Annotated in this window: 51 protein-coding genes and 1 pseudogene (1 of these 52 running past the window's edge); 23 read left to right on the top strand and 29 right to left on the bottom strand. The window is 61.0% G+C overall.

What is annotated here, in order from left to right:
- Window positions 1-59 carry the 5' portion of a translation elongation factor Ts gene (tsf, locus tag DXT77_RS07285; protein ID WP_085712838.1) on the bottom strand. The gene continues 805 nt to the left of window position 1, outside the view, so the window shows 59 of its 864 coding nt (coding positions 1-59); the start codon lies at window positions 57-59; the stop codon falls past the left edge of the window.
- A 190-nt stretch (window positions 60-249) separates the two neighbouring features.
- Window positions 250-987 carry a 30S ribosomal protein S2 gene (gene rpsB, locus DXT77_RS07280; protein ID WP_003222119.1) on the bottom strand — a complete coding sequence of 246 codons (738 nt, stop codon included), beginning with the start codon at window positions 985-987 and terminating at the stop codon, window positions 250-252.
- Window positions 988-1360: 373 nt separating this feature from the next.
- Here rpsB and map point away from each other — a divergent pair, with 373 nt between their 5' ends.
- The 5 genes from map (at window position 1361) to DXT77_RS07250 (ending at window position 8044) form a co-directional block, all read left to right on the top strand.
- Entirely contained in the window at window positions 1361-2143 is a 783-nt protein-coding gene (gene map, locus DXT77_RS07275) for a type I methionyl aminopeptidase (protein ID WP_119427168.1), read from the top strand.
- A gap of 40 nt (window positions 2144-2183) precedes the next feature.
- Window positions 2184-4886: a [protein-PII] uridylyltransferase gene (locus DXT77_RS07270; RefSeq protein WP_119427167.1), complete on the top strand. Its 2703-nt coding sequence runs from the start codon at window positions 2184-2186 to the stop codon at window positions 4884-4886.
- A 121-nt stretch (window positions 4887-5007) separates the two neighbouring features.
- The gene (dapC, locus tag DXT77_RS07260) at window positions 5008-6207 is read left to right on the top strand and encodes a succinyldiaminopimelate transaminase (protein WP_085712836.1); all 1200 of its coding nucleotides are present in this window, start codon (window positions 5008-5010) and stop codon (window positions 6205-6207) included.
- A gap of 167 nt (window positions 6208-6374) precedes the next feature.
- Window positions 6375-7103 carry a M12 family metallopeptidase gene (locus tag DXT77_RS07255; protein WP_119427166.1) on the top strand — a complete coding sequence of 243 codons (729 nt, stop codon included), beginning with the start codon at window positions 6375-6377 and terminating at the stop codon, window positions 7101-7103.
- 182 nt (window positions 7104-7285) lie between these two features.
- On the top strand, window positions 7286-8044 hold the full coding sequence (locus DXT77_RS07250) for a hypothetical protein (RefSeq protein ID WP_119427165.1): 759 nt from the start codon (window positions 7286-7288) through the stop codon (window positions 8042-8044).
- 24 nt (window positions 8045-8068) lie between these two features.
- Here the strand turns inward: DXT77_RS07250 and DXT77_RS07245 are convergent, their stop codons facing one another.
- Window positions 8069-9700 (bottom strand): Na+/H+ antiporter, encoded by a 1632-nt coding sequence (locus tag DXT77_RS07245; RefSeq protein WP_119427164.1) that lies wholly within the window; start codon window positions 9698-9700, stop codon window positions 8069-8071.
- A 260-nt stretch (window positions 9701-9960) separates the two neighbouring features.
- On the opposite strand from DXT77_RS07245, the gene DXT77_RS07240 reads away from it, so the two are divergent.
- The 4 genes from DXT77_RS07240 (at window position 9961) to DXT77_RS07225 (ending at window position 13067) form a co-directional block, all read left to right on the top strand.
- A complete protein-coding gene (locus DXT77_RS07240; RefSeq protein WP_042607053.1) occupies window positions 9961-10269 on the top strand; it encodes an arsenate reductase in 309 nt (102 codons plus the stop codon).
- Window positions 10270-10300: 31 nt separating this feature from the next.
- Window positions 10301-11335, top strand: a complete 1035-nt coding sequence (gene dapD / locus DXT77_RS07235) for a 2,3,4,5-tetrahydropyridine-2,6-dicarboxylate N-succinyltransferase (RefSeq protein WP_119427163.1) — start codon at window positions 10301-10303, stop codon at window positions 11333-11335.
- A gap of 125 nt (window positions 11336-11460) precedes the next feature.
- On the top strand, window positions 11461-12666 hold the full coding sequence (locus DXT77_RS07230) for an aminotransferase class V-fold PLP-dependent enzyme (RefSeq protein ID WP_119427162.1): 1206 nt from the start codon (window positions 11461-11463) through the stop codon (window positions 12664-12666).
- Window positions 12663-13067 carry a SufE family protein gene (locus DXT77_RS07225; protein ID WP_119427161.1) on the top strand — a complete coding sequence of 135 codons (405 nt, stop codon included), beginning with the start codon at window positions 12663-12665 and terminating at the stop codon, window positions 13065-13067. The genes DXT77_RS07230 and DXT77_RS07225 overlap by 4 nt, the downstream gene beginning before the upstream one ends.
- An 88-nt stretch (window positions 13068-13155) precedes the next feature.
- Here DXT77_RS07225 and tcdA read toward each other — a convergent pair whose 3' ends face one another.
- Window positions 13156-13974, bottom strand: coding sequence for a tRNA cyclic N6-threonylcarbamoyladenosine(37) synthase TcdA (tcdA, locus tag DXT77_RS07220; RefSeq protein ID WP_119427160.1), 819 nt, complete (start codon window positions 13972-13974; stop codon window positions 13156-13158).
- Window positions 13975-14247: 273 nt separating this feature from the next.
- Between tcdA and DXT77_RS07215 the strand changes: the two genes are divergently transcribed.
- The 4 genes from DXT77_RS07215 to DXT77_RS07200 all read left to right on the top strand — a co-directional run bounded on the left by DXT77_RS07215 (window position 14248) and on the right by DXT77_RS07200 (window position 19469).
- The gene (locus DXT77_RS07215; RefSeq protein WP_119427159.1) at window positions 14248-16839 is read left to right on the top strand and encodes a glycosyltransferase; all 2592 of its coding nucleotides are present in this window, start codon (window positions 14248-14250) and stop codon (window positions 16837-16839) included.
- A 215-nt stretch (window positions 16840-17054) separates the two neighbouring features.
- Window positions 17055-18206 carry a succinyl-diaminopimelate desuccinylase gene (gene dapE, locus DXT77_RS07210; protein ID WP_119427158.1) on the top strand — a complete coding sequence of 384 codons (1152 nt, stop codon included), beginning with the start codon at window positions 17055-17057 and terminating at the stop codon, window positions 18204-18206.
- Window positions 18206-19015 carry a putative RNA methyltransferase gene (locus DXT77_RS07205; protein WP_119427157.1) on the top strand — a complete coding sequence of 270 codons (810 nt, stop codon included), beginning with the start codon at window positions 18206-18208 and terminating at the stop codon, window positions 19013-19015. The genes dapE and DXT77_RS07205 overlap by 1 nt, the downstream gene beginning before the upstream one ends.
- Window positions 19016-19091: 76 nt before the next feature.
- Complete coding sequence (locus tag DXT77_RS07200) at window positions 19092-19469, top strand: hypothetical protein (protein ID WP_039769649.1); 378 nt, start codon at window positions 19092-19094, stop codon at window positions 19467-19469.
- A gap of 153 nt (window positions 19470-19622) precedes the next feature.
- Here the strand turns inward: DXT77_RS07200 and DXT77_RS07195 are convergent, their stop codons facing one another.
- Entirely contained in the window at window positions 19623-19832 is a 210-nt protein-coding gene (locus DXT77_RS07195; RefSeq protein WP_007954750.1) for a cold shock domain-containing protein, read from the bottom strand.
- 237 nt (window positions 19833-20069) lie between these two features.
- On the opposite strand from DXT77_RS07195, the gene plsB reads away from it, so the two are divergent.
- From plsB to DXT77_RS07175, 4 genes are all read left to right on the top strand, one after another.
- A complete protein-coding gene (plsB, locus tag DXT77_RS07190; protein WP_119427156.1) occupies window positions 20070-22568 on the top strand; it encodes a glycerol-3-phosphate 1-O-acyltransferase PlsB in 2499 nt (832 codons plus the stop codon).
- A gap of 92 nt (window positions 22569-22660) precedes the next feature.
- Entirely contained in the window at window positions 22661-23347 is a 687-nt protein-coding gene (locus tag DXT77_RS07185) for a hypothetical protein (RefSeq protein ID WP_119427155.1), read from the top strand.
- Window positions 23348-23392: 45 nt separating this feature from the next.
- Window positions 23393-23791, top strand: a complete 399-nt coding sequence (locus tag DXT77_RS07180; protein WP_119427154.1) for a YbaY family lipoprotein — start codon at window positions 23393-23395, stop codon at window positions 23789-23791.
- Between the two features lie 25 nt (window positions 23792-23816).
- Window positions 23817-24506 (top strand): DUF4197 domain-containing protein, encoded by a 690-nt coding sequence (locus tag DXT77_RS07175; protein WP_119427153.1) that lies wholly within the window; start codon window positions 23817-23819, stop codon window positions 24504-24506.
- Here DXT77_RS07175 and DXT77_RS07170 read toward each other — a convergent pair.
- The 3 genes from DXT77_RS07170 to DXT77_RS07160 all read right to left on the bottom strand — a co-directional run bounded on the left by DXT77_RS07170 (window position 24503) and on the right by DXT77_RS07160 (window position 30550).
- The gene (locus tag DXT77_RS07170; RefSeq protein WP_119427152.1) at window positions 24503-25894 is read right to left on the bottom strand and encodes a Fic family protein; all 1392 of its coding nucleotides are present in this window, start codon (window positions 25892-25894) and stop codon (window positions 24503-24505) included. The two genes, DXT77_RS07175 and DXT77_RS07170, sit on opposite strands and share 4 nt — an antisense overlap.
- 480 nt (window positions 25895-26374) lie before the next feature.
- Window positions 26375-29443, bottom strand: a complete 3069-nt coding sequence (locus tag DXT77_RS07165) for an efflux RND transporter permease subunit (protein WP_119427151.1) — start codon at window positions 29441-29443, stop codon at window positions 26375-26377.
- A gap of 6 nt (window positions 29444-29449) precedes the next feature.
- A complete protein-coding gene (locus DXT77_RS07160; protein WP_085712820.1) occupies window positions 29450-30550 on the bottom strand; it encodes an efflux RND transporter periplasmic adaptor subunit in 1101 nt (366 codons plus the stop codon).
- 94 nt (window positions 30551-30644) lie between these two features.
- Here DXT77_RS07160 and DXT77_RS07155 point away from each other — a divergent pair, with 94 nt between their 5' ends.
- The gene (locus DXT77_RS07155; protein WP_119427150.1) at window positions 30645-31280 is read left to right on the top strand and encodes a TetR/AcrR family transcriptional regulator; all 636 of its coding nucleotides are present in this window, start codon (window positions 30645-30647) and stop codon (window positions 31278-31280) included.
- 45 nt (window positions 31281-31325) lie between these two features.
- Here the strand turns inward: DXT77_RS07155 and DXT77_RS07150 are convergent, their stop codons facing one another.
- Window positions 31326-32108: a class I SAM-dependent methyltransferase gene (locus DXT77_RS07150; RefSeq protein ID WP_119427149.1), complete on the bottom strand. Its 783-nt coding sequence runs from the start codon at window positions 32106-32108 to the stop codon at window positions 31326-31328.
- A 93-nt stretch (window positions 32109-32201) separates the two neighbouring features.
- On the opposite strand from DXT77_RS07150, the gene DXT77_RS07145 reads away from it, so the two are divergent.
- Window positions 32202-32816: an energy transducer TonB gene (locus tag DXT77_RS07145; protein WP_119427148.1), complete on the top strand. Its 615-nt coding sequence runs from the start codon at window positions 32202-32204 to the stop codon at window positions 32814-32816.
- Window positions 32817-32828: 12 nt separating this feature from the next.
- On the opposite strand, the gene DXT77_RS07140 is transcribed toward DXT77_RS07145, so the two are convergent.
- The 6 genes from DXT77_RS07140 to ppc all read right to left on the bottom strand — a co-directional run bounded on the left by DXT77_RS07140 (window position 32829) and on the right by ppc (window position 39467).
- Window positions 32829-33665, bottom strand: coding sequence for an oxaloacetate decarboxylase (locus tag DXT77_RS07140; protein WP_119427147.1), 837 nt, complete (start codon window positions 33663-33665; stop codon window positions 32829-32831).
- A gap of 30 nt (window positions 33666-33695) precedes the next feature.
- A complete protein-coding gene (locus DXT77_RS07135; protein WP_119427146.1) occupies window positions 33696-34556 on the bottom strand; it encodes a DUF72 domain-containing protein in 861 nt (286 codons plus the stop codon).
- On the bottom strand, window positions 34556-34864 hold the full coding sequence (locus tag DXT77_RS07130) for a hypothetical protein (protein ID WP_119427145.1): 309 nt from the start codon (window positions 34862-34864) through the stop codon (window positions 34556-34558). Before DXT77_RS07130 ends, DXT77_RS07135 begins: the two co-directional genes overlap by 1 nt.
- 256 nt (window positions 34865-35120) lie before the next feature.
- A complete protein-coding gene (gene tsaB / locus DXT77_RS07125) occupies window positions 35121-35795 on the bottom strand; it encodes a tRNA (adenosine(37)-N6)-threonylcarbamoyltransferase complex dimerization subunit type 1 TsaB (protein WP_119427144.1) in 675 nt (224 codons plus the stop codon).
- Between the two features lie 93 nt (window positions 35796-35888).
- Entirely contained in the window at window positions 35889-36536 is a 648-nt protein-coding gene (gene adk / locus DXT77_RS07120) for an adenylate kinase (RefSeq protein ID WP_085712812.1), read from the bottom strand.
- Window positions 36537-36836: 300 nt separating this feature from the next.
- A complete protein-coding gene (gene ppc, locus DXT77_RS07110; protein WP_119427281.1) occupies window positions 36837-39467 on the bottom strand; it encodes a phosphoenolpyruvate carboxylase in 2631 nt (876 codons plus the stop codon).
- Between the two features lie 214 nt (window positions 39468-39681).
- On the opposite strand from ppc, the gene DXT77_RS07105 reads away from it, so the two are divergent.
- The 3 genes from DXT77_RS07105 to DXT77_RS07095 all read left to right on the top strand — a co-directional run bounded on the left by DXT77_RS07105 (window position 39682) and on the right by DXT77_RS07095 (window position 41653).
- Window positions 39682-40026, top strand: coding sequence for a pilin assembly protein (locus DXT77_RS07105; protein ID WP_119427142.1), 345 nt, complete (start codon window positions 39682-39684; stop codon window positions 40024-40026).
- Between the two features lie 378 nt (window positions 40027-40404).
- On the top strand, window positions 40405-40809 hold the full coding sequence (locus tag DXT77_RS07100) for a DUF4398 domain-containing protein (RefSeq protein ID WP_085697302.1): 405 nt from the start codon (window positions 40405-40407) through the stop codon (window positions 40807-40809).
- A gap of 55 nt (window positions 40810-40864) precedes the next feature.
- Window positions 40865-41653, top strand: coding sequence for an OmpA family protein (locus DXT77_RS07095; protein ID WP_085712811.1), 789 nt, complete (start codon window positions 40865-40867; stop codon window positions 41651-41653).
- Window positions 41654-41718: 65 nt separating this feature from the next.
- On the opposite strand, the gene DXT77_RS07090 is transcribed toward DXT77_RS07095, so the two are convergent.
- The 14 genes from DXT77_RS07090 to DXT77_RS07025 all read right to left on the bottom strand — a co-directional run bounded on the left by DXT77_RS07090 (window position 41719) and on the right by DXT77_RS07025 (window position 57078).
- Window positions 41719-42048 (bottom strand): hypothetical protein, encoded by a 330-nt coding sequence (locus DXT77_RS07090; protein WP_119427141.1) that lies wholly within the window; start codon window positions 42046-42048, stop codon window positions 41719-41721.
- Entirely contained in the window at window positions 42045-42950 is a 906-nt protein-coding gene (locus DXT77_RS07085; protein WP_114881550.1) for an alpha/beta hydrolase, read from the bottom strand. The genes DXT77_RS07090 and DXT77_RS07085 overlap by 4 nt, the downstream gene beginning before the upstream one ends.
- Window positions 42951-43008: 58 nt before the next feature.
- Window positions 43009-44286: a flavohemoglobin expression-modulating QEGLA motif protein gene (locus DXT77_RS07080; RefSeq protein WP_085712808.1), complete on the bottom strand. Its 1278-nt coding sequence runs from the start codon at window positions 44284-44286 to the stop codon at window positions 43009-43011.
- Window positions 44287-44319: 33 nt separating this feature from the next.
- Window positions 44320-44874 carry a hypothetical protein gene (locus tag DXT77_RS07075; RefSeq protein ID WP_119427140.1) on the bottom strand — a complete coding sequence of 185 codons (555 nt, stop codon included), beginning with the start codon at window positions 44872-44874 and terminating at the stop codon, window positions 44320-44322.
- 147 nt (window positions 44875-45021) lie between these two features.
- Window positions 45022-45726, bottom strand: a complete 705-nt coding sequence (locus tag DXT77_RS07070; RefSeq protein ID WP_011332647.1) for a TetR/AcrR family transcriptional regulator — start codon at window positions 45724-45726, stop codon at window positions 45022-45024.
- A gap of 118 nt (window positions 45727-45844) precedes the next feature.
- Window positions 45845-47347 (bottom strand): lysine--tRNA ligase, encoded by a 1503-nt coding sequence (lysS, locus tag DXT77_RS07065; protein WP_119427139.1) that lies wholly within the window; start codon window positions 47345-47347, stop codon window positions 45845-45847.
- Window positions 47348-47415: 68 nt separating this feature from the next.
- A protein-coding gene (gene prfB / locus DXT77_RS07060; protein WP_114881547.1) for a peptide chain release factor 2 occupies window positions 47416-48511 on the bottom strand; the annotation gives its coding sequence in 2 pieces (ribosomal slippage) (window positions 47416-48438 and window positions 48440-48511; 1095 coding nt in all).
- Between the two features lie 106 nt (window positions 48512-48617).
- Window positions 48618-49619: a PleD family two-component system response regulator gene (locus tag DXT77_RS07055; protein ID WP_085712805.1), complete on the bottom strand. Its 1002-nt coding sequence runs from the start codon at window positions 49617-49619 to the stop codon at window positions 48618-48620.
- A 48-nt stretch (window positions 49620-49667) separates the two neighbouring features.
- Entirely contained in the window at window positions 49668-50678 is a 1011-nt protein-coding gene (locus tag DXT77_RS07050; RefSeq protein ID WP_119427138.1) for a chemotaxis response regulator protein-glutamate methylesterase, read from the bottom strand.
- Entirely contained in the window at window positions 50675-52969 is a 2295-nt protein-coding gene (locus DXT77_RS07045; RefSeq protein WP_119427137.1) for a hybrid sensor histidine kinase/response regulator, read from the bottom strand. The genes DXT77_RS07050 and DXT77_RS07045 overlap by 4 nt, the downstream gene beginning before the upstream one ends.
- Complete coding sequence (locus DXT77_RS07040; protein WP_119427136.1) at window positions 52966-53649, bottom strand: chemotaxis protein CheW; 684 nt, start codon at window positions 53647-53649, stop codon at window positions 52966-52968. The genes DXT77_RS07045 and DXT77_RS07040 overlap by 4 nt, the downstream gene beginning before the upstream one ends.
- Window positions 53646-54923 (bottom strand): protein-glutamate O-methyltransferase CheR, encoded by a 1278-nt coding sequence (locus tag DXT77_RS07035; protein WP_119427135.1) that lies wholly within the window; start codon window positions 54921-54923, stop codon window positions 53646-53648. Before DXT77_RS07035 ends, DXT77_RS07040 begins: the two co-directional genes overlap by 4 nt.
- Window positions 54920-55456 (bottom strand): chemotaxis protein CheW, encoded by a 537-nt coding sequence (locus DXT77_RS07030; RefSeq protein WP_119427134.1) that lies wholly within the window; start codon window positions 55454-55456, stop codon window positions 54920-54922. Before DXT77_RS07030 ends, DXT77_RS07035 begins: the two co-directional genes overlap by 4 nt.
- Entirely contained in the window at window positions 55456-57078 is a 1623-nt protein-coding gene (locus tag DXT77_RS07025; protein WP_119427133.1) for a methyl-accepting chemotaxis protein, read from the bottom strand. Before DXT77_RS07025 ends, DXT77_RS07030 begins: the two co-directional genes overlap by 1 nt.
- 528 nt (window positions 57079-57606) lie before the next feature.
- Here DXT77_RS07025 and DXT77_RS07020 point away from each other — a divergent pair.
- Window positions 57607-57671: pseudogene (locus DXT77_RS07020) on the top strand (type VI secretion system tube protein Hcp); the annotation flags it as partial.

Below are 57671 nucleotides of genomic sequence, written 5' to 3'. Positions count from 1 at the left end.
ATGCCTTCGCCGGTACGCTCGCGCAGTTCTTTGACCAACGCTGCAGTAATTGCTGCCATTTTCAAATTCCTCTTGGATAGGTTTTCAACCATTCCACCCGATCGAACGGGCGTTCAATTCTTCCCGAACCACCTTGTAGCTGCTGCACGTTACAGATGCTGTAGCTGCGCTGCCGACAGATGGTTTTCGAGGTGGCAAAAAGGGGGCCAAGCCCCCTTTTTGCTTACTGAGTCAACGCCAGGGCGTCAATTACTCAGCTGCAGCCTGAGTTTCTTCAGCTGCGAATTCAACAGTACCGCCAGCAACATTGTTGCGACCACGGATAACGGCGTCAGCCATCGAACCCATGTACAGCTGGATAGCGCGGATTGCGTCATCGTTGCCTGGGATGATGTAGTCAACGCCTTCCGGGCTGCTGTTGGTATCGACAACGCCGATGACCGGGATGCCCAGCTTGTTGGCTTCGGTGATCGCGATGCGCTCGTGGTCAACGTCGATCACGAACAGTGCGTCTGGCAGACCGCCCATGTCCTTGATGCCGCCCAGGGAGCGATCCAGCTTCTCAAGATCACGGGAGCGCATCAGCGCTTCTTTTTTGGTCAGCTTGGCGAAAGTACCGTCTTCGGCTTGTACTTCAAGGTCACGCAGACGCTTGATGGAAGCACGGATGGTCTTGAAGTTGGTCAGCATGCCGCCCAACCAGCGGTGATCGACGTACGGCGAACCGCAACGTGCTGCTTCTTCAGCAACGATCTTGCCAGCGGAACGCTTGGTGCCGACGAACAGAATCTTGTTTTTGCCCTGGGCCAGACGCTCTACGAAAGTCAGAGCTTCGTTGAACATTGGCAGGGTTTTTTCAAGGTTGATGATGTGAATCTTGTTACGCGCGCCGAAAATGTACTTGCCCATTTTCGGATTCCAGTAACGGGTTTGGTGACCGAAGTGCACACCGGCCTTCAGCATATCGCGCATATTGACTTGGGACATGATAGTTCCTTGATAAGTCGGGTTGGGCCTCCACGTATCCCAATGACCAACCATCGATCCGAAGATCAAAGGCACCCAGGCCATCGTGTCGACACGTGTGTGGGTTAATGCTCCCGGAGCTATCCCCGGAAAGCGGCGCATTTTATACCACAGCAAGGCCGCAAACGGAACCCGGAATCTTTAATCCCGTCAGGGACATGGATGCCGGCCCCTTGGAATCGGCCTTGCGCGCACTATTGTATAGAGAGAAGCGATGCACGCAGGCGCGGATTTGCGCCTTTGGTCTGTTAGAATCGCGTTTTTCAGGGCTGCCAGGCGAAAAACGCCGCCCTGTCCGTATCACCAAGCGCCGTCGAGCGCAGAGAGAGCCTGTATGACCGTCACCCTCAAAACTCCCGAGGACATCGCTGGCATGCGTGTCGCCGGCAAACTGGCCGCCGATGTGCTGGAAATGATTGCCGAACACGTCAAGCCGGGCGTGACCACCGATGAGCTGAACCAGATCTGCCACGACTATATCGTCGACGTGCAGAAAGCCATCCCTGCCCCGCTCAACTACAAGGGCTACCCGAAGTCGATCTGCACCTCGATCAACCACGTGGTCTGCCACGGCATCCCGAATGACAAGCCGCTGAAAAACGGCGACACCCTGAACATCGATGTCACGGTGATCAAGGACGGCTACCACGGCGACACCAGCCGCATGTTCCACGTCGGCACCGTGCCGGTCTGGGCCGAGCGCCTGTCCCAGATCACCCAGGAGTGCATGTACAAGGCGATCGAGATCGTCAAACCCGGCTGCCGCCTCGGCGACATCGGCGAGATCATCCAGAAGCACGCTGAAAAGAACGGCTTCTCCGTGGTGCGCGAATTCTGCGGTCACGGTATCGGCAAGGTGTTCCACGAAGAGCCGCAGATCCTGCACTACGGTCGCGCCGGCACCGGCATGGAACTGAAGGCCGGCATGACCTTCACCATCGAGCCGATGATCAACCAGGGCAAGGCCGACACCAAGGTACTGGGCGACGGCTGGACCGCGATCACCAAGGACCGCAAGCTGTCGGCACAGTGGGAACACACTTTGCTTGTCACCGATACCGGCTACGAGATCTTCACCCTGCGCAGCGACGATACCATCCCGCGCATCTCGGCCTGATCCAGACACCGTTCCCAGCCTATAGAAGGAAAGCCAATCGATGCCGCAGGTGGATCCCGAACTCTTCGACCGCGGCCAGTTCCAGGCTGAACTGGCCCTGAAAGCGAGTCCCATCGCGGCGTTCAAGAAGGCGATCCGCCAGGCCCGCGAAGTGCTCGATGCACGCTTTCGCAGCGGCCGCGACATCCGGCGACTGATCGAGGATCGCGCCTGGTTCGTCGACAACATCCTGCAAAAGGCCTGGGACCAGTTCAACTGGAGCGAAGACGCCGACATCGCGCTGGTCGCGGTCGGCGGCTACGGTCGCGGAGAGTTGCACCCCTATTCCGATATCGACCTGCTGATTCTGCTGGACAGCGCCGACCACGAAATCTTCCGTGATTCCATCGAGCGCTTTCTCACGCTGTTGTGGGACATCGGCCTGGAAGTCGGTCAGAGCGTCCGCTCGGTGGACGAGTGCGCCGAAGAGGCCCGCGCCGACCTGACGGTGGTCACCAACCTGATGGAAAGCCGCACCATTTGCGGCCCCGAGTGTTTGCGCCAGCGTATGCTCGATGTCACCAGCACCGCCCACATGTGGCCGAGCAAGGAGTTCTTCCTGGCCAAACGCTCCGAGCAGAAGGCCCGCCACCACAAATACAACGACACTGAATACAACCTGGAACCCAACGTCAAAGGCTCGCCCGGCGGACTACGGGATATTCAGACAATTCTGTGGGTCGCCCGTCGCCAGTACGGCACCCTGAACCTGCGCGCCCTGGCCGGCGAAGGCTTCCTGGTCGAGAGTGAAAACGCCCTGTTGGCGTCGTCCCAGGAATTCCTCTGGAAAGTACGCTACGCGCTGCACATGCTGGCCGGTCGTTCCGAAGACCGCTTGCTGTTCGATCACCAGCGCACCATCGCGGGGCTGTTGGGTTTTGAAGGTGACGACGCCAAGCAGGCTGTCGAAAACTTCATGCAGCAGTATTTCCGCGTGGTGATGAGCATCGCCCAGCTCAGCGACCTGATCATCCAGCACTTCGAAGAAGTCATCCTTGCCCCGGAAGACGAAGCGCCGCCGCAGCCGATCAACTCCCGCTTTCAACTGCACGACGGTTACATCGAGGCACGCAACGACAACGTGTTCCGCCGCACGCCGTTTGCCATGCTCGAGATCTTCGTGCTCATGGCCCAGCAGCCGGAAATCAAGGGCGTGCGCGCCGACACCATTCGCCTGCTGCGGGAAAACCGTCACCTGATCGACGACAATTTCCGCAACGACATCCGCAACACCAGCCTGTTCATCGAGCTGTTCAAGTGCAAGATCGGCATCCACCGCAACCTGCGGCGGATGAACCGTTACGGCATTCTCGGACGCTACCTGCCGGAGTTCGGTTTCATTGTCGGGCAGATGCAGCACGACCTGTTCCACATCTATACGGTCGATGCCCACACGCTGAATCTGATCAAACACCTGCGCAAATTGCAGTACTCACAGGTATCGGAAAAATTCCCGCTGGCCGCCAAGCTCATGGCCAAACTGCCGAAGCCCGAACTGATCTATATGGCGGGCCTGTACCACGACATCGGTAAGGGCCGGCACGGCGACCACTCGGATATCGGCGCAGTGGATGCCGAGGCGTTCTGCCAGCGCCATCAACTGCCGGTGTGGGACAGCCGCCTGATCGTCTGGCTGGTGCAGAACCATCTGGTGATGTCGACCACCGCCCAGCGCAAGGACTTGTCCGACCCGCAGGTGATCCATGACTTCGCCCAGATCGTCGGCGATGAAACCCGCCTCGACTACCTGTACGTGCTGACCGTGGCCGACATCAACGCAACCAACCCGACCCTGTGGAACTCCTGGCGCGCCAGCCTGTTGCGCCAGCTCTACACCGAGACCAAGCGCGCCCTGCGCCGCGGCCTGGAAAACCCGGTGGACCGCGAAGAACAGATCCGCCAGACCCAAAGTGCCGCGCTGGATATTCTGGTGCGCGGCGGCACCGATCCGGACGACGTCGAGCAATTGTGGGCGCAACTGGGCGACGACTATTTCCTGCGTCACACCGCCGGCGACGTGGCCTGGCACAGCGATGCGATTCTCCAGCAGCCGGCCGACGGCGGCCCGCTGGTGCTGATCAAGGAAACCACCCAGCGCGAATTCGAGGGTGGTACACAGATCTTCATCTATGCCCCGGACCAGCATGATTTCTTCGCCGTGACCGTGGCCGCGATGGATCAGCTCAATCTGAACATTCACGACGCCCGGGTCATCACGTCCAGCAGCCAGTTCACCCTCGACACCTATATCGTGCTCGACACCGATGGCGATTCGATCGGCGACAATCCGCTGCGGATCAAGCAGATCCGCGACGGTCTGACCGAAGCACTGCGCAACCCGGACGACTACCCGACCATTATCCAGCGTCGGGTGCCGCGTCAGCTCAAACACTTTGCGTTCGCACCACAGGTGACGATCCACAACGACGCCCAGCGTCCGGTGACGGTGCTGGAACTCACCGCCCCCGACCGGCCGGGCCTGCTGGCACGGATCGGCGGGATTTTCCTGGAGTTCGATCTGTCGCTGCAGAACGCCAAGATCGCCACCCTGGGCGAGCGGGTGGAAGACGTCTTCTTTATCACCGACGCCCACAATCAGCCGCTGTCCGACCCGCTGCTGTGCAGCCGTTTGCAGGATGCCATCGTCGAGCAGCTCAGCGTCAATCAGGAACCCGATATCAAACTGTCGCGCATCAGTATCTGAATCAACCATTTCCCCCTGTGGGAGCGAGCCTGCTCGCGAATGCGATGTCACATTCAACATCATCGTCGACTGACACACCGCATTCGCGAGCAGGCTCGCTCCCACATTGAACGAGGCCCTCATGAACAACGCTCTGACCCAGTTGCAGCCCTACCCGTTCGAAAAGCTCCGCGCCCTGCTCGGCAGCGTCACGCCGAACCCGGACAAGCGCCCGATCGCGCTGTCCATCGGCGAGCCGAAACACCGTTCGCCAAGCTTTGTCGCCGAAGCGCTGGCCAACAATCTGGATCAGATGGCGGTGTACCCGACCACTCTCGGCATCCCTGCCCTGCGCGAAGCCATCGCCGCCTGGTGCGAGCGTCGTTTCAACGTGCCGAGTGGCTGGATCGACCCGGCGCGCAACGTACTGCCGGTCAACGGCACCCGCGAAGCGCTGTTCGCGTTTACCCAGACCGTGGTCAACCGTGGCGACGACGCGCTGGTTGTCAGCCCGAACCCGTTCTATCAGATCTACGAAGGCGCGGCGTTCCTCGCCGGGGCCAAGCCGCACTACCTGCCATGCCTGGACGAGAACGGCTTCAACCCGGACTTCGACGCGGTATCGCCGGACATCTGGAAACGCTGCCAGATCCTGTTCCTGTGCTCGCCAGGCAACCCGACCGGCGCGCTGATCCCGGTCGACGTGCTGAAAAAACTGATCGCCCTGGCCGACGAATACGATTTCGTGATCGCCGCCGACGAGTGCTACAGCGAACTGTACTTCGACGAACAGACGCCACCGCCAGGCCTGCTCAGCGCTTGCGCCGAACTGGGTCGCAAGGACTTCAAGCGCTGCGTGGTGTTCCACAGTCTGTCCAAGCGCTCGAACCTGCCGGGCCTGCGTTCCGGTTTCGTTGCCGGTGATGCCGACATCCTCAAGGGTTTCCTGCTGTATCGCACCTACCACGGTTGCGCGATGCCGGTTCAGACCCAACTGGCCAGCGTTGCCGCGTGGAACGATGAAGTGCATGTGCGCGCCAACCGTGCGCTGTATCGCGAGAAGTTCGACGCCGTGCTGGCCATCCTGAGCCCGGTGATGGATGTGCAGCGTCCGGATGGCAGCTTCTACCTGTGGCCGAATGTGCAAGGCGATGACGCCGCGTTCTGCCGCGATCTGTTTGCCGAAGAGCACGTCACCGTGGTGCCGGGTTCGTACTTGTCCCGGGATGTCGACGGGGTCAACCCGGGGGCCGGCCGCGTACGCATGGCGCTGGTCGCACCTCTGGCGGAGTGCGTGGAAGCGGCCGAACGCATCCGCGATTTCGTCCTGCGTCACAAGTAAGGCCTGAACGCCCGTGCCGGGCAATCCGGCACGGGCGCTTCATACATCGGGTTACAGATCCTCCAACTATTTATCTCACTTGTCTTCCGGCCAGACGTTAGTCTTGAGCCGCGCCCGTCTCTGCGCCCAGACAAACTCAAAACTTAAACTTCAAGGAAGAAGTGCAAATGAACGATCTGCTGGATTGCCAACTCATTCAATGGCCCGATGATCAAGCCGCTTATACGGCAGCCATCAATGAAAACCCCGCCAATGCCGGTACAAGCTCCGGAACTCGACGTAAACGCTCCATCGTTAACTATTCGAAACTATGGGCCAACGGCCGAACCTTGAAAGTTGCCTTCATGGATTCACCGGATGCCGACCACAAGAACAGGATTATCGCTGCGGCCAAACAATGGCTGCCGTACATCAACCTGAAGTTTGAATTTGTCGATGACTTGAAAGGCGACATCCGGATCGCGACAAAAAATAATAACAACAGCTCGATGTTGGGCACCGACGCTTTATTGATTCACCCCGACCACCCCACCATGAATCTTGGAGTCAAACCGGAACATGAAGACTTCGAGGTGATCGTGATTCACGAATTCGGTCACGCACTGGGCGCCTTGCACGAACATCAGCACCCAAGGGCGAATATTCCATGGGATAAGCCAAAGGTTTATGAGTTCTACAAGAACCGTCAAATGAACCCGCTCACCGAGGAGCAAGTCGACAGGAACCTGTTCGCGTCCTTCGACACACTGGACGCGATCTACACTTCCTACGACCGGAAATCGATCATGCATCATCCGGTGGCAAACACATTGACAGTGGGCGACTGGGAGGTGCCGATCAACCGCCGGATCAGTAGAAAAGACAAACGACTCATGCGATTGCTCTATCCAAAATAAATAACCGACACCGATACAAAAAGTTCGCCAGGCGCAACACCTCGCGAACTTTCAATATCACGCAACACAACCCGACTTTTTCCAGCCCGCACTTCCCTTTAACTTTACCCTCCTGTTATCCGGCCCAACTTTCCCGGAATAGACAACAGCCTATTCGATCAACATCAGTACGGACACTTGACATGAACTCCGCAACACTTTGCCTTACCGAAAAAACGGTTTCGCTACAACACGCTTATGAAGTTGCTATAGCCGAGAACCCAGCCAATGAAAAAACCTCGGCATCCGCTCGTAAAAAACGAGCCGTAGGGAAACACGGTTACTTCTGGGCACCAGGCCGGACCTTGCGCATCGCATTCCTGAGTGGTGATCAAGCGTTCAAGGATGCCGTCAAAGCTGCGGCCAACAACTGGCTGCCTCATATCAACCTGACGTTCGATTTTGTCGACGGCGAGTCAGGGGATATCCGTATCAGCAGCGAACCCGGCATTTACTGGTCGATGATCGGAACCAACGCGCTGCTGGTCGAAGCAGAAGAACCCACTATGAGGCTGTCTCCGGATCATCAGCTCGCCCCGGCATTTTTCGCCGCCAATGTCATGCACGAGTTCGGACATGCACTGGGTGCCGAACATGAGCACCTGCATCCCGAGTCGAACATCCCTTGGAACAAGCCTGCGGTTTACGCCGCACACGGAGTGGCCGAAGACGCCGATGAGGACGATTACGCGCGCCGATCTGTCGATGAACGCTACTTCAATCTGCTCGATGCCAGCGAGTTCGATTACTCGCCCTACGATCCGAAGTCGATCATGCATTACGCCGTGCGCCAGAACTGGACCCACGGCGACTTCAAGATCGATCTGAATCTGGTGCTCAGCGATAAGGACAAGGCGTTCATGGCGAAGGCCTATCCCTACCCCGCTACACAAACGGCGTAATCAGCACGGGGCAGGTCAATGCGATTACTTGACCTGCCCCAGATTCGCCTCACTCAGATCCAGCTCGCCCAACACCTCCCGCAACACGTCATCGCCAATCTGGTGCTGACGACTCAGGCTGTACAACTCAAGACGTTGCGCGCGCAGCGCCTTGAGACGCAGGCGGCGTTCAAGCAGGTCCATCTGGAATGCCAGTGCCTGGGCTTCGGCCGAGTCGTTGAACACCTCCAGTTGATGGCGATACTCGGACATGATCCGCGCCTTGAGCTCCGCCGACAGTGCGGCTTGCGCGGCATCCTGCGGATTGACCTCTTCGATCTCCAGCGCATGGATCGCCGCTTCAGCGGTCTTGCGCCAGGCGTCGCGGACTTCCTGGCGACGCTTGTCGTCGGGGCTTTTCTGGATTCCGCGCAGCAGTAACGGCAAGGCGATGCAGGCTGCCACCAGCGACATCAGGATCACCCCGGCGGCGATGAAGATCAGCAGATCACGTTCGGGAAAGGCCTCGTTGCCCATCAGCATCGGCACCGACATTACGCCCGCCAGGGTCACCGCACCGCGCACCCCGCCGACGGTCAGCAGCCAGCAGGATCGGGCGGTGGGCACTTGAGTCAATTCACCCTTGCCGCGCAAACGGCGCAGCAGCACGGACAGACGCCAGATGCTTTGCACCCAGATGAAGCGCAGCAGCACCAGCGCCAGGAAAATCGCCACCACGTCGAGGCAACGATAAAGCAGCGTCGGCCACAATGAGGTTTCGTGGCTGACCACCGCCTTGATGATGTCCGGCAATTGCAGACCGAGCAGCAGGAAGATCAAACCGTTGAAGGCAAACTCCAGCAACGACCAGACACTGCGGTTGAGCAAGCGGGTGCTGGTCTGACGCGGCAGCAGGTCGAGCCAGCTCTGCATCATCCCCGCCGCCACCGCCGAGAGAATGCCCGACGCGCCGAGCCGTTCGGCCAGCACATAAGCGGCAAACGGCAGCAGCAACATGAACACCACGTGGGTAGCCGGATCGTCCCAGCCCCGGGCGATCATCCATGCGCGCAAACGGCCCACCAGCCAGCTCAGCGCGACACCGACCGCCAACCCGCCCACCGCCACCAGCACAAACGTCAGGCTCGCATTGGCCAACGAGAATGCACCGGTAACCGCCGCCACCAGAGCGAACTTGAAGGTCACCAGACCCGAAGCATCATTCATCAACGCTTCGCCTTGCAGCATGTGCATCAGCGGCGTCGGCAAGCGGTTCTGCGAAATCGCAGACACCGCAACGGCGTCGGTGGGCGACAGCACCGCCGCCAGCGCGAAGGCCACCGGCAACGGAATCGTCGGCAACAGCCAGTGAATGAAGTAGCCGGCACCGACCACGGTAAACAGCACCAACCCGACCGCCAGCGTCAGCACCGGCCCACGCAGGCGCCACAATTCGCGCTTGGGCATGCGCCAGCCATCGGAGAACAACAGCGGCGGCAGAAACAAAAACAGGAACAGCTCGGGATCGAGCGCCACATGCAGGCCAAGTGTTGGCCAGGCCAGCAAGGCCCCGGCGGCAATCTGCACCAGTGGCAGCGGCAACGGGATGACCCGTCCGACCAGACGCGAGACGCTGACCAGCATCAGCAGGATCAGGACGGTATAAGCGGTTTGCATAAAGCGGAAATCCCGGACAATCGACAGCGTTGAACTGCCATATTAGCCGCTTAGGCTGTGGCTGACCGTTGCACCTATGTCGCACATCGGTGGACGGCGGCCAGTGACAATGGGACAAACCCCGGCCAGCGGCGACGCCGAAACCGTCCGGTCGTGGCATAATCCGTCACCTTTTCTTTCCGGCAACCTGTAAAGGGGGCGATTCCTTGACCGTTTCAAGCAAAACGTTGCACCTTTTCGGCATCAAAGCCTGCGACACCATGAAGAAGGCGCGCACCTGGCTCGATGAACACGCTGTCAGCTACGACTTCCACGACTACAAAACCGCCGGCATCGACCGTGAACACCTGACCCAATGGTGTGACGAACACGGCTGGCAAACGGTGTTGAACCGCGCAGGCACGACCTTTCGCAAGCTCGACGACGAACGCAAAGCCGATCTCGACCAGTCGAAAGCCATCGAACTGATGCTCGCTCAACCCTCGATGATCAAGCGCCCGGTGCTCGATCTCGGTGACCGAACCCTGATTGGCTTCAAGCCAGATATCTACGCGGCCGCGCTCAAGTAAGCAGCCCGTCACTTTTTGTAGAGGTATTCACATGTCCAACTCTCTGTTCAGTATCGCCTTCGGCGTCGGCACCCAGAACCGTCAAGGCGCATGGCTGGAAGTGTTCTACGCCCAGCCGCTGCTCAACCCTTCGGCTGAACTGGTCGCTGCCGTTGCACCGATCCTCGGCTACACCGAAGGCAACCAGGCCATCAGCTTCACCACCGCACAGGCCGCACAACTGGCTGAAGCCGTGAAAGGCATCGACGCCGTCCAGGGCAAGCTGCTGACACGTCTGGCCGAAAGCCACAAGCCGCTGGTCGCCACCCTGCTGGCCGAAGACGCTCAGCTGACCTCGACCCCTGAGGCCTATCTGAAGCTGCATCTGCTGTCCCATCGACTGGTCAAGCCGCACGGCGTGAGCCTGGCCGGGATCTTCCCGCTGCTGCCAAACGTTGCCTGGACCAGCCAGGGCGCCATCGATCTGAGCGAACTGGCCGAGCTGCAACTCGAAGCCCGCCTGCGCGGCGAGCTGCTGGAAGTGTTCTCGGTGGACAAGTTCCCGAAAATGACCGACTACGTGGTACCGGCCGGCGTGCGTATCGCTGACGCCGCACGTCTGCGCCTGGGCGCCTACGTGGGCGAAGGCACCACCGTGATGCACGAAGGTTTCATCAACTTCAACGCCGGCACCGAAGGCCCGGGCATGATCGAAGGCCGCGTCTCCGCTGGCGTGTTCGTCGGCAAGGGTTCGGACCTGGGCGGCGGCTGCTCGACCATGGGCACCCTGTCGGGTGGCGGCAACATCGTGATCAAGGTCGGCGAAGGCTGCCTGATCGGCGCCAACGCCGGTATCGGTATCCCGTTGGGCGACCGCAACACCGTCGAGTCGGGCCTGTACGTGACCGCCGGTACCAAGGTGGCGCTGCTGGACGAAAACAACAACCTGGTCAAAGTGGTCAAGGCCCGTGAACTGGCCGGTCAGACCGACCTGCTGTTCCGTCGCAATTCGGAAACCGGTGCCGTGGAATGCAAGACCCACAAATCGGCGATCGAACTGAACGAAGCGCTGCACGCTCACAACTAAGCGCCAGAAGCTCACCTGAGGAAGCTGGCCTGTTTGCGATGGCGTTCGAAAGATCGCCTTCGCGGGCAAGCCCGTTCCCACAGGGTTCGGCGTTAACCCGCCCAAGTTCACCAGGGCTCGAAAGCATGATGATTCCCTCCCCCTGGCGCGCCGATTTCCCGGCCATCGCCGCCCTGCAACGGCAAGACCAGACTTACCTGGACAACGCCGCCACCACGCAAAAACCCCTGGCTCTGCTCGACGCGCTGGCACACTACTACGCCAATGGCGCGGCCAATGTGCATCGTGCCCAGCATCTGCCCGGCGCCCATGCCACGCAGGCGTTCGAGGACAGTCGCCTGAAGGTCGCCCAGTGGCTGAATGCCGGTGACAGCGGGCAGATCATCTTCACCCACGGCGCTACCAGCGCGCTGAATCTCCTGGCTTATGGCCTGGAACATCTTTTCCATCCGGGCGATGAAATTGTCATCAGCGCCCTGGAGCATCACGCCAACCTGCTGCCATGGCAGCAACTGGCACAACGCCGCGACCTCAAACTGGTGATCCTGCCGCTGGACGATGACGGCGTGATCGACCTTGCCGCCGCCGTTCAGCTGATCGGTCCGCGCACCCGTCTGCTGGCGGTCAGCCAGTTGTCCAACGTGCTCGGCGCCTGGCAACCGTTGCCGGCCTTGCTGGCGATGGCCAAGGCGCAGAACGCGCTGACCGTGGTCGATGGCGCCCAGGGCGTGGTCCATGGCCGGCATGACGTGCAGGCCCTGGGTTGCGACTTTTATGTGTTTTCCAGCCACAAGCTGTACGGCCCCGATGGCCTCGGTGTGCTGTTCGGGCGCAATGAAGCGCTCGAACAACTGCGGCCGTGGCAGTTCGGTGGCGAAATGGTGCTGGAAGCCAATTATCACGAATCCCGTTTCCGCCCTGCTCCACTGGGCTTCGAAGCCGGAACGCCGCCGATTGCCAGCGTGATCGGCCTCGGCGCGACCCTCGACTACCTCGCCGGTCTGGATCTGGACGCGGTGGCCGCCCACGAAGCCGCGCTGCACGATTACCTGTTGCGTGGCCTCGCCGCTCGCAATGGCATTCGCCTGCTGGGCAAGCCACAACTGGCGCTGGCCAGTTTTGTCGTCGAAGGCGTGCACAACGCTGATCTGGCGCACTTGCTGACTGAACAGGGCATCGCCGTACGTGCCGGTCACCACTGCGCGATGCCGCTGCTCAAGCGCTTTGAACTGGCCGGGGCGATTCGTGTGTCGCTGGCGCTGTACAACGATTCCGAAGATCTGGAGCGCTTCTTTGAAGCGCTGGATCAGGCGCTGGAGTTGTTGCGATGAGCCTGCCGGTCGAGGCCGCCGAAGCGCTGCAAACCTTTCAGAACGCCGCCGGTTGGGAACAACGGGCGCGGTTGCTGATGCAGTTTGGTGATCGTCTGCCGCCGTTGAGCGATGGGGACAAGTGCGACACCAACCGGGTGCATGGCTGTGAGAGTCAGGTGTGGCTGGTCGGCGAGTTGCGCGATGGCCACTGGCAGTTCGCAGCGAGCAGCGATGCGCGGATGATTCGCGGATTGGTGGCGTTGTTGCTGCTGCGGGTCAACGGTTTGTCTGCCGCTGAGTTGCAGCAAATCGATCTGCCAGATTGGTTTAATCAACTCGGCCTGTCGCGGCAACTATCGCCTTCTCGCAGCAATGGCCTGAATGCCGTGCTCAAGCGGATGAATGAGTTGGCTGGTTAATCGCTTTCGCGAGCAGGCTCGCTCCCACATGTGAATGCATTCCAATGTGGGAGCGAGCCTGCTCGCGAAGAGGCCTTAAGGCGCCACATCAAGCCTGAGGCTTGACCCGATCCGCCGGGCGCCGGACGCCTGCGACAATCTTGTCCACAGCCTTGGTCGCCGCGACCATACCGAACGTCGCCGTTACCATCATCACCGCGCCAAACCCGCCGGCGCAGTCCAGCTTCACGCCGTCACCGACAAAGCTCTTCTGCAGGCAGATGCTGCCGTCCGGTTTCGGATAGCGCAGCTGTTCGGTGGAGAACACGCACGGCACGCTGTAATGACGGGTCACGGTGCGTGAGAAGCCGTAGTCGCGGCGCAGCGTCGAGCGCACTTTCGAGGCCAGCGGATCGTTGAAGGTGCGGTTGAGATCGCAGACCTGAATCAACGTCGGATCGATCTGCCCGCCGGCGCCGCCGGTGGTGATGATCTGGATCTTGCGGCGCTTGCACCAGGCGATCAGCGCAGCCTTGGCGTTGACCGCATCGATGCAGTCGATCACGCAGTCGATGTTCGGCGTGATGTATTCGGCCATGGTGTCGCGGGTGACGAAGTCTGCCACGGCGTGCACCTTGCAGTCCGGGTTGATCCCGCGCAGACGCTGGGCCATCACCTCGACCTTGGGTTTGCCGACCGTGCTGTCCAGCGCATGCAACTGCCGGTTGGCGTTGCTGACGCAGACATCGTCGAGGTCGAACAGGGAAATCTCGCCCACCCCGCAACGGGCCATGGCTTCCGCCGCCCAGGAACCGACGCCGCCAACGCCGACAATCGCCACGTGGGCGGCGCGCAGACGCTCCATCCCTTCAATGCCATACAAACGGGCGATGCCAGCAAACCGCGGATCTTCTGTACTCATGACCATTACCCCAAAAACCGGCGCGCATTATAGGGCCGTCGGCGGCCAAGAGCACCTTTGTGCTATGAACGGCGAACCTGCCTGCTTTAATTAAAGCTGCACGTAACAAAGTTTTGCCTTACATGCTGAAACGAAAGAACTTAAGTCGGGTTGGATTGCCCAACGTCCGGCATTTCCCTATCTGTTGTAGGACTCGGCGAACTGCCGGTGTAGGATGCGCGCCCTCAGGCGTCAACCAGCCGACCCTTCGTTCCACAGACCTTGGAACCCGACACAGCTATGTCATCGCGTAAATTTGGACTCAACCTGGTGGTGGTTCTGGCAATCGCCGCCCTGTTCACCGGTTTCTGGGCACTGATCAACCGCCCCGTCTCCGCGCCGAACTGGCCGGAGCAGATCTCCGGTTTCTCCTATTCACCGTTCCAGCAAGGACAGTTCCCGCAGAAGGATCAGTATCCGACTGACGACGAAATGCGCCGCGACCTTGAGATCATGAGCAAGCTGACGGACAACATCCGCATCTACTCGGTCGACGGTTCCCTGCAAGACATCCCGAAACTGGCTGAAGAGTTCGGCTTGCGCGTGACCCTGGGTATCTGGATCAGCCCCGACCAGGAACGCAACGAACGGGAAATTACCCGCGCCATCGAACTGGCCAACACCTCACGCAGCGTGGTTCGCGTGGTGGTCGGTAACGAAGCGATCTTCCGCAAGGAAATCACCGCCAAAGAACTCAGCGTGCTGCTCGACCGCGTGCGGGCTGCGGTGAAAGTGCCGGTGACCACCTCCGAACAGTGGCACGTCTGGGAAGAACACCCGGAGCTGGCCAAGCACGTCGACCTGATCGCCGCGCACGTTCTGCCTTACTGGGAATTCATTCCGGTGGACAAGGCCGGGCAGTTCGTTTTCGACCGCGCCCGTGACCTGAAAAAGATGTTCCCGAAAAAGCCGCTGCTGCTGTCCGAAGTGGGCTGGCCGAGCAACGGCCGCATGCGCGGTGGCGCCGATGCGTCGCCGGCGGATCAGGCGATTTACCTGCGCACGCTGGTCAACAAACTCAACCGCCAGGGCTTCAACTACTTCGTGATCGAAGCGTTTGACCAGCCGTGGAAGGCCAGCGACGAAGGTTCGGTCGGCGCTTACTGGGGCGTGTTCAACGCCGCGCGCCAACAGAAATTCAACTTCGAAGGCCCGGTGGTGGCGATCCCGCAATGGCGCGTGCTGGCCATCGGTTCGGTGGTGCTGGCGCTGTTGTCGCTGACCCTGCTGATGATCGACGGCTCGGCCCTGCGTCAGCGCGGCCGTACCTTCCTGACCTTTATCGCGTTCCTGTGCGGTTCGGTGCTGGTGTGGATCGGCTACGACTACAGCCAGCAATACAGCACATGGTTCAGCCTGACGGTGGGCTTCCTGCTGGCGCTCGGTGCGCTCGGGGTGTTCATCGTGCTGCTGACCGAGGCCCACGAACTGGCCGAAGCCGTGTGGATTCACAAGCGTCGTCGTGAATTCCTGCCGGTGGTCGGCGATTCGGACTATCGCCCGAAAGTCTCGATCCACGTGCCGTGCTACAACGAGCCGCCGGAGATGGTCAAACAGACCCTCAACGCCCTGGCCAACCTCGACTATCCGGATTTCGAAGTCCTGATCATCGACAACAACACCAAGGACCCGGCGGTCTGGGAACCGGTGCGCGACTACTGCGAAACCCTCGGCCCGCGCTTCAAATTCTTCCACGTTTCGCCCCTGGCCGGTTTCAAGGGCGGCGCGCTGAACTACCTGATCCCGCACACCGCCAAGGACGCCGAAGTCATCGCGGTAATCGACTCCGACTACTGCGTGCACCCGAACTGGCTCAAGCACATGGTGCCGCACTTCGCCGACCCGAAAATCGCCGTGGTGCAGTCGCCGCAGGACTATCGCGACCAGAACGAAAGCACCTTCAAGAAGCTCTGCTACGCCGAATACAAAGGCTTCTTCCACATCGGCATGGTCACCCGCAACGACCGCGACGCGATCATCCAGCACGGCACCATGACCATGACCCGTCGCTCGGTTCTGGAAGAACTGGGCTGGGCCGACTGGTGCATCTGTGAAGACGCCGAACTCGGTCTGCGCGTATTCGAGAAAGGCCTGTCGGCGGCGTATTATCACGACAGTTACGGCAAGGGCCTGATGCCGGACACCTTCATCGACTTCAAGAAACAGCGTTTCCGCTGGGCCTACGGTGCGATCCAGATCATCAAGCGCCACACCCGCAGCCTGCTGCGCGGCAAGGACACCGAGCTGACTCGCGGCCAGCGTTACCACTTCCTCGCGGGCTGGCTGCCGTGGGTGGCGGACGGCATGAACATCTTCTTCACTGTCGGCGCGCTGTTGTGGTCGGCGGCGATGATCATCGTGCCTCAACGGGTCGACCCGCCGCTGCTGATCTTCGCGATCCCGCCGCTGGCGCTGTTCGTGTTCAAGGTCGGCAAGATCATTTTCCTCTACCGTCGCGCCGTGGGCGTGAACCTGAAGGATGCGTTCTGCGCGGCACTGGCCGGCCTGGCGTTGTCGCACACCATCGCCAAGGCGGTGCTGTACGGTTTCTTCACCAGCAGCATTCCGTTCTTCCGCACGCCGAAAAACGCCGACAACCATGGCTTCTGGGTGGCGATTTCCGAAGCCCGGGAAGAGCTGTTCATCATGCTGCTGCTGTGGGGCGCGGCGCTGGGGATCTTCCTGGTACAGGGCATTCCGAGCAATGACATGCGCTTCTGGGTGGCAATGCTGCTGGTGCAGTCGCTGCCGTATGTGGCGGCGCTGATCATGGCGTTCCTCTCGTCGCTGCCGAAACCTTCGGCGGTGCCTGAACCGGCACCTGTCGTCTAATTCCTCGACGAAGCACTAAACGGCGGCCAATGGTCGCCGTTTTGCTTTAAGATAACCGCCATTTTGCGGGGCTTGGCGTGATATCCAACCCTGTGGGAGCGGACCGGCCCGCGATGGCAATGTAACAATCAGCCTTTATGTTGACTGACACACCGCCAACGCCAGCAGGCTGGCTCCCACTTTGGCCCTCGCCCAATTTCAATCCGGAGTTTTCCATGACGGCCCACGCCGACCTTTCGCCGACCCTCCAACTCGCCATCGACCTGATCCGCCGTCCGTCCGTGACGCCGGTCGACGCCGATTGCCAGAAGCAGATGATGCAGCGCCTGGGCGATGCCGGTTTCAACCTTGAGCCGATGCGCATCGAAGATGTGGATAACTTCTGGGCGACTCACGGCAAAAACGACGGCCCGGTGCTGTGCTTCGCCGGCCACACCGACGTGGTGCCGACCGGTCCGGTGACCGCCTGGCAGATCGACCCGTTCAACGCGGTGATCGACGAACACGGCATGCTTTGCGGCCGCGGCGCGGCGGACATGAAAGGCAGTCTGGCCTCGATGACTGTGGCAGCCGAGCGCTTCGTCGCCGACTACCCGGATCACAAGGGCAAGGTCGCGTTCCTGATCACCAGCGACGAAGAAGGCCCGGCCCATCACGGCACCAAGGCTGTGGTCGAGCGTCTGGCAGCCCGTAACGAGCGTCTGGACTGGTGCATCGTCGGCGAGCCATCGAGCACCACGCTGGTGGGAGATGTGGTGAAGAACGGTCGTCGCGGCTCCCTCGGCGCCAAACTGACCGTGCGCGGCGTGCAGGGCCACGTGGCCTATCCGCACCTGGCGAAGAACCCTATTCATCTCGCTGCCCCGGCGCTGGCCGAACTGGCCGCCGAGCATTGGGATCACGGCAACGATTTCTTCCCGCCGACCAGTTTCCAGATTTCCAACGTCAATTCCGGCACCGGCGCGACCAACGTGATTCCGGGCGATCTGGTGGCGTTGTTCAACTTCCGTTTTTCCACCGAATCGACGGTCGAAGGCCTGCAGAAACGCGTTGCCGACATCCTCGACAAGCACGGTCTGGACTGGCACATCGACTGGGCATTGTCCGGTCTGCCGTTCCTCACCGAGCCGGGCGCGCTGCTCGACGCGGTGTCGTCGAGCATCAAGCAGATCACCGGTCGCGAGACCAAGGCGTCCACCAGCGGTGGCACCTCCGATGGCCGTTTCATCGCCACCATGGGTACGCAGGTTGTTGAACTGGGCCCGGTCAACGCGACCATCCACCAGGTCAACGAGCGGGTGCTGGCGGCCGATCTCGACGTGTTGACCGAGATCTACTACCAGACCCTGATCAAGTTGCTCGCCTGATGCTTGCGTGTCCGATCTGCAGTGAACCGCTGAACGCGGTGGACAACGGCGTGGCCTGCCCTGCCGGCCACCGCTTTGACCGTGCGCGTCAGGGTTACCTGAACCTGTTGCCGGTGCAGCACAAGAACAGCCGCGATCCCGGCGACAACCAGGCGATGGTCGAGGCTCGCCGCGACTTTCTGAACGCCGGCCACTATGCGCCGGTGGCCAAGCGCCTGGCGGAACTGGCGGCCGGTTATGCGCCGGCCCGTTGGGTCGATATCGGTTGTGGCGAGGGCTACTACACCGCGCAGATCGCCGAGGCTTTGCCCGATGCTGACGGATACGCGCTGGATATCTCGAAGGAAGCGGTCAAACGCGCCTGCAAACGCAATCCGGCGCTGACCTGGTTGATCGCCAGCATGGCCCGGGTGCCGCTGGCCTCCGGCAGTTGCCAGTTTCTGGCCAGTGTCTTCAGTCCGCTGGACTGGGAAGAGGCCAAGCGCCTGCTCAGCGTGGGCGGTGGCCTGATGAAAGTCGGCCCGACCAGCGGCCATCTGATGGAACTACGCGAACGCCTGTACGACGAAGTGCGCGAGTACACCGACGACAAGCACCTGGCCCTGGTGCCGGATGGCATGGCGCTGGCACACAGTGAAACCCTGGAATTCAAGCTGACGCTGGACAAGCCCGAGGATCGCGCCAACCTGCTGGCGATGACGCCCCACGGTTGGCGCGCCAGTGCCGAGCGCCGTGCGGCGGTGATCGAGCAGGCCGAGCCGTTCGTGACCACCGTGTCGATGCGCTACGATTATTTCGTTCTTCAATAACTTTTGGACTCGGGCAAGCAGCCCGGGGCCGGCTAAATCCGCGAATGGATTTTTCAGACCCGCAGTGAGGATATCCATGCGCCAACCGGACATCGAGATTTACCTGAAAGACGCCGACGTCGACCACAAGGCCATTTCCGCCTGGCTGGGCGCCGCCCTCGGCCCGTGCAGCGACTGGGTACAGAAAGGTCAGACCTACAAGTGCAAGGCCGGCAACATCCCGGTGACCTGGCTGCCGAAAGCCGTGGGCAAGTGGAACAGCCTGTACCTGGAAAGCGATGCGACCCCATGGGACGACGACATCGCCTGCGCCCGCGCAGCCTTTGCCGCGCTGAACGTCGAAGTGCGCTGCGCACCGGGGACGTGGGTTGAAGAAGAAGGTGAAGAGACGGCGGACCGCTGGATCCGGATCAGCGCCGATGGTGAAGAAGAGATCACCTGGAAGACTGCTTAAAAACCAGCAACACAATGCCAATGTGGGAGCGAGCCTGCTCCGGGCGGCGTTCCGACGATTGCGTAGTGTCAGTCGATATCAAGGCTGACTGATACACCGCAATCGCGAGCAGGCTCGCTCCCACAATGATTTTTGGTGTTCTGAAGATTTGCGTTACAGGCCTACAACGTCTTCAGCCTGCAACCCCTTCTGCCCTTCCACCACCGCGTATTCAACCTGCTGACCTTCGGTCAGCGAACGGTGGCCTTCACCGCGGATCGCGCGGTAGTGCACGAACACGTCCACCCCGTCTTCGCGCTGAATGAAGCCGTAGCCCTTGGCGTCGTTGAACCACTTCACGTTGCCGGTTTCACGTGTTGCCATCTGTTCATACTCCTTTTTTATTATTGAACAGGCTTTTCGCAGGAAAGCCTTTGCGGAACGTCAGCCTGCGTCCGACGTCCATAAAAGGGCCCCGGCGACAGACCGCCGAGTATATGACAGGCGGCAAAACTCTCAACAGGAGATTACTTCGCCGCTTTTTTGCCGATTTTCGAGTAATCCGGCAAACTGTCGACCGCCCGAGCAAACGCTCGGTTTATCCACTCACGCAGAAGCCGTATGACCCGTTCCCCGTTCCGCCGTCTTGTGTTTGGCACCTTGCGCCGACTGTTGTATCTCTGGGTTCGCTCCGAGACGATCAACCAGTCGTCGTTCACCCTCAACCTCGACCGCAGTCGTCCGGTGTTCTACGTCCTGCAAAACCCATCGCTCACCGATCTGGCGGTGGTCGACACCGAGTGCACCAAGGCCGGCCTGCCGCGCCCGGTGCTGCCGGTGTCAGTGGGTTCGCTGATCGAACCGGCGGCGTTCTTCTATCTGACGCCGGACCCGGACTGGCTCGGCCGCCAGGACAAACGCGGCGCACCGCCGACCCTGACCCGACTGGTCAGCGCCCTCAGCCAGAATGCCGCCGAAGATGCGCAGATCATTCCGGTCAGCGTGTTCTGGGGCCAGTCGCCTGACAGCGAAAACAGCCCGTGGAAACTGCTGTTCGCCGACAGCTGGGCCGTCACCGGGCGCCTGCGTCGGCTACTGAGCATCATGATTCTGGGGCGCAAGACCCGCGTGCAGTTCTCCGCGCCGATCCACCTGCGCGAGCTGATCGAGCACAACAAGGGCCACGAGCGCACCGTGCGCATGGCCCAGCGGATCCTGCGGGTGCACTTCCGCAACCTCAAGGCTGCGGTGATCGGCCCGGACATTTCCCACCGCCGTAACCTCGTCAAAGGCCTGCTCAACCAGCCGCTGGTCAAGCAAGCGATCCTCGATGAAGCCGAGCGCGAAAACATCTCCCCGGAAAAAGCCAAGGCCCAGGCCCTGCGCTACGGCAACGAGATAGCCTCGGACTACACCTACACCGCGATCCGCTTTCTGGAAGTGGTGCTGAGCTGGTTCTGGAACAAGATCTACGACGGGATCAAGGTCAACCACATCGAAGGCGTGCAGAAGGTCGCCCAGGGTCACGAAGTGATCTACGTGCCGTGCCACCGCAGCCACATCGACTACCTGCTGCTGTCGTACCTGCTATTTCGCAACGGCCTGACCCCGCCGCACATCGCCGCCGGGATCAACCTCAACATGCCGGTGATCGGCAGCCTGCTGCGTCGTGGCGGTGCGTTCTTCATGCGCCGTACGTTCAAGGGCAATCCGTTGTACACCTCGGTGTTCAACGAATACCTGCACACCCTGTTCACCAAGGGCTTCCCGGTCGAATACTTCGTCGAGGGCGGCCGCTCGCGTACCGGGCGCATGCTGCAACCGAAAACCGGGATGCTGGCGATCACCATGCGCAGCTTCTTGCGTTCCTCGCGGATGCCGATCGTGTTCGTGCCGGTGTACATCGGTTACGAACGCGTGCTTGAAGGGCGGACTTACCTCGGCGAACTGCGTGGCGCGAGCAAGAAGAAAGAATCGATCTTCGACATCTTCAAAGTCATCGGCGCGCTCAAGCAGCGCTTCGGCCAGGTGGCGGTGAACTTCGGCGAGCCGATCAAACTGGCGGAATTCCTCGACAGCGAACAGCCGGGCTGGCGCCAGCAGGAGCTGGGCCCGCAGTTCAAACCGGCATGGCTTAACGAAACCACCAATCGCCTCGGCGAGAAAGTCGCGCAGCACCTGAACGAAGCGGCGGCGATCAACCCGGTCAACCTGGTGGCGCTGGCGCTGCTGTCGACCACTCGTCTGGCACTGGATGACCGGGCCATGGCGCGGGTGCTGGATCTGTACCTGGCGCTGCTGCGCAAGGTCCCGTACTCGCCGCACACCACATTGCCGGAAGGCGATGGCCGGGCGCTGATCGAACACGTGAAGGACATGGACCTGCTGTCCGAGCAGAACGATGCGCTGGGCAAGATTCTCTATCTGGACGAGCAGAACGCCGTCCTGATGACCTACTACCGCAACAACGTGCTGCACATCTTCGCCCTGCCGGCGCTGCTGGCAAGTTTCTTCCAGAGCACTTCGCGCATGAGCCGCGAGCAGATCCTGCGCTACACCCGTGCGCTGTATCCGTATCTGCAGGCGGAACTGTTCATCCGCTGGAGCCTGGACGAACTGGATGCGGTTATCGACCAGTGGCTGGAGGCGTTCGTCGAACAAGGCCTGCTGCGTTTCGAGAAAGACGTGTACCTGCGCCCGGCGCCAAGCTCGCGGCATTTCGTGCTGCTGACCCTGCTGTCGAAGAGCATCGCCCAGACCCTGCAACGCTTCTACATGACCGTGTCGTTGTTGCTCAACGCCGGCCAGAACACCATCAGCGCCGAAGAACTGGAAGACCTGTGCACGGTCATGGCCCAGCGCCTGTCGATCCTGCATGGCCTGAACGCACCGGAGTTCTTCGACAAGAGCCTGTTCCGCCACTTCATCCAGACGATGCTCGATCTCGACGTGCTGCGTCGCGACGAAGCGGGCAAGTTGAGTTATCACGAACTGCTTGGAGAACTGGCCGAAGGCGCAGCGAAACGGGTGTTGCCTGCGGAGATTCGATTGTCGATCCGTCAGGTGGCGCTACATCGCAGTGAGGATGCGGCGGAAACTGCAACCTCGCCGGCTTCCTGAAACTTGAGGACAACTAACCGGCAGACCGGATCGTTTTCCGGTTAGTTGTTTTATGAATTAATGGGTTCTTTTTAATCGATAAGGAATTCGATATGAGCCTGTTGAATGAATCACCCCAGACCATCAATGTAACCCTCAGCCTTCCACCTGACTTCAACGCCCCTCTCGACGGAAACAATGAAACCGTCGTCGATGTTCAACTGATCAGTACCCTGCAAACGACAAGTGTCAAACAGTGGCGATATCCCTCCATCGTCGACGGCCAGTGGAACTTCCGGTTCCCGCACCGACACAGTGAAGTCAGCGTCAAATACCGCGTCACCATCCAGTTGTTTCACAATGGACAACCCTTGCTGCTGGAGCAGGATCACTTCGTCATTGTTCATCAGGCGCCCCATCGCCAGACGCTGCATCTGAGTCCGATCGGTTACTTGTACGTTGAAGTGCAGGAACCCGAAATGATTCCCCCCGAACAGGCAATCACCATCAGCCTGCATGAAAACGAAAGTCCCGATGTCGAACTGGCGCGCGTTTCTCACGATGAGGAAACGGCCACTTCGTTTTATCTTGAATATGATCCGGAACATGTGGTGCCAGGCAAACGCTATGCACTGACCGGCATTGAAAACAGATACCACCAACGGCTTACTGTATTCCCTGAAGCTATCGAACTTGTACCAGCGACACGTCGGCCCCGATCGCGCCTGTTGCGGGCAATCGATCAGTGGCTGAATGAACCGTTACGTTTGTTCACTGACTCACTTTCCAAAATCCGCTAGATTTCTCTGGGCGCCCCTCTGGCGCCCAAGTCTTTTGAGGTCCCCATGAAAAAACTTTCTCTTCTCGCCGCCGCCACTCTGTTGAGCGCCTGCCAGTCCACTACACCGAGCGGAAAAGCGAGCCTCGACGGCGAAGTGTTCTACCTGCAACGCATCGCCCTGCCGCCAAGCGCGACCTTGAGTGTGAGCCTTCAGGACGTTTCGCTGGCCGATGCGCCGGCCGTCGTGCTCGATGAACAGAAAGGCCCGATCAAGGGACAAGTGCCGCTGCCGTTCCATTTGAGCTACGATCCGGCCCTGGTCAAACCCGGCCACCGCTACTCGGTCAGCGCACGCATCGAGGTCAACGGCGAGCTGATGTTCATCACCACCGAAAACCATGCCGTGCAACTTGATGGCAAGGATCCACAGCCATTGAAGATCCGCGTCGACGCCGCCCGCTAACGCTCTTATGAACAAGGAAGCCTTGATGCTCCGCCCTACCCTTCGCTTCGCTGGCCTGTGCGCGGGCCTGATGATCTCCGCCAGCGCCATGGCCCTGTCCCTCAGCGACCTGTCGCAGGGCGACGCCACCGGCGGCCTCAAGGATGCCCTGACCCAGGGCGCGCAACTGGCCGTCAAACAACTCGGCACGCCGGGTGGCTTCAGCAATAACCCGGACGTAAAAATCGAACTGCCCGGTAAACTCGGCAAAGTCGCCGGCAAGATGAAAGCGTTCGGCATGGGCGCCCAGGTCGATGAACTGGAAACCGCCATGAACAAGGCGGCGGAAACCGCCGTGACCCAGGCCCAGCCGATCCTCGTGGATGCCGTGAAGAAAATGAGCGTGGCCGACGCCAAAGGCATCCTCAGCGGTGGCAGCGACTCCGCCACCCAATACCTGGACAAGTCCAGCCGCGAACAGATCCGCGCGAAGTTCCTGCCAATCGTCAAACAGGCGACCGACAAGGTAGGCGTAGCACAGAAGTACAACTCCTTCGCCGGCCAGGCTGCGACGCTGGGTGTGGTCGACGCGAAGAGCGCCAACATCGAAAGCTACGTGACCGAACAAGCGCTGAACGGCCTGTTCGAGATGATCGGCAAACAGGAAGAAACCATCCGCAAGAACCCGGCCGCTGCGGCGACGAGTCTGGCGAAGAAGGTGTTTGGTACGCTCTAGGCCGACGCTGCACGGGAGCGAGACAACTCGCTCCCGTCCTTCAACACACTGGCTGGACTGCGTAAAAAGAACACCCACTCGCTGCCCATTTTCCTTTTCTCGAAGACCTGCAACTCGACCAGTCCATTCAGGGCTGACATCGCGATGCTGCAAGAACAACCCAAGCGTTCCCTCACGTTGCTCGCCGTAAACTCCTTCGCCACTCCGCTCTTGGCCACCTGATACAGCGCCCGCTGCCTTTGCGTCAGCCGCTCGAAAAAACCCGACGCCATCAGCCAGCGCTCAAAGTCTTCCGTGTACGCCAGGCTTTTGCGGTAGACATCCGTGAAGCGACTGACCGCACGCTGAATCACCGAACACTGAAACTCGATGAAATACGTCAGATCCAGCTCATCGGCCTCGCTATGCAAATACGACCGTCCGTACTTCACCGGCGCATTGCGCAGCAAAGGACTGATCGCAATGTAGCGAAATGCCGAAAACTCGTGCTTGAACATGAACCAGTAGAACAACGCCCTCGCAACCCGTCCGTTGCCATCACGAAACGGATGTTCGTAGCCCAGAGAAAAATGCAGCGTGATCGCCTTGATCAACGGGTGCAGGTAGTCCTTTTCCTGAGGTGAACCGAGTGGCTGATTGATCCAGCGCACGAGTCTCTGCAAACGCATCACCAGCCCGACAGCGGGCGGCGGTGTATGCACCGTGTTGCCCTCGCCGTCCTGTACCACCACTTCATCGTTCGTCCTGAACAAACCGGGACTGTATTGCGCGTCATCGATCCCCTCGACGCCCACCCGATGCATTGCTGCGATCAAGTCGACGCTCAAGGGTTGGTAACGGTTTTCCCAGGCGAAATTCATCATCCTGTAATTGCCCATGACCATGCGCTCATCCGGCGTGCGCGGCTGCCGTTGATACTTGAGCATGTCCTTGGCAACCCGCGTGGTCGTTGCCGCACCTTCCAACTGGCTGCTGGCGATCACTTCGTCTTCGATCAGATCATTGAGCAAATAACTGAAATGCGACCGTTCGCCAATCTGCCCGGTCATGCATTCCAGCGAAGCGGAAGTCGTCTGCAGATCGACGGCCGAAAGGGTTTTCCGTGCCGAGGGTGTCAGCAAATACTTGCCCCACTGCGGCGGCTCACCCAATGGCAGGAGATTGATGTACTGCGCAACCCTCGCCCTCTTCACCAGCGCCCAACACAAACGAGCGTCCAGCCCCGGCGCCCAGCGATAGCGCAAATCCTCGAAAGGCAAATAACGCCCCCGATCATCAAGAGGCTTGAGCAACGCCAGATAATCCACCAGATACTGCTTGTGCGGCGCCCGCGCCAATAGGTCGAACACCGGATCTGAGCGTCCTTTCAACACTGGCGGCTTCTTCATGAAAAACCTCTCGACCACTCATAAAAACAGAGAACCGAGTACAACACCCAGACCGAACCGCCTCAATATCAGAGGATTCTGAAAAAGCTGTAGGAGACACCGCAGCCCATAGCCACTCAAACACGATGAGCGTTAGCTCGAGTACCGCTTTTGACGTGCCGGCCCCATCGGCAGGCTGAGTGGAGGGATTTATCCGGGGGTAGGCGCGAAGCGCCGTTCGACGAAGTCGAACACATCGAGAGGAGGTGCAGCGAAGCAAACCGGAGGCGATGCCCCCGGATGAATCCCGGAACGAAGGAACACCGAGCCAAAGCGAGGTGCCGAACGCCGGGGCCCAGCCTTTTGGTTCCTTTTTGGCGTCTGAAAAAGGGACTCGCCGTAAGGGCGAAACCGCCAGCGGCAACACCCGAAGCAACGGATATTCACAAAAAACACCCAGAGCCTGGCCGGCCCGAAGGCCGCCACGCTCACCAAACCAAATCAAGCCTCCTTGCGAACCCGGAACCAGGCCGCATACAACGCCGGCAAAAACAAAAGCGTCAAAGCAGTCGCCACAATCAACCCGCCCATGATCGCTACCGCCATCGGCCCGAAAAACACACTGCGCGACAACGGAATCATCGCCAGCACCGCCGCCAGCGCCGTCAGCACAATCGGCCGGAACCGCCTCACGGTCGCCTCGATAATCGCCTGCCAGGGCTTGAGCCCCGCCGCAATATCCTGCTCGATCTGATCCACCAGAATCACCGAGTTGCGCATGATCATCCCCGACAGCGCAATCGTCCCGAGCATCGCCACAAATCCGAACGGCTGACGGAACACCAGCAGAAACAGTGTCACCCCGATCAGCCCCAGCGGCGCCGTCAGAAACACCATCGCCGTACGCGAGAAACTGCGCAGTTGCACCATCAGCAAGGTCAGGACCACGACAATGAACATCGGTACACCGGCGTTGACCGACTTCTGCCCGCGCTCGGAGTCTTCGACCGTGCCGCCAACGTCCAGCAGATAACCGTCAGGCAATTCGGCACGGATCGGATCGAGGGTTGGCTGAATCTGCTTCACCAGCGTCGCCGGTTGCTCCTTGCCATAGATGTCGGCCCGCACCGTCACAGTCGGCAGCCGGTTGCGATGCCAGATGATGCCTTCCTCGAAGCCATATTCCAGCGTAGCGATCTGCGACAGCGCGACGCTGCGACCGTTGTCGGTCGGCACCGCCAGACTCGGCAACAGCGACAGCTCGGTACGCTCATGCACGGTGCCGCGCAGAAGGATTTCGATCAACTCGTTGTCTTCGCGATACTGGCTGACACTGGAACCGGTCAGCGAGCTCTGAAGGAATTTCGCCAGATTCGCTGTGCTCACCCCCAGCGCCCGGGCGCGGTCCTGATCGATGTTCAGGTACACGACCTTGCTCGGTTCTTCCCAGTCCAGATGCACGTTCACCACATGCGGATTCTCGCGGACCTTGGCCGCGACTTTCCGGGCAAGCGCACGGACTTCTTCGATGTGCTCGCCCGTGACGCGGAACTGCACCGGATAGCCTACCGGCGGGCCGTTCTCCAGGCGCGTAACCCGCGAACGCAGGGCCGGGAATTGTTCGTTCAGGGTGTCGATCAGCCACGTCCGCAGCGCTTCACGCTCCTCGATGGTTTTCGCCAACACCACGAACTGGGCAAAGCTCGCCGCCGGCAGTTGTTGATCCAGCGGCAGATAGAAACGCGGCGAGCCGGTGCCGACGTAGGCCACGTAATTGTCGATGCCGGCGTGATCCTTGAGCATCGCTTCCAGTCGCTTGACCTCGGCGGTGGTGTTGGCCAGCGACGCGCCTTCCGCCAGTTTCAGATCGACCATCAGCTCCAGCCGGTTGGAGGCCGGGAAGAACTGCTGCGGGACGAATTTGAACAGCATTACCGAGGCGACGAACAGCCCCACCGTCAGCACGATCACTGTCTTGCGCCGACGCACGCACCACTCCACCAGACGTCGAACCCGCTGATAAAACGGTGTGGCATAAGGGTCCGGCTGACCGTCACCACTGCCGTGTTTGGCCGCGTGAATTTTCGCCAGATCCGGCAGGAGTTTTTCCCCGAGGTACGGCACAAACATCACCGCCGCCACCCACGAAGCCAGCAACGCGATGGTGACAACCTGAAAGATCGAGCGGGTGTATTCACCGGTGCCGGACTGCGCGGTGGCAATCGGCAGGAAACCGGCGGCGGTGATCAGCGTACCGGTGAGCATCGGGAATGCGGTGCTGGTCCAGGCGTAACTGGCCGCCTTGATCCGGTCGAAGCCCTGCTCCATTTTGATCGCCATCATTTCCACGGCGATGATCGCGTCGTCCACCAGCAAGCCCAGCGCCAGCACCAGCGCGCCGAGGGAAATCTTGTGCAGGCCGATCCCGAGGTAATACATGCAGGCAAAGGTCATCGCCAGCACCAGCGGAATGGTCAGCGCCACCACCATGCCGGTGCGCACGCCGAGGGAGAAGAAGCTCACCAGCAACACGATGGCCAGTGCTTCGACCAATACCTGGACGAACTCGCCGACGCCGTTTTTCACTGCCGCCGGCTGATCGGAAACCTTGCGCAGTTGCATGCCGGCCGGGAGGTTTTTCTGGAGGCGGGAGAATTCGGTTTCCAGGGCCTTGCCCAGCACCAGAATGTCGCCGCCGTCTTTCATCGCCACCGCAAGGCCGATCGCGTCTTCGCCCATGAAGCGCATGCGCGGGGCCGGCGGGTCGTTGAAACCGCGTCGCACATCGGCGACATCGGAGATGCGGAACGTACGATCACCGACCCGGATCGGGAAGTTTCTGATCTCGTCGACTGTCTGAAAATTCCCCGAAACCCGTAGCTGCAAGCGCTCGCTGCCGGTCTCGAAGAAGCCGGCGGTGGACACCGCGTTCTGTTCTTCCAGCGCCTGCTGAACCGCCGCCAATGGCAAGCCGAGGGTGGCGAGTTTGACGTTGGACAACTCGACCCAGATCTTCTCGTCCTGCAGCCCGAGCAGGTCGACCTTGCCCACGTCCTTGACCCGCTGCAGCTGGATCTGGATGCGGTCGGCGTAATCCTTGAGCACGGCGTAGTCGAAACCGTCGCCGGTCAGGGCGTAGATATTGCCGAAGGTGGTGCCGAATTCATCGTTGAAGAAGGGGCCCTGAATGCCCGGTGGCAGGGTCTGGCGGATATCGCCGACCTTCTTGCGTACCTGATACCAGAGATCCGGAATCTCGACCGAATGCATCGAGTCGCGGGCGATGAAGGTGACCTGTGATTCACCGGGACGAGAGAACGAAACGATGCGTTCGTACTCGCCGGTTTCCATCAGCTTCTTTTCGATGCGCTCGGTGACCTGGCGCGAGACTTCCTGCGCCGTGGCGCCGGGCCAGCGGGTCTGGATGACCATGGCCTTGAAGGTGAACGGCGGGTCTTCGCTCTGGCCGAGCTTGGTGTAGGACAAGGCGCCGACGATGGCCAGCAGAAGCATCAGGAACAGTACGATCTGGCGATTACGCAACGCCCATTCGGAAAGGTTGAAGCGCATCGGGACTTACTCCTTGTCCGCCAGATTGACCACACGGTTGGAGCGATCCACGGGACGCACCTGCTGCCCTTCCAGCAGCACATGCACGCCGGCGGCCACGACCCAGTCGCTGGCGTTGAGGCCTTCGAGCACCGGCACGGTTTTCTCGCCGAACGGGCCGATGCGCACGGGCGTCTTTTTCAAGGTGTTGTTGGCGCTGACGACCCAGACGTAGGTCGCGCCGTTTTCAGCGGTAAGGGCCGAGAGCGGCACCGACAGCGGGATCACGTCAGCGGTCTGCACGAAGACCCGGGCGCTCTGGCCGAGTTCGACCGGCACGTTGCCGGCGGTGAAAGCGATGCGAGCGGCGAAGGTTCGGGATTTAGGGTCGGCCGCTGGCGACAGTTCACGGATTTTGCCGGCGAAGCGCTGGTTCGGTTGCGTCCACAGCTCCACGGACACAGGCTGGCCAACCTTGAAGCGGCCGAAGCTTTGTTCCGGCAGGCTGATCGACACTTCGCGTTCGCCATCGGTGGCGAGGGTGAATACGGTCTGCCCGGCGGCGACCACTTGCCCGACTTCCACCGAACGCTTGGCCACCACGCCATCCTGAGGCGCACGCAGCACGGCGTAACTGGCCTGGTTGGTCGAGACGTTGAATTCGGCTTTGATCTGTTTGAGGCGAGCCTCACCGGAGCGGTAGAGGTTTTCGGCATTGTCGTAGGCCGAGCGGCTGACCATCTGCCGTTCCATCAGGGTCTTGTAGCGGTCACGCTCGGCGCGCACCAGATTCAGATTGGCTTCGGCGGCGGTGACCTGGGCGCGGGTGGCTTCCAGTTGCAGGCGTACGTCCTGCGGATCGAGTTCAGCCAGAGGTTGATCGGCCTTCACGCGCTGGCCTTCCTCGACCAGTCGTCGGCTGACTTTGCCGCCGATGCGGAACGCCAGATCCGGTTCATACCGGGCGCGAACCTCGCCCGGATAACTTTCCATCGCCTGCGCCGAAGGCTCTGGCTGCACCACCATGGCCGGTCGCACGCTGACTGGCGTCACCTCTTCCTTGCCACATGCCGACAATAAAAACGCCAGAGTGACTGGCACCGCAAAGGACAACGCATGGCGGAACATGGTGAAGGACCTTTCGCTAAGGAGGCTTGGAATATTTATACTGGCCGGTATGTTATTAATAGCAAACTCACCAGTCCAGTATTAAAAGCGAAGAATGTCGAACAATCTTTCAGCTCCAAACGGCCCCGGCCGCCCGAAGGATCCGGCCAAGCGCCAGGCGATTCTCGAAGCGGCAAAAATCCTGTTCCTGAGTCACGGCTATGCCAACACCAGCATGGACGCTGTGGCCGCCGAGGCTGGCGTGTCGAAGCTGACGGTCTACAGCCATTTCAATGACAAGGAGACGCTGTTCTCTGCCGCTGTCGTCGCCAAATGCGAGGAGCAATTGCCGCCGCTGTTCTTCGAATTGCCGGACGGCATCGCAGTGGAAAATGTGTTGCTGAACATTGCCAGAGGTTTTCACCACCTGATCAACAGCGATGAGTCGGTGAACCTGCATCGCCTGATCATGGCGCTGGGCAGTCAGGATCCGAAACTGTCGCTGATCTTCTTCGAGGCCGGTCCGCAGCGCATGGTGCAAGGCATGGAGCGGCTTCTGCGGCGGATCGATGAGACTGGCGCGCTGCGCATCGACAACCCGCACAACGCCGCCGAGCATTTCTTCTGCCTGATCAAGGGCGCGGGGAATTTCCGGTTGCTGTATGGCTGCGGTGAACCACTGACCGGCGAGGCGGCGGAAAGCCATGTACAGGAAGTGGTCGAGTTGTTCATGCGCGCCTATCACCCCTGAAAACAAAAATCCCACGCCATGCGTGGGATTTTCTTATTGGACGGATCAGGCCTTGAGCGCTTTCTTCGGGTAGATGTCGTAGCGACTGGATTTGCCATCCAGCGCATGGCTCGGCTTCGGCCCTTCGATGCACGGCGCCTTGCGCGGGCGCTTGACCACCACCCGGTGCGTGGCCAGCGCCAACGCAGCCTCCAGCAAGGCCGGCGCATCCGGATCGTCACCCACCAGCGGACGGAACAGGCGCATTTCCTTCTTCACCAGCGCGGTTTTCTCACGGTGCGGGAACATCGGGTCGAGGTAGATCACCTGCGGCGGCTCGCCTTCCCAGCTGCGCATCACGTCGATCGAGTTGCCCTTGAGCAGCGTCATCCGCGCCACGATCGGTGCCACGTCGAAATTTTCCGCCGCACGGGCCAGACCATCCTCCAGCAACGCGCCGATCAGCGGTTGACGCTCGATCAGGCTCATCTCGCAGCCCAGGCTCGCCAGCACGAATGCATCTTTCCCGAGCCCCGCGGTGGCATCCAGCACCCGCGGGCGCACGCCTTGGGCGATACCGACCGCCTTGGCGATCATCTGTCCGCTGCCACCGCCGTACAACCGACGATGGGCCGCGCCGCCCTCGACGAAGTCGACCCGCACCGGCCCCGGCGCATCCGGCCCCAGCTGTTGCAGCTGCAAGCCCTGCTCGCCGACCTGCAAGGCAAACTCGCCGTCGGCCACCTGCAACGGCAGATTCAGGCGTTCGGCCCACTGCTCGGCCTGCGCTTCGAACGTCGGGCCGAGGGCTTCGACATGGATGCGGCAGGCCGCAGGTTGCTCAATCATGGAAAACACGCTCAAAAAAGTTAAGGATCGGCAGAAACCGCCGATAACCCAATCAACGCGCATTTTGCCAGAGCTGAGCGTCGACCGAAAAAAATGTCAGGCATTCTTCCCACATCGATTGGCTACATTTCGCCTACAGGCGATTTCAGCCGTCATAACACTCAAGCATTGGGCGGCGTCAGCCACCTGTGGCAGGATTTCTTTGCCCAGGCACTGGCCGAACAATCGAGTGATGTGGTGCCGGCCTGTGGCACCTTCCCGCCGGTCGATCTGGAAAGCCCTGAAGAGCCGACCATCGGCAGTGAACTCCACGCGCACATCATCGACCAGCGCGAATGCGATGTAGTGGAAACCCAGGTACGCCCGCCCGAGCCGCTGTTCCTGCCGATTGCCGAAATCGACATGACACTGGCCGAGCCGTACCCACCGTTCCCGCCGGAAGACATCAAGACTCAGCAAAAGCAGCAGGACTTCGACAGCAGCTGGGTTCGTCCGGTCGTAATCAACAACGGCCAGCCGATTCCGGAACCGGGCCCTGCACCGCAGAAAAAGCCGCTGTACCTGCCGATTGCCGAGTTCGACCTGGATCTGCTGCAGCCTTACCCGCCGTTCCCGCCGGAAGAGATCGTCGAGCAGCAGAAAGCCCTGGACTTCGATAACGGCTGGGTACGCCCGATCGTTCAGCAGAACCTGCGCATCGCCGCCTGATTCCGCCCCGTTTCAACCCTTGAAGAATTGATTGGCCTTGGCGTACGGCATTGAACGCGAAGTGAAACCGAACGTGCCCGATTGCTGGATTTCCTCGGCAGCCCGGAAGAACTCGCCAAACGCCGCCAGTGCCAGCGCCGAGCCGGTACTGATGCGCTTCACACCCATTTCTTCCAGTTGCTGCACGGTCAGCTTCAGACCACCGGACATCAACACGTTGACCGGTTTCGGCGCCACCGCTCGCACCACCGCCAACACTTCTTCGGCCGTCCTCAGACCCGGAGCATAGAGCACGTCGGCCCCCGCTTCAGCGAATGCCTGCAGACGGCGAATGGTGTCGTTGATATCCGGATTGCCGTGCAGGTAGTTTTCCGCACGGGCCGTCAGGGTGAAGGGAAATGGCAACGTGCGCAGAGCTGCAACCGCGGCTTCGATCCGCGCCACGGCATGTTCGAAACAGTAGATCGGCGCGTCCGGACGGCCAGTGGCATCTTCGATCGAGCCACCCACGGCGCCCGCTTCGGCGGCGCGCAGCAGGCTTTGCGCCGACTCCGCCGGAGCGTCGGCAAAACCGTTTTCCAGATCCACCGCCACGGGCAGATCCGTGGTTGCAGCAATTGCCCGAACATTGTTCAGGGTTTCTTCGAGACCAAGCGCGCCATCGGGTTTGCCCTGGGAAAACGCATAACCGGCACTGGTGGTCGCCAGTGCCTGATAACCCAGACTGGCAAGCATTTTCGCGGAACCGGCATCCCACGGATTGGGAATCACGAAAATCCCGGGACGTTCATGCAGGGCTTTAAAGGCTTCGGCTTTACGGACTTGTTCTTTGCGGGCTTGGGCGTCCATCGGCAGGCTCCTGGGCAGAAAAAAAACGCCTCAGAGCAGGCCAAGTTGCTCGGCGGCGGGTTCTCTGTATAGCTCAGGCAGCGATGGCAGGCCAGGCAAACGTTGCATCAGCTGTGCGTGAAAACGCTGCGCAAGCTTCGCCGCCAGGATGTTATCGGCAGTATGCAAGAAGATGTACGGCGTGCGACCCTCTTCGATCCACTCGGCAATCTTCGCCACCCACGGCACCAGAAACGGATCGTTGGCCTCAAGCTCGGGATGGCCGATGAAACGCACCTGCGGGAATTGGGTGAACGCTGCCGGGCGGGTTGGCACGCGGGGCTTTTTCGATTGAGCGTGGATCACCGAAGACTCGGTGGACAGGCAACTGAACAACGCGCGCGGATCGAGGCAGATGCGCTCCACGCCGCGATCCAGCAGCAGACGGTTGAGCAGACGTTCGCTTTCGCCCTTGGCGAAGAACTGTTCGTGCCGCACTTCCACTGCCAGCGGTCGATCAAACGCGTCGATGAAGGCTGCGAGCTCTGGCAAACGTTGCGGAGTGAAGCTTTTCGACAGTTGCAGCCACAGTGGCGATACGCGTTCGCCGAGCGGGCTGAGCAACCGGATGAAGGTTTCGGCGGCAGTCAGTTGATCGCGCAGGTCACCGCCGTGGCTGATGTCGCCAGGGAATTTGGCGGTGAAACGAAAGTGCTCGGGCATGACCTCGGCCCAACGCGCCACGGTGGCCGGCGAAGGGCTGGCGTAGAAAGTCGTGTTGCCTTCCACGGCGTTGAACACTTGCGAATACAGACCTAGGAAATCGGAGGTCTTGGCGTCTACCGGATACAGATACTCGCGCCAGGCGTTTTCACTCCAGGACGGGCAACCGAGGTAGTAAGGCAGATCCATCAGATGTACAGGTCGAGGCCCAGCACGTCTGCGTCCCAATCGACAAAACCGGCGGTGCTCAGGTAGCTGGCCAGGGCCATGGCCACGCTTTTCTTCATCGCACGGTGATAAATCATGTCTTGTTGGCGGGCGGGCAGATTGCTCAGGCGTTGCGCGGAGGCCTTGGCGGCGCGGGCAGCCAGTTGCGCTTCGGTGGGTAATTCCAGCTCGCCTTCAATATCCTCGACGGATTCATCCAGCGCCGGATTGCCTTTGCGAGGCTTGCGCTTGATGGGGTAGGAATGAGTGGAAACGCCGTCTATACGCATAAAGTCATGCTCGGTATCGATGATGGCAATTTAGCGGCACCTGACCGACTTAGCAAATCGCCGAGTGATAACTAGAACACATAAAAGACAAAAGGTTTAAAGCGCGGGGTTGGAAACGGACGATTGGCAGCGTTCAGCCATAACGCCGCACCTTGTGGGAGCGAGCCTGCTCGCGAAGAGGCCGGCACATTCAACATCAATTTACGCTGACACGACGCCTTCGCGAGCAGGCTCGCTCCCACAGGGTTGGGGTGGATCAGCGGGCTTTCGGCGTGGCGACTTTATCGCGCAGGTAAACCGGCTGGGCGTCGTCGGCCGGAATCGACTCGCCACGTTCCCAGGCGAAACGCGCCAGCGTCAGCAGATCCTCGGCGTGGGGCAACATGCCCGCATCGGAACCGCTCAGGTTGACAGCGATGCGCTCGCCGTAGCCCCAACCGGTGCCGGCACCGAACCAGTCACCTGTAGCATCGTCCGGCAGTGCGGCAACTTCCGGCGGCAACACCGCCTCGGTGCCGACCAGACGCATCTCCCCTGCCGTCTCGCGATAGCAGCCCCAATACACTTCATCCATCCGCGCATCGATAGCCGCCGCGACCTGGCTCACGCCGTGTTCGCGATAAGCGCGTTGCGCGAGTACCGCCAGGTTCGACACCGGCAACACCGGACGATCCAGCGCGAACGCCAAGCCTTGCACCACGCCGATGGCAATGCGCACACCGGTGAACGCGCCCGGGCCACGACCGAAGGCAATCGCGTCCACCGCTTGCAGCGTGGTGCCGGCGTCGGCCAGCAGTTGCTGGATCATCGGCAGCAGTTTCTGCGCGTGCAGGCGCGGGATCACCTCGTAATGGCTCGTGACCTTGCCGTCATGCAGCAAGGCAACGGAGCAAGCTTCAGTCGCGGTGTCCAGGGCCAGCAAGGTGCTCATCGATGTGTCCGTAAATCAGGTGGGGAAAAGTGCGCCAGTATAAACAACTACGGCCCGCAAGCGGGCCGTGGATGATGCAGCGGATCAGGTTTTTCAGCTCAGTGCTTCAAGAACCTTGGCGGTGATCGCTTCAACCGAACCGACACCCGGAATGTGGCTGTACTTCGGCTTGCCGTTGGCGGCCGACAGCTTCTGGTAGAAATCCACCAGCGGCTTGGTCTGCGAATGGTAGACCGACAGGCGATGACGCACGGTTTCTTCGGTGTCGTCCTTGCGCTGCACCAGCTCTTCACCGGTGATGTCGTCCTTACCGGCAATCTTCGGCGGGTTGTAGACGATGTGGTACACGCGGCCGCTGGCCTCGTGAACGCGACGGCCAGCGATACGCTGAACGATTTCTTCGTCTTCAACGGCGATTTCAACCACGGCATCCAGCTCGACACCGGCAGTCACCAGCGCTTCAGCCTGAGGAATGGTGCGCGGGAAACCGTCGAACAGGAAACCGTTGGCGCAGTCAGCCTGAGCGATGCGGTCTTTTACCAGTGCGATGATCAGGTCATCCGACACCAGGCCACCGGCATCCATGATGCTCTTGGCCTTGATGCCCAGTTCGGTGCCGGCCTTGACCGCAGCACGCAGCATGTCGCCGGTGGAGATTTGCGGAATGCCGAATTTCTCGGTGATGAACTTAGCCTGAGTACCTTTACCGGCCCCGGGAGCTCCCAGCAGAATGACGCGCATTAGATGTGCTCCTCAATTTTTTTATAAAAAGCTTTTGCAAAACAACGGATTCGCCTCATGGGGCGAAATCCTGGAAATAGGGTCGTGACCGCCCAAACGGCCAGAGGCTGACCAAGATACACAGCAGGCTGCGCCCACACAAGACGCCAAAAGTCGGAGAAACCGGCGCCTGCCGCGACCTTGCGACGCGGTTCCCCAAGTCGCAACCCCATCATTAACTGTCGCTTGCCCGCATTTTTCCCACGCTCGATAAACGGCACCCGACGTTTGCCCCGGGTGCCCTGCCCCACGCAGAAAACCTTAGCCGGTATTTCGCAAACCGGCGGCAATCCCCGCCACAGACACCAGCAACGCCTGTTCTACCGGGCTGTCCTGCTCGACGTTCGGCTGTCGCGAACGCGCCAGCAGTTCGGCCTGCAATAGATGCAGCGGGTCGAGATAGGTGTTGCGCAGGCGGATGAATTCCAGGGTGTCCGGGCTATGTGCCAGCAGTTGCGACTGACCGGTCAGGCCGAGCACCACGGAACATGCCTGCGACAATAGGTCGCGTAAGTGCACACCCAAAGGTAACAAGTCCGACTCAACCAGTCGCTCGTCGTAGGACAGCGCAATGTCGGCGTCGGCCTTGGCCAGGACCATTTCCAGCATGTCGATGCGGGTGCGGAAAAACGGCCACTGTTCGCGCATCTGCCCCAGCAGCTCACCTTCGCCGCGCTCCAGCGCCTTGCTCAGTGCGGTTTCCCAACCAAGCCACGCTGGCAGCATCAAACGCGTCTGGGTCCAGCCGAAGATCCACGGAATCGCCCGCAGGCTTTCGATACCACCGGCGCGACGCTTGGCCGGACGGCTGCCCAACGGCAAACGCCCCAGCTCCTGCTCGGGTGTCGACTGACGGAAATACTCGACGAACTGCGGATTTTCCCGCACCACGGCGCGGTAAGCGGCGACACCGTCAGCAGCCAGTTCATCCATCAGATGCCGCCACTCCGGCGTCGGTGGCGGCGGTGGCAGCAGGGTCGCTTCGAGCACGGCAGCCAGATACAGATTGAGGTTTTGCTCGGCGATGTCCGGCAGGCCGAATTTGAATCGAATCATTTCCCCCTGCTCGGTGGTGCGGAAACGCCCCGCCACCGAACCCGGCGGTTGCGACAGGATCGCCGCATGGGCCGGGCCACCGCCACGGCCCACGGTGCCACCGCGACCATGAAACAGCAGCAGTTCGACTTGCTGCTCGTGGCAGATTTCCACCAGCCGCTCCTGAGCCCGATATTGCGCCCAGGCCGCGGCGGTGGTGCCGGCGTCCTTGGCCGAGTCGGAATAACCGATCATCACTTCCTGCGGGCCTTGCAGACGTGCGCGATAACCCGGCAGCAGCAACAGGCGCTCAATCACCGGGCCGGCGTTGTCAAGGTCGGCCAGGGTTTCGAACAACGGCACTACGCGCATCGGCCGCAGCACACCAGAGTCCTTCAGCAGCAGTTGCACCGCGAGCACATCCGAGGCGGCGCCGGCCATGGAGATCACATAAGAACCCAGCGAAGCGCCCGGCGCGGCAGCGATTTCCTTGCAGGTGGCGAGCACTTCGGCAGTATCCGCCGAGGGTTTGAAATGCGCCGGCAGCAGCGGCCGACGATTTTGCAGTTCGCGGGTCAGGAAGCTGATGCGCTGTTCTTCGTCCCAGTCTTCATAGCGACCGAGGCCGAGGTAATCGGTGATTTCGGTCATGGCGGCGGTGTGTCGCGACGAGTCCTGACGCACATCGAGGCGCACCAGGAACAGGCCGAAGGTTACGGCCCGACGCAGGCAATCGAGCAATGGCCCGTCGGCGATCACGCCCATGCCGCACTCGTGCAGCGAGTGGTAGCACAGCTCCAGCGGATCGAGCAGATCGCGATTGTTGTGCAGCACATCGGCCGGTGCCGGGGTGGTTGCGGTCAAGGAGGCATGAGCCCAGTTGCGCGTGGCGCGCAGGCGTTCACGCAATTGTTTGAGCACCGCGCGATAGGGTTCGGCGCTGTCGCCGGCCTTGGCCTTGAGCGCGTCGCTGGCTTGCTGCATCGACAGTTCGGCGGCCAGGTGATCGACATCTCGCAGGTACAAATCGGCCGCCATCCAGCGCGCCAGCAGCAGTACTTCGCGGGTCACCGCAGCGGTGACATTCGGGTTGCCATCGCGGTCGCCGCCCATCCACGAAGCAAAGCGGATCGGCGCGGCTTCCAGCGGCAAACGCAGGCCGGTGGCGGCAAACAGTGCCTGATCGGCCTTGCGCATATGGTTGGGAATCGCCTGCCACAACGAATGCTCGATCACCGCAAAACCCCACTTGGCTTCGTCCACCGGGGTCGGTCGGGTGCGGCGGATTTCTTCGGTGTGCCAGGCTTCGGCGATCAGGCGTTGCAGGGTGTTGTGGATCTGCTCGCGCTCGGCCGTGGTCAAGTCGCGGTGGTCCTGAGCGGCCAGTTGCGCAGCGATCGCGTCGTACTTCTGGATCAGCGTGCGCCGGGCCACTTCGGTCGGGTGCGCGGTCAGCACCAGTTCGATTTCCAGTCGTGATAACTGTCGGGCGAGGGAGTCGGCGCTGTGCCCTTCCTCGCGCAAACGGGCGAGCAATTCCGGCAGCACACGGGACTCGAAAGGTGCGGCTTGCGACTCTTCGCGGCGATGAATGAGCTGGTACTGCTCGGCGATGTTCGCCAGGTTGAGAAACTGGTTGAACGCCCGTGCCACCGGGAGCAATTCGTCTTCGCTCAACTGATTGAGGCTGGCGCTGAGTTCGGCGTCCATCGAGCCGCGCCGGTCAGCCTTGGCGCCCTTGCGGATCTGCTCGATCTTGTCGAGAAACGCCTCGCCGTACTGGTCACGGATGGTGTTGCCCAACAGCTCACCGAGCAGGTGAACGTCTTCGCGCAAGCGTGCATCAATATCGGTCATCAGCATCTCTCCAGCAGTAATCGGTGACGGATCGCAAGTGAGTGGATGAACAGAGAGTGCCGCTCTGCAACGCTTCTTACAAGCAGACGACGAAGGGACTTTAAACCTTGAGGCTTGAAGCTAGTCTCAACAGTAAGCCCCACAACGGCTTGCCGCCGCCTGACGGCGGACACTCACCCAGACCTGCCACGAGCAGGTACGACATGAGGTCATCATGAAAATCCGTGAACTCGCCCAGCATTGGGAAGAAACCGCCAAGGGTCGCCTGACCGAGACCGGCTACACGATTCATCTGGATGTGGAGGCCGCCGCACGCCTGGCGGCGATTGCCGAGATGTACCCCAAACGGCATGCCGAAGAACTGCTCGGCGAACTGATCGGCGCGGCGCTTGAAGAGTTCGAGGCGAGCCTGCCGTATGTGAAGGGGTCAACCGTGGTTGCCACCGATGAGGAAGGCGATCCGCTGTATGAAGACGTTGGCCCGACGCCGCGTTTTCTTGCGCTTTCGAGAAGGCATTTGCAAGACCTCTCCGCTGCTGCCGGCAAACAAAAGCACTGACACCAAAGAGATCAATACTGTGGGAGCGAGCCTGCTCGCGAAAGCGGGGCATCAGTCGACATCGATAGTGACTGGGCCACCGAATTCGCGAGCAGGCTCGCTCCCACATTAGCTGCACTCCTGCCTGTAAACAGGTGTTTTTTGGGTATTGAAAACACCCGCGCGTACCTCTCAAAAGCTCCAAAGTTCCCGGTTTAGAGCCCTGTCCATTCGGTCAGAATATTTTTTGGCGATGAGCCATCTTTTCTGAACTTTTAAAAAAAGCCTCCGGTCGGAACAGGTAACCACGCCTGGAACGAGCGTTTCAAAACGCACTTGCACATGACGGTTGCGGCTCCGCTACCAGGATGGATTTCGAAGCTTCCAAGGAGTTAACCAATGGAGTTGAAGACCATGAAGACCCAAACCTCGTTCTCCCACCTGCGCGGTCTGAAACTGGCCGCCCTGGCTATCGGCACCAGCTTCGTGCTGGCCGGTTGTGCCGGCAATCCACCGACCGAGCAATACGCGGTGACTCAATCGGCCGTCAACAGCGCGGTCAGCGCCGGCGGTACCGAGTTCGCCGCTGTGGAAATGAAGCAGGCGCAGGACAAGCTCAAACAAGCCGAAATCGCCATGCACGACAAGAAGTATGACGAGGCTCGCACGCTGGCCGAGCAAGCCGAGTGGGATGCCCGCGTTGCCGAACGCAAGGCTCAGGCGATGAAAGCCGAACAGGCTGTGAAGGATTCCCAGAAAGGTGTTCAGGAACTGCGTCAGGAAAGTCAGCGCACCGTGCAGTAAGCGCGCATCCCGACCGCAAGGCTGAATCTCTTATCGATAGAAAGGACGAACGATTATGCGTAAACAACTGATGATCCCCGCTCTCCTGGCCGCAAGCGTTGCCCTGGCTGCCTGCTCGACGCCGCCGAACCCGAACCTGGAACAGGCGCGCACCAACTACGCCGGCCTGCAGGCCAACCCGCAGGCGAGCAAAGTGGCGGCACTGGAAACCAAGGACGCCAGCGATTACCTGGACAAGGCTGACAAGGCCTATCTGGACAAGGAAAACGCGGCCAAGGTCGACCAACTGGCCTACCTGACCAACCAGCGTGTGGAAGTGGCCAAGCAGACCATCGCCCTGCGCACCGCTGAAAACAACCTGAAGAACGCCGCTGCCCAACGTGCCCAGGCCCGTCTGGATGCCCGCGATCAACAGATCAAACAGCTGCAGGACAGCCTCAACGCCAAGCAGACTGATCGCGGTACGCTGGTGACCTTCGGTGACGTGCTGTTCGCCACCAACAAGGCCGACCTGAAATCCAGCGGTCTGGTGAACATCAACAAACTGGCGCAGTTCCTCCAGGAAAACCCGGACCGCAAGGTGATCGTCGAGGGCTACACCGACAGCACCGGCGCCGCTTCGTACAACCAGTCGCTGTCCGAGCGTCGTGCGACCTCGGTGCAGGTTGCGCTGATCAAGATGGGCGTCGATCCGTCGCGCATCGTGGTGCAGGGCTACGGCAAGGAATACCCGGTCGCGGATAACGGCAGCGTCTCGGGCCGTGCGATGAACCGTCGGGTGGAAGTGACCATTTCCAACGACAACCAGCCGGTGATGCCGCGTTCGGCCGTCAGCTCGAACTAAGCTTCACGCGTTAACGAAAAAGCCCCGCCTGATTTGATCAGGCGGGGCTTTTGTTTGTCGCGGGTTTACTCTTCCAGCTTCTGCGGGGTTTCCTGACCCATGCAGCGCACAGCCTTTTTCTGCGCGTTGATCAGCACCCCGGTCAGGCCTTTCTGTTCGGTGTCGAACAGCACCAGCACGCCATCGATGCACTGCGCCACTTGCGGCGCCGGGTCCAGGGAGACCTTGTAGTCTTCGCCGGGAATGGTCTTGAGCATGGTGAATTCGTTGAGCAGCAGCGCATCCTCGGGTTTGGCGAAGTGCAGGTAGCCGTAGTACCACAGGGCACCGACGGTGCCGAGGATGCTGCAGATACCGGTGATGATCAGCGGGATGGCGTTGCGTTCTTCACTCATTGCGGACTCTCGTTTTCGGAATTCGGAGGTTGCGGGTAATTCGGGACTTCGCCGAGGCGGCGCAGGCCGTTGAAATGCTCAGGATCGTCGAGGTAACGCAGCATGACCTGGCGCCATACCGGATCGCCGAAGGTCTGCACATGGCCACCGCGAGTCAGTTGCAGCACGCGCGGTGGCGGCGCAGCTTGATACAGGCGGATGCCGTTGGAAAGAGGCACCAGCGGATCGTCGATGCTGTGGAAGATCAGTTTCGGCACGCCTTTGAGCTGCGGCATCGAGTTGATCGCGCTGTCGCTGTCCGGCACCAGCCACGACAGCGGCACCTGGAATGGCCAGGTCATCCACGAGGTGCTGAGGGCGTATTGGCCGACGCTGCGGTAACTGGCCGGAACCCCGTCGAGCACAAAGGCCTTGAGCTGTTTTTGTCTTTCCGGATGTTGCACCAGCCAATGCACTGCCATCGAGCCACCGAGACTCTGACCGAGCAGGATCAACGGCTTGCCTTTGACCTCCGGCGCCTTGTCCAGCCAGGCAAATGCGGCGTCGATGTCCTGATAGATCGCCGGCAGGCTCGGCTTGCCTTCGGACAGACCGTAACCGCGATAGTCCACCAACAGCACCTGATAGCCGTTTTTCGGCAACCACCAACTGCCGCCCAGATGCATCGGCAGGTTGCCGCCGTTGCCGTGCAGGTGCAGGACCGTGCCCTTGACCTCGACACCGGGTTTGGCCGGCAGCCACCAAGCGTTCAGCTTGAGGCCGTCGGCGGTGGTCAGGGTGACGGTGCGGTATTCAAGTTTGGCCTTTTCCGGGGTGAATATCTGGCCCGGCTCGGGGTAGAACAGCAAAGAGCTGCAACCGCCGAGGGTCAGGAGCAGGCAGAGGATGCCGAGGATTCTCATCCGGTGAAACCTCGCAAGGTTCGGATTCCCGCGCTCAGCGCGGGAATGATCAATGGGCCTACAGGATGTTGGAGTAATCGGCCTCGATCCGGTCCAGGCTCAAGTGATTGAGGAAGTTGGAGAAGCACATCCACGCCGACAACGCGTTCATGTCACGGAACTGGTCCGGCAGGTATTTGGGCGGCACCACCAGGCCTTCATCCACCAGTTGCCGCAGGGTTCGCATGTCCTCCAGCGTGGTCTTGCCACAGAACAACAGTGGAACCTGCTCGAGCTTGCCCTTGCGCACGGCCAACTGAATGTAGTTGTAAACCATGATGAAGCCCTTGAGGTAGGACAAGTCTTTGGTGAATGGCAGACCGGTCGGCGTCGATCCACGGAAAACCCGACTGGCGTTGCCGTAGCTTTCCGCCATTTCGAAGCCCTGCTCGCGGAAGAACTCGAAAATCTGCAGGAAGTCCGCGCCCTCCTCCACCATGTGAATGGCGCGGGTGCGGTTGGTCAGCTTGCGCAGGCGGCTCGGGTAGGAAGCGAAGGTGATGATTTCCATCAGGATCGCCAGGCCTTCCTGAGTCACGGTCGACGAGGGCGGGCCCTTGGACAGGAAGGTGCAGATCGGCTGGTTCAAGCCGTTGAGCGTGGTGCCGACGTGCACCAGGCCTTCGTGGACTTCCAGCGCGCGCACGTCGCGGTCGTTGAACATCGCGTCGGTGCGGATCTTGATGTAGTCGGCGCCCGCCGCCGCGTCGGCGACGATGCCGTCGGACTCGAACACGCGGATGGTTTCCTCGGCCTCGCCAAACACTTTGTTCAGGCGGGTTTGCAGCAGGTGCACGGCATCCTTGGCGGTGAGGATCTTCGGTTCGTCCTTCAGGTCGCCACGGCCGTCGATGTTGTTCAGGTAGTCCGACATCATCAGGCCGAGGTCGGCCAGGGTCGGGTCACCGGCGTGGAATGCATCGGACGCGGCGCCGTACAGTTCCTGGGAAATCAGGCCGAAATCCTCGGTGCCGCGCGCTTCGAGCATGCGCACCACCATCCGGTATTCCTTGCACATGCGCCGCATGATCTGGCCGACCGGGTTGAACTGGCCGAGCTGGCGGGTGATGTCCCGTTCGATGTTCTGGAATTCCAGCTTGACCTTGCTCGAATCGAAGGACAGCGGCCGGTTGAGGTAGTAGTCGCGATCCACCGCCGGCAATTCCTTGCCCTTGGCCTTGAGGAACCCCTTGCGGATGTTCTCGTCCCACTTGACCGCATCGAGCACGCGAATCGGCGTCTGCGCCAGCACAATGCGATCGGACAGCGTGCGTATCGTCTGCTGGTAATCGTCCACCCGAAACTCCTGTAGAAAACATGACGTACTGGATTATTTGGCCTTGGCCTGATGCTGGTAGCGCGCCGCTTCGACGAAAACGTCCGAGTTGGCCGGGTCGTCGAGGTAAGCAAAGACCTTATCCAGCGGACTGTCGACCTGCACGCCCTGACCGTCATCGGTCGGAAAGCCCTGGCCGTCGAGGCTTTTCTGCGCAATGGCCTGGTTGATCTGATCGAGATCGAGGTTGTAGATCACCAGTTCATGTTTGTCGGTGATCTCGAAACCGGCGATGGTGAAGTGCCCGCCATATTGCGCCGGCACCTTCGCCGACAAGTACCAGCGGCTGCCATGACGCGACACTGTGAACGGGTAGGCTTCCCGCTCATGGGGACGGGCCTTGAACCAGCTGACCGCCTGATAGCGGTCATTGCCCAGGCGCGTGAGTTCCAGGTTCATCGGCTCGCCCCAGGCATTGGTGCTCGCCCATTCGCCAAGCAGGCCCTTGGGCGCCGGCTCACGGGCAGGCAGCGGATCCTTGAAGGTCACCAGACAACCGCTGAGCAGCAGGAACGACAGCGCGATCAACGCGCCACGCCAGGCTTTCATTCAACACTCCCTATGAATACACGGCCCTGAAAATCGCCATGATCCCTTGTGGGAGCGAGCCTGCTCGCGAAAGCGGGGTGTCAGGCAACAAAGATGTTGAATGTCAGACCGCATTCGCGAGCAGGCTCGCTCCCACAGGGTTTGGTGTTACACCGACGCCAGTACGAGATGCATATAGCGCGTCAGAATGCCAAGCATGTCCTCTTCGGCCAAAGGCTCGGCGTCGTTGAGCAGGCCCTGATATTCCATCCGTCCGATAATCGCCGTCAACACCTTGGCATCCTGCTGCGGCTCGCGGGAGCCCAGCACCTGGAACAACTGGCAGGTGCCCTGCAACAGAATCTGCTGATGGGAACGTACCAGTTCCGCCAGACGCGGGTTGAGCAGCGCTTCCTGGCGGAACGCCTGTTCGGCCATCAAATGCTCGCGGCGGTTGACCAGTTGCCGGTGCACGTAGTCGGCCATCAGCCGGGCGATATCGTCAGCCAGTTGCGAGCGCGACTCCGGGCTGCCGTCGCCGCTGACCACCATTTCCCGCAGCAGACCTTCGTTGTTGATCCACAACTTGGCCATGTAGGCCGCGCTGCGTTCGACGTACTGGGCGAAGGTATCGGTGAGCAGGTCATCGATGTCCTTGAAGTAATAGGTGGTGGCCGACAGCGGCACACCGGCCTCGGCCGCCACCGCCCGGTGACGCACGGCGCGCACGCCGTCGCGCACGACAATGCGCATCGCCGCATCGAGAATGTCCTGCCGACGCTGCTCGCTGCCCTGTCGGCTGGCCTTGCGGCCCTGGTACTGAACACTTTCAGCGACCGCAGTGGCGATACCCGCTGCACCCTCTTGAGCCATTGCACCGATCACGACAGGACTTCCTCTGTTGTTTTTTTCAAAAGTAACCATTTGATACGTTTGTACCAGACAGGCAATAAAAAGCCGCCCATTTCAGGCGGCTTTTTTATTGAAACACTTACGCTTGCGGCCGCATGTGCGGGAACAGGATCACGTCGCGGATCGACGGCGAGTTGGTCAGCAACATCACCAGACGGTCGATACCGATACCTTCACCGGCCGTTGGCGGCATGCCGTACTCCAGCGCGCGAACGAAGTCGGCGTCGTAGTGCATGGCTTCGTCATCGCCGGCGTCCTTGTCGGCCACCTGCGCCATGAAGCGCTCGGCCTGGTCTTCCGCGTCGTTCAGCTCGGAGTAGGCGTTGGCGATTTCACGGCCGCCGATGAACAGCTCGAAGCGGTCGGTGACGTTCGGGTTGTCGTCGTTGCGACGGGCCAGCGGCGACACCTCGAACGGGTACTGGGTAATGAAGTGCGGCTGTTCCAGCTTGTGCTCGACCAGTTCTTCGAAAATCATCACCTGCAGCTTGCCCAGACCTTCGAAGCCCAGCACCTTGGCGCCGGCCTTCTTGGCGATGTCGCGCGCCTTGTCGATGTCGTTCAGGTCATCGGCGGTCAGCTCAGGGTTGTACTTGAGGATCGAGTCGAACACCGACAGGCGCACGAACGGCTCGCCGAAGTGGAACACCTTGTCGCCGTACGGCACGTCGGTGCTGCCCAGAACCAGCTGCGCCAGTTCACGGAACAGTTCTTCGGTCAGGTCCATGTTGTCTTCGTAGTCGGCGTAAGCCTGGTAGAACTCCAACATGGTGAATTCAGGGTTGTGACGAGTCGAAACGCCTTCGTTACGGAAGTTGCGGTTGATCTCGAACACTTTTTCGAAGCCGCCAACCACCAGACGCTTGAGGTACAGCTCTGGCGCGATACGCAGGAACATTTCCATGTCCAGCGCGTTGTGGTGGGTTTCGAACGGCTTGGCCGCAGCGCCGCCAGGAATGGTCTGCAACATCGGCGTTTCGACTTCGAGGAAGTCGCGCTTCATCAGGAAGCTGCGAATGTGCGCGATCACTTGCGAACGGACGCGGAAGGTCTGGCGCACGTCTTCGTTGACGATCAGGTCAACGTAACGCTGACGGTAGCGCTGTTCGGTGTCGGTCAGGCCGTGGTGCTTGTCCGGCAGCGGGCGCAGGGATTTGGTCAGCAGGCGCACGCTGGTCATCTCGACGTACAGGTCGCCCTTGCCGGAACGGGCCAGGGTACCTTCGGCGGCGATGATGTCGCCCATGTCCCAGGTTTTCACCGCGGCCAGGGTTTCTTCGGACAGGGTCTTGCGGTTGACGTAGACCTGGATGCGACCGGTCATGTCCTGGATCACCATGAACGAGCCACGGTTGAGCATGATGCGACCTGCAACCTTGACCGGGATCGCAGCCTCTGCCAGCTCTTCCTTGGTCTTGTCCGCGTACTGTTTCTGCAGTGCTTCGCAGTAGTTGTCGCGGCGGAAGTCGTTCGGGAAGGCATTGCCCTTGGCGCGCTCGGCAGCAAGCTTTTCCTTGCGCAGGGCGATCAGGGAGTTTTCTTCCTGTTGCAGGGCTTGCGAATCGAGTTGTTGGTCGCTCATGTCTTTAAATTTTCCATCACAGGTTCGTTGCCCCCGCCGGTGACGGGGGACTTGAGGTCGGGTGAAGCTTACAGCCCCGATTTCAGGCTGGCTTCCAGGTATTCGTCGATGTCGCCGTCGAGCACCTTGTCGCAGTCACTGCGTTCGATGTTGGTACGCAGATCCTTGATCCGCGAGGCATCGAGCACGTACGAACGGATCTGGTGACCCCAGCCGATGTCCGACTTGGTGTCTTCCAGCGCCTGGGACGCCGCGTTGCGCTTCTGCATTTCCTGCTCGTACAACTTGGCCCGCAGCATTTTCATGGCGGTGTCCTTGTTGGCGTGCTGGGAACGTTCGTTCTGGCAGCTCACCACGGTGTTGGTCGGTACGTGGGTGATACGTACGGCCGAGTCGGTGGTGTTTACGTGCTGACCACCGGCACCGGAGGAACGATAGGTGTCGATCCGCAGGTCTGCCGGGTTGATTTCGATTTCCACCTTGTCGTCGATCTCTGGCGAGACGAACACCGCGGAGAACGAAGTGTGGCGACGGTTGCCGGAGTCGAACGGGCTCTTGCGCACCAGACGGTGCACGCCGATCTCGGTACGCAGCCAGCCGAAGGCGTATTCGCCCTTGATGTGCACGGTCGCACCCTTGATCCCGGCGACTTCACCGGCCGACAGCTCCATGATGGTCGCGTCGAAACCGCGTTTGTCGGCCCAGCGCAGGTACATGCGCAACAGGATGTTGGCCCAGTCCTGGGCTTCGGTGCCGCCGGAACCGGCCTGGATGTCCAGGTAGGCGTTGTTCGGGTCCATCTCGCCGCTGAACATGCGACGGAATTCCAGCTTGGCCAGGGACTCTTCGAGACCTTGAAGGACTTCGACGACGTCGTTCACGGCGCCTTCGTCGTTCTCTTCGACGGCCATGTCGAGCAGCTCGCGGGAATCGGCCAGGCCGGTGGCCAGCTCGTCCAGGGTGTCGACGATCTGCGCCAGCGCCGAGCGCTCGCGGCCCAGTTCCTGGGCGTATTCAGGTTTGTTCCAGACTGCAGGATCTTCAAGCTCGCGATTGACTTCGATCAGACGCTCATGCTTTTGATCGTAGTCAAAGATACCCCCGAATAGATTCGGAGCGCTCGGACAGGTCCTTGATGGTGTTCAGGATCGGATTGATTTCCATGACGGGCAGCACTCGTTGGCGAACTTTTGAAAGCCGGCGAGTATAACGTAATCAAGCTGTCACGGCAGCCCGTCTGGCGGCTCTTGAGGCGAATGAACCCGATGGTTCACTCGATCCCCACCTGGTTGCGCCCGTTGTTCTTCGCCAGATACAGGCCACGGTCCGCCGCCGAGATCAGCAACCGGCAGTCGCTGCCCGCCTCCGGCACCATGGTCGCCAGGCCGATGCTGATGGTCAGGCTCGCCCCTTCGGCCGGAGCATTGTGCGGAATCTTCAGCGCCGCCACGGTCTGGCGCAGCTTCTCCGCCACCAGCCGCGCCCCGCCCGGCGAGGTGTTGGGCAGCACCAGCGCAAATTCTTCGCCGCCATAACGCGCCGGCAAGTCGGACGGCCGGGCACTGGCCTCGCGGATTGCCGTGGCGACCTTGCGCAAGGCTTCATCGCCTTCGACGTGGCCGAAGGTGTCGTTGTAGGACTTGAAGTAATCGACGTCGATCATCAGCAACGACAACTGGCTCTGGTCGCGCAGCGAGCGGCGCCATTCCAGCTCCAGGTACTCGTCGAAGTGCCGGCGATTGGACAGCCCGGTCAGGCCATCGGAGTTCATCAGGCGCTGCAGCACCAGGTTGGTGTCGAGCAATTGCTGCTGGCTGACCCGCAACGCGCGATAGGCCGCGTCCCGTTGCAGCAGAGTCATGTAGGAGCGCGAGTGATAACGGATGCGCGCCACCAGCTCGATGTTGTCCGGCAGTTTCACCAGGTAATCGTTGGCCCCGGCGGAGAACGCCGCGCTCTTGATCAGCGGGTCTTCCTTGGTCGACAGGACGATGATCGGAATGTCCTTGGTCGCCGGGTGATTGCGGTATTCGCGCACCAGGCTCAGGCCGTCGAGGCCGGGCATCACCAGATCCTGCAGGATCACCGTCGGCTTGATCCGCACGGCGTGGGCCACGGCCTGATGCGGGTCGGAGCAGAAGTGAAAGTCGATGTTCTCTTCATTCGACAGCCCGCGGCGCACGGCTTCGCCGATCATCGCCTGATCGTCCACCAACAACACCATGGCGGCGTTCTCGTCGGTTTTGATGTCATCGATCTGTAAGTCATTCATGGGCGGTCACCTGAGTGCTGCGGGGGCCTGGATTGCGGAGTAATGCGTTCATTTGGGGAAAATCTCCAGCAATCGTGGCGCTATCTTTTCCAGTGGACGGATTTCTACGGCTGCATCGATGGCCGCGGCGGCCTTGGGCATGCCGTACACCGCACTGCTTTGCTGATCCTGCGCGATGGTCAGGTAACCCTGTTGGCGCATGAGCTTAAGCCCTTGAGCCCCGTCGCGTCCCATCCCGGTCAATAAAACCCCTACTGCGTCACCGTTCCAGTAATTGGCGACGCTCTCGAAAAACACGTCGATCGAGGGGCGGTAGATCTCGTTGACCGGCTCGGCGGTGTAGGCCAGCGTGCCGTTCTTGAGTAACCGGATGTGATGATTGGTGCCGGCCAGCAACACCGCGCCGGCCTGCGGCGGCTCGCCTTCCCGGGCCAGACGCACATCGAGGCCGCTGGCGCTGGCCAGCCATTCGGCCATGCCGGCGGCGAACACCTGATCGACATGCTGCACCAGCACGATGGCCGCAGAAAAGTTGCGTGGCAGGCCTTTGAGCAAAACCTCCAGCGCCGCCGGACCACCCGCTGACGAGCCGATTGCCACCAGCCGCTGGCACGACGCCGAACTGCGCGGCGTTGTCTGGGCCGGGCGGGCGTGAGCGGTTTTCTCGCCTATCAGCCAGCCGATATTCAGAATCTTGCGCAACAGTGGCGCGGCCGCCTGCTGCGCATTGCCGGCGCCAAGGGCCGGGGTGTCGACAACGTCCAGCGCGCCGTGGCCCATGGCTTCGAACACCCGGTGCACGTTCTGCTGGCGGTCCACTGTGACGATGACAATCGCGCAGGGGCTCTCGGCCATGATGCGGCGGGTGGCCTCGACGCCATCCATCACCGGCATGATCAGGTCCATCAGGATCAGGTCCGGGGTGTTTTCCGCGCACAGGCGCACCGCTTCGGCGCCGTTGTTGGCGACCCATACCACCTGATGCGCCGGCTCGAAGGCCAGCGCCCGGCGCAGGGCCTCCACCGCCAGGGGCATGTCGTTGACGATTGCGATCTTCATGCCCGCGCTCCTCCGATGAGCTCAACCACTGCGTCGAGCAGGGCATCGTCATGAAAACTGGCCTTGGCCAGATAATAGTCCGCCCCGGCATCCAGTCCACGGCGCCGGTCTTCTTCGCGATCCTTGTAGGACACCACCATCACCGGCAGCGATTGCAGGCGATTGTCGCGACGCAGCAGCGTCACCAGTTCGATGCCGTCCATGCGCGGCATGTCGATGTCGGTGATCAACAGATCGAAATCCTCGGAGCGCAGGGCGTTCCAGCCGTCCATGCCGTCTACCGCGACGGCGACGTCGTAGCCACGATTGAGCAGCAACTTGCGTTGCAGCTCGCGCACGGTGAGCGAGTCGTCGACCACCAGGATCCGTTTGCGCGCGGCTTCTGCGGCCTGATTGCCATGGCGGGCGATGCGTTCCAGACGCCCGGTGTTCAGCAACTTGTCCACCGAGCGCAGCATGTCTTCGACGTCGACGATCAGCACCACCGAGCCATCGTCAAGCAAGGCCCCGGCGGAAATGTCCTGCACCTTGCCCAGCCGCTCGTCCAGCGGCAGCACCACCAGCGTGCGCTCGCCGATGAAGCGTTCAACCGCCACGCCGTAGATCGCATCGCGCTCGCGGATCACCACGACCTTGAGCGTGTCGCCGCTGTTCTGGCTCGCCGGGCGCTGCAGCAATTGGCTGGCCGCAACAAGACCGACATGCCGGCCCTCGTGCCAGAAGTGCTGGCGGCCCTCGACCTGCACGATGTCGTCCGGCGCCAGATCGCACATGCGCTCGATGTGCGCCAGCGGGAAGGCGTAGGCCTCGTCGCCGACTTCCACCACCAGACTGCGAACCACCGACAGGGTCAGCGGCACTTCGAGATGGAAGCGACTGCCCTCACCCGCCGTCTGCTCCAGCACCACCGCGCCGCGCAACTGGCGGACCATGTGCTGAACGGCATCAAGGCCGACGCCCCGACCGGATACTTCGGTGACTTTGTCCCGCAGACTGAAACCCGGCAGGAACAGGAAGGTCAGCAGCTCTTCTTCGCTCAGCTGAGCGGCAGTTTCCGCCGGCGACAACTGACGTTCGACGATGCTGCGGCGGACCTTTTCCAGATCCACTCCGTTGCCGTCATCGCTCAGCTCCAGCACCAGCAGCCCGGCCTGGTGCGAGGCGCGCAGTCGGATCAACCCTTCCTCGGGCTTGCCTTTAAGAAGGCGCTCTTCCGGTGTTTCGATGCCGTGATCGACCGCGTTACGCAGCAGGTGCGTCAGCGGTGCTTCGAGTTTTTCCAGCACATCGCGGTCAACCTGGGTTTTCTCGCCTTCGACTTCCAGCCGTACCTGTTTGCCGAGGCTGCGGCCCAGATCGCGCACCATCCGCACCTGGCCCGACAGCACGTCGGCGAACGGCCGCATGCGGCAGGACAGGGCGGTGTCATAGAGCACTTGCGCTCGCTGGCTGGCCTGCCAGGCGAACTCGTCGAGCTCGGCATTTTTCTCTGCCAGCAGTTGCTGGGATTCCGCGAGCAGTCGCCGCGCATCTTCCAGCGCCTCTTGAGCTTCGAGGCTCAGGGCATGTTCCTTGAGATGCACGTTGAGACTTTCCAGCGCCCGCAGGCCGTTGTTCTGCATGCGCTTGAGGCGCTGCATGGTGGCCAGGTGCGGTTTGAGGCGCTGGGTTTCCACCAGGGATTTGCTGGACAGATCGAGCAGGCTGTTCAGGCGTTCGGCGGTGACCCGCAACACCCGCTCGCCACCTTCGGTGGTGCGTTTGCTCTTGCGCGGCGCAGGCTCTGGCTCGGCCACCTCGACGGGGATCTCAACGGGTGTCGGCTCAACCACTGGCGGTGGCTGAAGCTGCAACTCGGCCATCGGTGGCGCGCTCGGAGCGGCGGCCACCACGGCCGGCGCCGCCGGATCGAGCAAACCACCCATCAATGCCACGTAAGCCTCGATGTCCGCGGGTTGCGGGCCATTGGCCGGGGTGGCGATGCGCATCAGCAAATCGGCGCCCTGCAACAGCGCATCAATATGCTCCGGGCGCAGGAACAGCCGCCCTTCCTGCGCGCTGACAAGACAATCTTCCATCACGTGGGCAACGCTGACGCCGCTGTCGATGCCGACAATCCGCGCCGCGCCTTTCAGCGAGTGCGCCGCACGCATGCACGACTCAAGCTGATCCGCCTGGGTCGGATTGCGTTCCAGCGCCAGCAGCCCGGCACTCAGGACCTGGGTCTGGGCTTCGGCTTCAAGGCTGAACAGCTCCAGCAGGGAGGCGTCGCGCATTTGCTCGGGGGTCATGTGAGGCTCCGGGAGACGGCGGACAACAGCTGTTCTTCATCCAGCCAACGCAGGCTGCGACCTTTGAAAGGCAACACGCCTCGGGTGTATTTGGCACTGGCCTGCGCCCCGGAACGCGACGCGGCATCGAGAATTCGTTCGTCGATGGCGTGAATCCCGTCGACTTCGTCCACCGGCACCACCACCGGCCCGCCCTTGGCCGCGATGATCAGCATGCGCGGCATGATCCGCGCGCCGGTCGCCGGAGCGGCATTACCATCGAGATCGAGCAGTTCGACCAGCGACAGGCACGCCACCAGTGCCCCGCGCACGTTCGCCACGCCGAGCAAGGCCCGGGAGCGCTGGTGCGGCAGGGAGTGAATCGCCTGCAGCGGTGCGACCTCCACCAGGCTGCGGGTGGCCAGGCCGAGCCATTCCTCGCCAAGACGGAACATCAGCAGTGAACGGGTTTTCAGCTCGGTTTCAACCTGGCTCGCCACCGGATCCCGCTCGTCCTGCTGCAACGCATAACGGTCGAGCAGGCGCGTGGCGGCGGCGGAATACACCGAGCAATTGCGGCAATGAATGTGTTCTTCCAGCAGCGGGCAAGACTTGTCGCCGTGGATGCCGATGCGGTTCCAGCAATCGTCGATGGCCCGGGCGTCTTCGTGGGTGACGTTCAAGGTGTCGGACGGGATCATCGTTTACGCTCACTGTCGGCGGTGCGGCCGCTGCGGGCGGCGCGCTCCTGCAATCGTCTGGCACCGGCCGTGTCGCCCTGGGCCTGCAGCAACGCGGCCAGGTGCATCAAGGCTTCGGGGTGTTGCGGTTCGAGGTACAAGGCTTTGCGATAGTAGCTCTGGGCTTCGAGAGCGGAGCCGGCGACATCACTGAGCAGCCCGAGCCAGTAAAACACTTGGGCCACCGGTTCATGACTGCGCAAATACTGTTCGCACGCGGCACGGGCCTCGGCGCTTTTGCCTTCGTTGGCCAGGGCGGCGATGTTGGCCAGCAGGGTCGCCGCGTCGGGATTCGGGCTTTTGGCGGTGGCGGGCAACGGCGTCACAGCGGCAAACGGGCGATTGCGCACCGGCGGCGGTGGCGTGCTGCGCACCGGTTGGCGCACGGGCAACGGGGTCGGGAGAGCGACCGGCATCGGCAGTGGTTCGGGCTGCGGATCGCTGTGGCGACTGAAGGCGAACGACTGCGGAATCCCGATCGAACGCATGCCCAGCCGCCCGAGCAGACTGCCCTCGGCGGGGCCGATAAACAGCACGCCGTCGACATGGGTCAGGCGCTTGAGCACGGCAAATACCTGTTGCTGGGTCGGCTGATCGAAATAGATCAACAGGTTGCGGCAGAACACGAAATCGAACGGCGGTTCGTTGACCAGCAACGCGGGATCGAGCACGTTGCCGACCTGCAGACGCACCTGCTCGCGGACGATTTCATTCACCCGATAACCTTCGTTCTCGGCGAAAAAATGCCGCTCGCGAAAGTCCAGTTCCTGGCCGCGAAACGAGTTCTTGCCGTACAACGCCCGCCGCGCCTTGTCCACCGAGAGCGGGCTGACGTCCATGCCATCGACCTTGAACTGATGGGGCTTGAGGCCCGCATCGAGCAACGCCATGGCAATCGAATAGGGTTCTTCACCGGTGGAACACGGCAGGCTGAGAATGCGCAGCGCGCGCATGTTGTTCAGCTCGGCCAGGCGTTTGCGTGCCAGCTTCCCGAGGGTGGCGAAGGATTCCGGGTAACGGAAAAACCAGGTCTCGGGAACGATCACCGCCTCGATCAGCGCCTGCTGTTCGTCCCGCGAGCCTTGCAGCGTTTGCCAATACTCATCGGCCGTGACCATCTGCGCCAGGATGATGCGCTGGCGCACCGCCCGCTCAATGATTGCCGGCCCTACCGAAGCGACGTCGAGCCCGATGCGTTCCTTGAGGAAATCGAAGAAGCGCTGGTCGCTGCTCATGGCAGATCCTCAAGCCGTGCCGGATCCAGCGGCGGCGTCGGGAACAGCAGTGGGCGCACGGTATCGTCGAGCAAATCGTTGACCCGCACCCATTGCACCAAGCCCCGGGCGTCTTCACGCACCGGACCGAGGTACGGCGCCTGACGATTGTCGAGCCCGTAAGGCTGAAATTCACCCGGGTTGCAACGCAGGGTGTCGGTGGCCTGTTCGAGGATCAGCCCGAGCCATTGCGAAGGTTGCGAATCGTCGGCGCGGTAGTGCACCAGCACCAGTCGTGTGCTGGTGCGCGCTTCGGCTGGTTGGCCGAACGTCAGGGCACTGAGGTCGATCACCGGCACCACCGAACCGCGATAGGCGAACACCCCCGCCACCCAGTGCGGCGCCCGGGCAATCGGTTTCAGCGGCAGGCGCGGCAGCACTTCCGCCACCTCCGTAGCGCGCAGAGCGTAGCGTTCGTTGCCGATGCGAAACAGCAGGAACAACGCCTGCTTCGCCACCGGTGCAGCGCTGCGTTTGGCGATGATTTCGCTCATCAGACTTTGAATCGCGAAACGCCGCTGCGCAGGCCCACGGCCACCTGGCTCAGTTCGTCGATGGCGAAACTGGCCTGACGCAACGACTCGACGGTCTGGCTGCTGGCATCACCCAGTTGCACCAGCGCGTGGTTGATCTGCTCGGCACCGGTGGCCTGGGCCTGCATGCCTTCGTTGACCATCAACACCCGCGGCGCCAGCGCCTGCACCTGATGGATGATCTGCGACAACTGCTCGCCGACCTGCTGCACTTCGGCCATGCCGCGCCGCACTTCTTCGGAGAACTTGTCCATGCCCATCACCCCGGCGGACACCGCCGACTGGATTTCGCGGACCATTTGTTCGATGTCGTAAGTCGCAACAGCCGTCTGATCCGCCAGACGTCGGACTTCGGTGGCGACCACGGCAAAACCGCGACCGTACTCGCCGGCCTTCTCCGCTTCGATTGCGGCGTTCAGGGACAGCAGGTTGGTCTGGTCGGCGACCTTGACGATGGTCACGACGACCTGATTGATGTTGCCGGCCTTCTCATTGAGGATCGCCAGTTTGGCGTTGACCAGATCCGCCGCGCCCATCACCGAGTGCATGGTGTCTTCCATGCGCGCCAGGCCTTGCTGCCCGGAACCGGCGAGCACCGAAGCCTGATCGGCGGCGGTGGAGACTTCGGTCATGGTGCGTACGAGGTCGCGGGAGGTCGCCGCGATCTCGCGGGAGGTCGCGCCGATTTCAGTGGTGGTAGCGGCGGTTTCGGTGGCGGTGGCCTGCTGTTGTTTGGAGGTGGCGGCAATCTCGGTCACCGAGGTGGTGACCTGCACCGACGAGCGCTGGGCCTGGGACACCAGCGAGGTGAGCTCGGTCATCATGTCGTTGAAGCCGGTTTCCACGGCGTTGAATTCGTCTTTGCGGCCGAGGTTCAGGCGCGAACTCAGATCGCCGGTGCGCATGGTGTCGAGAATCCGCACGAGCAGGTTCATCGGAGCCATGATCGCGCGCATCAGCAGAAGACCGCACAGGCCGGCGGCCAGCACGGCCACCAGTAGCGAAACGAACATGCTGACCTTGGCAGCGGCCACGGCATCGTCGATGTTGTTCATGGCCTGATCGGCGACTTTCTTGTTCTCGCCAATGATGTCATTGAGCTTCATGCGTCCGCCAACCCAAGCCGGTGTCAGCTTCTCGTTGAACAGTTTGACGGCATCGGCTTCCAGATTGCGCTTGTGCAGATCCAGCACGGCGTCCTGAATCTTCATGTAGTTGTCGTGATCCTTTTCGAACGCGGCGAATTCGATCCGGTCCTCGTCGGTGGTCACGGTGCTGCGGTAATTGGCCATTTGCTCCTGAAGACGTTTTTCGAAGGATTGATAATCCGCCGCGTCTTCACTACTGACGCCCTGTCCTTCCTTGAGCCCCAACAGTTCCTGGGTCTGCAGGTAGCTGTCGACCCACGCGCCACGAATCATCGAGCTGTAGTACACCCCGGGAATCGCGTCGTCACGGACGCTGTTTTCACTGGCTTCGATCTTCAGCAACCGTGAATACGAGACAACCACCATCAACAGCATGATGGCGATAATCACCGCAAAGCTCGCCAAAATGCGTTGGCGCAACGTCCAGTTCTTCACAGTCAGTCCTCGGGGCCAGATCGAAATTGCGGGGGAGTATAGCTGAGGGCGGTGTTTCATTTATAAGACGGTTTGCCGCGCTCGCGCCGCCCGAGCGTAAACGGGACGGGCTCTGGATAAGGACTTTCAAGGAATCGCAGGGCAACGTGCCAGTGGCGCAATGGCAAAAAGGGGCGATGGATTGGCCATTTCTGCAACAGAGAGGTCTGGCACCGACATAGCCATGTGCCATAGTGCGCAACTTCTTGCGCACTTGTTTCGCAAAATCTCCGCCTGATTCCGCTACAGCCCCCGGGTTCCGTCGCCTGTAGCCAAGTGCGCAACTTCTTGCACACCACTGCGCAAGAAGTTGCGCACTTTTGGCCTCAAATTGGCATGAAACATCTTGAAACATGCACTTAACAGCAGTTTCAGCCCCGCGTCACGGAGACTTTGGAAAACCTGGCACGGTCCTTGATATGGCTTTGGCACCCACCGGGCGATTTCGCCTCCCGGGCACCCTAACTTTATCCGCAAGGAGCACCTCCCATGGCAACACCAGCGTACATGTCGGTTACCGGCGAAAAACAAGGCCTGATCACTGCCGGCGCCTT

Origin of the sequence: Pseudomonas sp. 91RF (assembly GCF_003576265.1) — a bacterium.
GTDB classification, from domain to species: domain Bacteria; phylum Pseudomonadota; class Gammaproteobacteria; order Pseudomonadales; family Pseudomonadaceae; genus Aquipseudomonas; species Aquipseudomonas kribbensis.
The sequence above is the reverse complement of the archived record's forward strand: the minus strand, read 5'-3'. Positions and strand labels throughout refer to the sequence as shown.

Bases quoted from the DNA above. Each gene is read 5' to 3' on its own strand.
- DXT77_RS07180 (WP_119427154.1), top strand. From the start codon at position 23,393: ATGAAAAAACTTTCTCTTCTCGCCGCCGCCACTCTGTTGAGCGCCTGC.
- DXT77_RS07205 (WP_119427157.1), top strand. From the start codon at position 18,206: ATGCTTGCGTGTCCGATCTGCAGTGAACCGCTGAACGCGGTGGACAAC.
- DXT77_RS07165 (WP_119427151.1), bottom strand. From the start codon at position 29,443: ATGCGCTTCAACCTTTCCGAATGGGCGTTGCGTAATCGCCAGATCGTA.
- DXT77_RS07130 (WP_119427145.1), bottom strand. From the start codon at position 34,864: ATGCGTATAGACGGCGTTTCCACTCATTCCTACCCCATCAAGCGCAAG.
- DXT77_RS07040 (WP_119427136.1), bottom strand. From the start codon at position 53,649: ATGATCCCGTCCGACACCTTGAACGTCACCCACGAAGACGCCCGGGCC.
- DXT77_RS07155 (WP_119427150.1), top strand. From the start codon at position 30,645: ATGTCGAACAATCTTTCAGCTCCAAACGGCCCCGGCCGCCCGAAGGAT.
- DXT77_RS07145 (WP_119427148.1), top strand. From the start codon at position 32,202: ATGTCAGGCATTCTTCCCACATCGATTGGCTACATTTCGCCTACAGGC.
- DXT77_RS07170 (WP_119427152.1), bottom strand. From the start codon at position 25,894: ATGAAGAAGCCGCCAGTGTTGAAAGGACGCTCAGATCCGGTGTTCGAC.
- DXT77_RS07035 (WP_119427135.1), bottom strand. From the start codon at position 54,923: ATGAGCAGCGACCAGCGCTTCTTCGATTTCCTCAAGGAACGCATCGGG.
- lysS (WP_119427139.1), bottom strand. From the start codon at position 47,347: ATGAGCGACCAACAACTCGATTCGCAAGCCCTGCAACAGGAAGAAAAC.
- DXT77_RS07075 (WP_119427140.1), bottom strand. From the start codon at position 44,874: ATGAAAGCCTGGCGTGGCGCGTTGATCGCGCTGTCGTTCCTGCTGCTC.
- DXT77_RS07270 (WP_119427167.1), top strand. From the start codon at position 2,184: ATGCCGCAGGTGGATCCCGAACTCTTCGACCGCGGCCAGTTCCAGGCT.
- adk (WP_085712812.1), bottom strand. From the start codon at position 36,536: ATGCGCGTCATTCTGCTGGGAGCTCCCGGGGCCGGTAAAGGTACTCAG.
- DXT77_RS07070 (WP_011332647.1), bottom strand. From the start codon at position 45,726: ATGGCTCAAGAGGGTGCAGCGGGTATCGCCACTGCGGTCGCTGAAAGT.
- DXT77_RS07255 (WP_119427166.1), top strand. From the start codon at position 6,375: ATGAACGATCTGCTGGATTGCCAACTCATTCAATGGCCCGATGATCAA.
- DXT77_RS07215 (WP_119427159.1), top strand. From the start codon at position 14,248: ATGTCATCGCGTAAATTTGGACTCAACCTGGTGGTGGTTCTGGCAATC.
- DXT77_RS07200 (WP_039769649.1), top strand. From the start codon at position 19,092: ATGCGCCAACCGGACATCGAGATTTACCTGAAAGACGCCGACGTCGAC.
- tsaB (WP_119427144.1), bottom strand. From the start codon at position 35,795: ATGAGCACCTTGCTGGCCCTGGACACCGCGACTGAAGCTTGCTCCGTT.
- map (WP_119427168.1), top strand. From the start codon at position 1,361: ATGACCGTCACCCTCAAAACTCCCGAGGACATCGCTGGCATGCGTGTC.
- DXT77_RS07055 (WP_085712805.1), bottom strand. From the start codon at position 49,619: ATGAATGACTTACAGATCGATGACATCAAAACCGACGAGAACGCCGCC.
- DXT77_RS07030 (WP_119427134.1), bottom strand. From the start codon at position 55,456: ATGAGCGAAATCATCGCCAAACGCAGCGCTGCACCGGTGGCGAAGCAG.
- DXT77_RS07230 (WP_119427162.1), top strand. From the start codon at position 11,461: ATGATGATTCCCTCCCCCTGGCGCGCCGATTTCCCGGCCATCGCCGCC.
- DXT77_RS07225 (WP_119427161.1), top strand. From the start codon at position 12,663: ATGAGCCTGCCGGTCGAGGCCGCCGAAGCGCTGCAAACCTTTCAGAAC.
- ppc (WP_119427281.1), bottom strand. From the start codon at position 39,467: ATGACCGATATTGATGCACGCTTGCGCGAAGACGTTCACCTGCTCGGT.
- DXT77_RS07085 (WP_114881550.1), bottom strand. From the start codon at position 42,950: ATGAGAATCCTCGGCATCCTCTGCCTGCTCCTGACCCTCGGCGGTTGC.
- DXT77_RS07185 (WP_119427155.1), top strand. From the start codon at position 22,661: ATGAGCCTGTTGAATGAATCACCCCAGACCATCAATGTAACCCTCAGC.
- DXT77_RS07050 (WP_119427138.1), bottom strand. From the start codon at position 50,678: ATGAAGATCGCAATCGTCAACGACATGCCCCTGGCGGTGGAGGCCCTG.
- DXT77_RS07105 (WP_119427142.1), top strand. From the start codon at position 39,682: ATGAAAATCCGTGAACTCGCCCAGCATTGGGAAGAAACCGCCAAGGGT.
- dapC (WP_085712836.1), top strand. From the start codon at position 5,008: ATGAACAACGCTCTGACCCAGTTGCAGCCCTACCCGTTCGAAAAGCTC.
- DXT77_RS07160 (WP_085712820.1), bottom strand. From the start codon at position 30,550: ATGTTCCGCCATGCGTTGTCCTTTGCGGTGCCAGTCACTCTGGCGTTT.
- DXT77_RS07090 (WP_119427141.1), bottom strand. From the start codon at position 42,048: ATGAGTGAAGAACGCAACGCCATCCCGCTGATCATCACCGGTATCTGC.
- dapD (WP_119427163.1), top strand. From the start codon at position 10,301: ATGTCCAACTCTCTGTTCAGTATCGCCTTCGGCGTCGGCACCCAGAAC.
- DXT77_RS07250 (WP_119427165.1), top strand. From the start codon at position 7,286: ATGAACTCCGCAACACTTTGCCTTACCGAAAAAACGGTTTCGCTACAA.
- DXT77_RS07045 (WP_119427137.1), bottom strand. From the start codon at position 52,969: ATGACCCCCGAGCAAATGCGCGACGCCTCCCTGCTGGAGCTGTTCAGC.
- DXT77_RS07240 (WP_042607053.1), top strand. From the start codon at position 9,961: ATGAAGAAGGCGCGCACCTGGCTCGATGAACACGCTGTCAGCTACGAC.
- tcdA (WP_119427160.1), bottom strand. From the start codon at position 13,974: ATGGTCATGAGTACAGAAGATCCGCGGTTTGCTGGCATCGCCCGTTTG.
- DXT77_RS07095 (WP_085712811.1), top strand. From the start codon at position 40,865: ATGCGTAAACAACTGATGATCCCCGCTCTCCTGGCCGCAAGCGTTGCC.
- DXT77_RS07135 (WP_119427146.1), bottom strand. From the start codon at position 34,556: ATGGATCTGCCTTACTACCTCGGTTGCCCGTCCTGGAGTGAAAACGCC.
- DXT77_RS07100 (WP_085697302.1), top strand. From the start codon at position 40,405: ATGGAGTTGAAGACCATGAAGACCCAAACCTCGTTCTCCCACCTGCGC.
- DXT77_RS07150 (WP_119427149.1), bottom strand. From the start codon at position 32,108: ATGATTGAGCAACCTGCGGCCTGCCGCATCCATGTCGAAGCCCTCGGC.
- DXT77_RS07245 (WP_119427164.1), bottom strand. From the start codon at position 9,700: ATGCAAACCGCTTATACCGTCCTGATCCTGCTGATGCTGGTCAGCGTC.
- plsB (WP_119427156.1), top strand. From the start codon at position 20,070: ATGACCCGTTCCCCGTTCCGCCGTCTTGTGTTTGGCACCTTGCGCCGA.
- DXT77_RS07140 (WP_119427147.1), bottom strand. From the start codon at position 33,665: ATGGACGCCCAAGCCCGCAAAGAACAAGTCCGTAAAGCCGAAGCCTTT.
- DXT77_RS07175 (WP_119427153.1), top strand. From the start codon at position 23,817: ATGCTCCGCCCTACCCTTCGCTTCGCTGGCCTGTGCGCGGGCCTGATG.
- dapE (WP_119427158.1), top strand. From the start codon at position 17,055: ATGACGGCCCACGCCGACCTTTCGCCGACCCTCCAACTCGCCATCGAC.
- DXT77_RS07195 (WP_007954750.1), bottom strand. From the start codon at position 19,832: ATGGCAACACGTGAAACCGGCAACGTGAAGTGGTTCAACGACGCCAAG.
- rpsB (WP_003222119.1), bottom strand. From the start codon at position 987: ATGTCCCAAGTCAATATGCGCGATATGCTGAAGGCCGGTGTGCACTTC.